General features: G+C 69.1%; 48 protein-coding genes and 1 pseudogene (2 of these 49 only partly in view). 19 read left to right on the top strand and 30 right to left on the bottom strand.

Annotation, left to right across the window (positions count from 1 at the left end; translation table 11 throughout):
• Positions 1-883: pseudogene (locus FHR19_RS05890) on the top strand (sugar porter family MFS transporter); its annotated part reaches 527 nt to the left of the window's first position; the annotation flags it as partial.
• A gap of 83 nt (positions 884-966) precedes the next feature.
• On the opposite strand, the gene FHR19_RS05885 reads toward FHR19_RS05890, so the two are convergent.
• The 5 genes from FHR19_RS05885 to FHR19_RS05865 all read right to left on the bottom strand — a co-directional run bounded on the left by FHR19_RS05885 (position 967) and on the right by FHR19_RS05865 (position 7,691).
• Positions 967-1,845 (bottom strand): SMP-30/gluconolactonase/LRE family protein, encoded by an 879-nt coding sequence (locus FHR19_RS05885; protein WP_184025496.1) that lies wholly within the window; start codon positions 1,843-1,845, stop codon positions 967-969.
• A gap of 11 nt (positions 1,846-1,856) precedes the next feature.
• The gene (xylB, locus tag FHR19_RS05880) at positions 1,857-2,624 is read right to left on the bottom strand and encodes a D-xylose 1-dehydrogenase (protein WP_184025965.1); all 768 of its coding nucleotides are present in this window, start codon (positions 2,622-2,624) and stop codon (positions 1,857-1,859) included.
• 59 nt (positions 2,625-2,683) lie between these two features.
• The gene (locus FHR19_RS05875) at positions 2,684-3,829 is read right to left on the bottom strand and encodes a fumarylacetoacetate hydrolase family protein (RefSeq protein ID WP_184025492.1); all 1,146 of its coding nucleotides are present in this window, start codon (positions 3,827-3,829) and stop codon (positions 2,684-2,686) included.
• Between the two features lie 115 nt (positions 3,830-3,944).
• Entirely contained in the window at positions 3,945-5,519 is a 1,575-nt protein-coding gene (locus tag FHR19_RS05870) for an aldehyde dehydrogenase (NADP(+)) (RefSeq protein WP_184025489.1), read from the bottom strand.
• Positions 5,520-5,546: 27 nt separating this feature from the next.
• Entirely contained in the window at positions 5,547-7,691 is a 2,145-nt protein-coding gene (locus FHR19_RS05865; RefSeq protein ID WP_246359293.1) for an alpha-glucuronidase family glycosyl hydrolase, read from the bottom strand.
• A gap of 101 nt (positions 7,692-7,792) precedes the next feature.
• On the opposite strand from FHR19_RS05865, the gene manD reads away from it, so the two are divergent.
• Positions 7,793-9,004: a D-mannonate dehydratase ManD gene (manD, locus tag FHR19_RS05860; RefSeq protein ID WP_184025486.1), complete on the top strand. Its 1,212-nt coding sequence runs from the start codon at positions 7,793-7,795 to the stop codon at positions 9,002-9,004.
• 35 nt (positions 9,005-9,039) lie between these two features.
• On the opposite strand, the gene FHR19_RS05855 is transcribed toward manD, so the two are convergent.
• Genes FHR19_RS05855 through FHR19_RS05840 form a run of 4 tightly spaced genes read right to left on the bottom strand, consistent with a single transcriptional unit; the run spans position 9,040 to position 15,184 of the window.
• Complete coding sequence (locus FHR19_RS05855; protein ID WP_184025483.1) at positions 9,040-11,430, bottom strand: glycoside hydrolase family 3 N-terminal domain-containing protein; 2,391 nt, start codon at positions 11,428-11,430, stop codon at positions 9,040-9,042.
• Positions 11,431-11,475: 45 nt separating this feature from the next.
• Positions 11,476-12,708: a PepSY-associated TM helix domain-containing protein gene (locus tag FHR19_RS05850; RefSeq protein ID WP_184025480.1), complete on the bottom strand. Its 1,233-nt coding sequence runs from the start codon at positions 12,706-12,708 to the stop codon at positions 11,476-11,478.
• Positions 12,708-14,723, bottom strand: a complete 2,016-nt coding sequence (locus FHR19_RS05845) for a TonB-dependent receptor family protein (RefSeq protein ID WP_184025477.1) — start codon at positions 14,721-14,723, stop codon at positions 12,708-12,710. The genes FHR19_RS05850 and FHR19_RS05845 overlap by 1 nt, the downstream gene beginning before the upstream one ends.
• Before the next feature lie 50 nt (positions 14,724-14,773).
• On the bottom strand, positions 14,774-15,184 hold the full coding sequence (locus tag FHR19_RS05840) for a DUF2946 family protein (protein WP_246359292.1): 411 nt from the start codon (positions 15,182-15,184) through the stop codon (positions 14,774-14,776).
• An 85-nt stretch (positions 15,185-15,269) separates the two neighbouring features.
• On the opposite strand from FHR19_RS05840, the gene FHR19_RS05835 reads away from it, so the two are divergent.
• Positions 15,270-15,968 carry an META domain-containing protein gene (locus tag FHR19_RS05835; protein WP_184025474.1) on the top strand — a complete coding sequence of 233 codons (699 nt, stop codon included), beginning with the start codon at positions 15,270-15,272 and terminating at the stop codon, positions 15,966-15,968.
• Positions 15,969-16,123: 155 nt separating this feature from the next.
• Here the strand turns inward: FHR19_RS05835 and FHR19_RS05830 are convergent, their stop codons facing one another.
• The 3 genes from FHR19_RS05830 to recR are packed head-to-tail and all read right to left on the bottom strand — an operon-like array spanning position 16,124 to position 18,739.
• Positions 16,124-17,524 (bottom strand): DNA recombination protein RmuC, encoded by a 1,401-nt coding sequence (locus FHR19_RS05830; protein ID WP_184025472.1) that lies wholly within the window; start codon positions 17,522-17,524, stop codon positions 16,124-16,126.
• Positions 17,525-17,583: 59 nt separating this feature from the next.
• Positions 17,584-18,111 carry a peptide deformylase gene (gene def / locus FHR19_RS05825; protein WP_184025470.1) on the bottom strand — a complete coding sequence of 176 codons (528 nt, stop codon included), beginning with the start codon at positions 18,109-18,111 and terminating at the stop codon, positions 17,584-17,586.
• Positions 18,112-18,142: 31 nt separating this feature from the next.
• On the bottom strand, positions 18,143-18,739 hold the full coding sequence (gene recR, locus FHR19_RS05820; RefSeq protein WP_184025468.1) for a recombination mediator RecR: 597 nt from the start codon (positions 18,737-18,739) through the stop codon (positions 18,143-18,145).
• A gap of 54 nt (positions 18,740-18,793) precedes the next feature.
• Between recR and fmt the strand changes: the two genes are divergently transcribed.
• Both fmt and truA read left to right on the top strand, forming a co-directional pair.
• Positions 18,794-19,705: a methionyl-tRNA formyltransferase gene (gene fmt / locus FHR19_RS05815; protein WP_184025466.1), complete on the top strand. Its 912-nt coding sequence runs from the start codon at positions 18,794-18,796 to the stop codon at positions 19,703-19,705.
• Entirely contained in the window at positions 19,702-20,469 is a 768-nt protein-coding gene (gene truA, locus FHR19_RS05810; protein ID WP_184025464.1) for a tRNA pseudouridine(38-40) synthase TruA, read from the top strand. The genes fmt and truA overlap by 4 nt, the downstream gene beginning before the upstream one ends.
• A 54-nt stretch (positions 20,470-20,523) precedes the next feature.
• On the opposite strand, the gene FHR19_RS05805 is transcribed toward truA, so the two are convergent.
• From FHR19_RS05805 to FHR19_RS05770, 8 genes are all read right to left on the bottom strand, one after another.
• On the bottom strand, positions 20,524-21,726 hold the full coding sequence (locus FHR19_RS05805) for a class I SAM-dependent RNA methyltransferase (RefSeq protein WP_184025462.1): 1,203 nt from the start codon (positions 21,724-21,726) through the stop codon (positions 20,524-20,526).
• On the bottom strand, positions 21,717-23,078 hold the full coding sequence (locus FHR19_RS05800) for an NAD(P)H-hydrate dehydratase (RefSeq protein ID WP_184025460.1): 1,362 nt from the start codon (positions 23,076-23,078) through the stop codon (positions 21,717-21,719). Before FHR19_RS05800 ends, FHR19_RS05805 begins: the two co-directional genes overlap by 10 nt.
• Entirely contained in the window at positions 23,065-23,442 is a 378-nt protein-coding gene (locus FHR19_RS17480; RefSeq protein ID WP_343053174.1) for a hypothetical protein, read from the bottom strand. The genes FHR19_RS05800 and FHR19_RS17480 overlap by 14 nt, the downstream gene beginning before the upstream one ends.
• An 11-nt stretch (positions 23,443-23,453) precedes the next feature.
• Positions 23,454-24,167, bottom strand: a complete 714-nt coding sequence (locus FHR19_RS05790) for an N-formylglutamate amidohydrolase (RefSeq protein WP_184025457.1) — start codon at positions 24,165-24,167, stop codon at positions 23,454-23,456.
• Positions 24,164-24,895 carry an enoyl-CoA hydratase/isomerase family protein gene (locus tag FHR19_RS05785; RefSeq protein WP_184025454.1) on the bottom strand — a complete coding sequence of 244 codons (732 nt, stop codon included), beginning with the start codon at positions 24,893-24,895 and terminating at the stop codon, positions 24,164-24,166. Before FHR19_RS05785 ends, FHR19_RS05790 begins: the two co-directional genes overlap by 4 nt.
• A 201-nt stretch (positions 24,896-25,096) precedes the next feature.
• Entirely contained in the window at positions 25,097-25,921 is an 825-nt protein-coding gene (locus FHR19_RS05780; protein WP_184025451.1) for a 4-(cytidine 5'-diphospho)-2-C-methyl-D-erythritol kinase, read from the bottom strand.
• Position 25,922: 1 nt separating this feature from the next.
• Positions 25,923-27,491: a tetratricopeptide repeat protein gene (locus tag FHR19_RS05775; protein ID WP_246359362.1), complete on the bottom strand. Its 1,569-nt coding sequence runs from the start codon at positions 27,489-27,491 to the stop codon at positions 25,923-25,925.
• A gap of 28 nt (positions 27,492-27,519) precedes the next feature.
• Positions 27,520-29,181 (bottom strand): electron transfer flavoprotein-ubiquinone oxidoreductase, encoded by a 1,662-nt coding sequence (locus FHR19_RS05770; protein WP_184025445.1) that lies wholly within the window; start codon positions 29,179-29,181, stop codon positions 27,520-27,522.
• Between the two features lie 114 nt (positions 29,182-29,295).
• On the opposite strand from FHR19_RS05770, the gene FHR19_RS05765 reads away from it, so the two are divergent.
• The 4 genes from FHR19_RS05765 to FHR19_RS05750 all read left to right on the top strand — a co-directional run bounded on the left by FHR19_RS05765 (position 29,296) and on the right by FHR19_RS05750 (position 33,005).
• Positions 29,296-30,006, top strand: a complete 711-nt coding sequence (locus FHR19_RS05765; protein ID WP_184025442.1) for a uracil-DNA glycosylase family protein — start codon at positions 29,296-29,298, stop codon at positions 30,004-30,006.
• Positions 30,006-31,778 (top strand): lytic transglycosylase domain-containing protein, encoded by a 1,773-nt coding sequence (locus FHR19_RS05760; protein WP_184025439.1) that lies wholly within the window; start codon positions 30,006-30,008, stop codon positions 31,776-31,778. Before FHR19_RS05765 ends, FHR19_RS05760 begins: the two co-directional genes overlap by 1 nt.
• On the top strand, positions 31,762-32,286 hold the full coding sequence (moaB, locus tag FHR19_RS05755) for a molybdenum cofactor biosynthesis protein B (protein WP_184025437.1): 525 nt from the start codon (positions 31,762-31,764) through the stop codon (positions 32,284-32,286). Before FHR19_RS05760 ends, moaB begins: the two co-directional genes overlap by 17 nt.
• A gap of 122 nt (positions 32,287-32,408) precedes the next feature.
• Positions 32,409-33,005: a L,D-transpeptidase family protein gene (locus tag FHR19_RS05750; RefSeq protein ID WP_425505944.1), complete on the top strand. Its 597-nt coding sequence runs from the start codon at positions 32,409-32,411 to the stop codon at positions 33,003-33,005.
• 13 nt (positions 33,006-33,018) lie between these two features.
• On the opposite strand, the gene rnr is transcribed toward FHR19_RS05750, so the two are convergent.
• From rnr to FHR19_RS05735, 3 genes are read right to left on the bottom strand one after another with little or no spacing between them, the layout of a single operon-like run.
• The gene (gene rnr, locus FHR19_RS05745; RefSeq protein ID WP_184025433.1) at positions 33,019-35,277 is read right to left on the bottom strand and encodes a ribonuclease R; all 2,259 of its coding nucleotides are present in this window, start codon (positions 35,275-35,277) and stop codon (positions 33,019-33,021) included.
• Positions 35,278-35,323: 46 nt separating this feature from the next.
• Complete coding sequence (locus FHR19_RS05740) at positions 35,324-35,767, bottom strand: hypothetical protein (protein WP_184025431.1); 444 nt, start codon at positions 35,765-35,767, stop codon at positions 35,324-35,326.
• A gap of 31 nt (positions 35,768-35,798) precedes the next feature.
• A complete protein-coding gene (locus tag FHR19_RS05735; RefSeq protein WP_184025429.1) occupies positions 35,799-36,656 on the bottom strand; it encodes a hypothetical protein in 858 nt (285 codons plus the stop codon).
• 131 nt (positions 36,657-36,787) lie between these two features.
• Between FHR19_RS05735 and glpD the strand changes: the two genes are divergently transcribed.
• The gene (gene glpD / locus FHR19_RS05730; protein ID WP_184025427.1) at positions 36,788-38,248 is read left to right on the top strand and encodes a glycerol-3-phosphate dehydrogenase; all 1,461 of its coding nucleotides are present in this window, start codon (positions 36,788-36,790) and stop codon (positions 38,246-38,248) included.
• 376 nt (positions 38,249-38,624) lie between these two features.
• Positions 38,625-38,771 carry a DUF892 family protein gene (locus FHR19_RS17845; protein WP_184025425.1) on the top strand — a complete coding sequence of 49 codons (147 nt, stop codon included), beginning with the start codon at positions 38,625-38,627 and terminating at the stop codon, positions 38,769-38,771.
• Between the two features lie 123 nt (positions 38,772-38,894).
• Here the strand turns inward: FHR19_RS17845 and proS are convergent, their stop codons facing one another.
• The 5 genes from proS to FHR19_RS05695 form a co-directional block, all read right to left on the bottom strand.
• A complete protein-coding gene (gene proS, locus FHR19_RS05715; RefSeq protein WP_184025422.1) occupies positions 38,895-40,427 on the bottom strand; it encodes a proline--tRNA ligase in 1,533 nt (510 codons plus the stop codon).
• Between the two features lie 49 nt (positions 40,428-40,476).
• Complete coding sequence (locus FHR19_RS05710) at positions 40,477-41,919, bottom strand: AAA family ATPase (RefSeq protein WP_184025419.1); 1,443 nt, start codon at positions 41,917-41,919, stop codon at positions 40,477-40,479.
• Positions 41,916-44,102 carry a S9 family peptidase gene (locus FHR19_RS05705; RefSeq protein WP_425505943.1) on the bottom strand — a complete coding sequence of 729 codons (2,187 nt, stop codon included), beginning with the start codon at positions 44,100-44,102 and terminating at the stop codon, positions 41,916-41,918. The genes FHR19_RS05710 and FHR19_RS05705 overlap by 4 nt, the downstream gene beginning before the upstream one ends.
• Before the next feature lie 142 nt (positions 44,103-44,244).
• Positions 44,245-45,321, bottom strand: a complete 1,077-nt coding sequence (locus FHR19_RS05700; protein ID WP_184025412.1) for an AI-2E family transporter — start codon at positions 45,319-45,321, stop codon at positions 44,245-44,247.
• Positions 45,322-45,562: 241 nt separating this feature from the next.
• Positions 45,563-47,299: a class I adenylate-forming enzyme family protein gene (locus FHR19_RS05695; protein WP_184025409.1), complete on the bottom strand. Its 1,737-nt coding sequence runs from the start codon at positions 47,297-47,299 to the stop codon at positions 45,563-45,565.
• A gap of 145 nt (positions 47,300-47,444) precedes the next feature.
• Here FHR19_RS05695 and FHR19_RS05690 point away from each other — a divergent pair, with 145 nt between their 5' ends.
• From FHR19_RS05690 to FHR19_RS05655, 8 genes are all read left to right on the top strand, one after another.
• A complete protein-coding gene (locus tag FHR19_RS05690) occupies positions 47,445-48,674 on the top strand; it encodes a serine hydrolase domain-containing protein (RefSeq protein ID WP_184025408.1) in 1,230 nt (409 codons plus the stop codon).
• Positions 48,675-48,697: 23 nt separating this feature from the next.
• Positions 48,698-50,722, top strand: coding sequence for a 3-hydroxyacyl-CoA dehydrogenase NAD-binding domain-containing protein (locus FHR19_RS05685; protein ID WP_184025406.1), 2,025 nt, complete (start codon positions 48,698-48,700; stop codon positions 50,720-50,722).
• 46 nt (positions 50,723-50,768) lie between these two features.
• Complete coding sequence (locus FHR19_RS05680; RefSeq protein WP_184025404.1) at positions 50,769-52,070, top strand: amidase family protein; 1,302 nt, start codon at positions 50,769-50,771, stop codon at positions 52,068-52,070.
• On the top strand, positions 52,067-53,254 hold the full coding sequence (locus FHR19_RS05675) for an acyl-CoA dehydrogenase family protein (protein WP_184025403.1): 1,188 nt from the start codon (positions 52,067-52,069) through the stop codon (positions 53,252-53,254). Before FHR19_RS05680 ends, FHR19_RS05675 begins: the two co-directional genes overlap by 4 nt.
• A gap of 57 nt (positions 53,255-53,311) precedes the next feature.
• Entirely contained in the window at positions 53,312-54,421 is a 1,110-nt protein-coding gene (locus FHR19_RS05670) for an acyl-CoA dehydrogenase family protein (protein ID WP_184025401.1), read from the top strand.
• Positions 54,421-55,302, top strand: a complete 882-nt coding sequence (locus FHR19_RS05665) for an acyl-CoA thioesterase (RefSeq protein WP_184025400.1) — start codon at positions 54,421-54,423, stop codon at positions 55,300-55,302. Before FHR19_RS05670 ends, FHR19_RS05665 begins: the two co-directional genes overlap by 1 nt.
• A gap of 41 nt (positions 55,303-55,343) precedes the next feature.
• Positions 55,344-55,748, top strand: a complete 405-nt coding sequence (locus FHR19_RS05660) for a DUF4174 domain-containing protein (protein ID WP_343053173.1) — start codon at positions 55,344-55,346, stop codon at positions 55,746-55,748.
• Between the two features lie 144 nt (positions 55,749-55,892).
• Entirely contained in the window at positions 55,893-56,795 is a 903-nt protein-coding gene (locus tag FHR19_RS05655) for a DMT family transporter (protein ID WP_184025397.1), read from the top strand.
• Here FHR19_RS05655 and FHR19_RS05650 read toward each other — a convergent pair.
• A complete protein-coding gene (locus FHR19_RS05650; protein ID WP_343053172.1) occupies positions 56,780-57,148 on the bottom strand; it encodes an Mth938-like domain-containing protein in 369 nt (122 codons plus the stop codon). The genes FHR19_RS05655 and FHR19_RS05650 overlap by 16 nt on opposite strands.
• Positions 57,149-57,160: 12 nt before the next feature.
• Positions 57,161-57,671, bottom strand: partial view of a protein translocase subunit SecF gene (gene secF / locus FHR19_RS05645; RefSeq protein ID WP_184025394.1) — the 3' portion only. 458 nt of this gene lie beyond the right edge of the window; 511 of the gene's 969 nt are visible here — the last part of the coding sequence; the start codon falls outside the window, past its right edge; it ends in the stop codon at positions 57,161-57,163.

The raw sequence follows: 57,671 nt of genomic DNA, 5'->3' as shown, positions 1-57,671 counted from the left end.
CGGGTACGAGGCGTGGCGCTGGATGTTCTGGATGCAGGCGATCCCGGCGGCGGTCTATTTCTTCGCGCTGCTGACGATCCCCGAAAGCCCGCGCTTCCTCGTCACCAAGGGACGACATGACGAGGCCGAAGCGGTGCTCGTCAAGCTGCTGGGTGCCGACGAGGGCCGCCGCAAGGTCGCCGAGATTCGCGAGTCGCTGTCGGCCGATCACCGCCCGCGCTTCTCGGACCTGCGCGACAAGGTGTCAGGCCGCATCCGCCCGATCGTCTGGGTAGGCGTCGGCCTCGCCATCTTCCAGCAGCTCGTCGGGATCAACGTCGTCTTCTACTACGGCGCGGTGCTGTGGCAGTCGGTCGGCTTCTCCGAGAGCGACTCGCTCCTCATCAACATCGTGTCGGGCACGCTGTCGATCCTCGCCTGCATGGTCACGGTCGCGGTGGTGGACAAGCTGGGGCGCAAGCCGCTGCTGCTGATCGGCTCAGCGGGCATGACGGTGACGCTCGCCACCGTCGCCTTCGCCTTCCACCATTCGGTGACGAACGCGGACGGCTCGGTCAGCCTGCCGGGCAACTGGGGCATCATCGCGCTGGTCGCCGCCAACCTCTATGTCATCTTCTTCAACGTCAGCTGGGGCCCGGTGATGTGGGTGATGCTGGGCGAGATGTTCCCCAACCAGATCCGCGGTTCGGCGCTGGCGTTCGCCGGCCTGGCGCAGTGGCTGGCGAACTTCGCGATCTCGGTCAGCTTCCCCTGGGCCGCCGCCAACATCGGCCTGGTCGTCACCTATGGCTTCTATGCGGTGAGCGCGTTCGTCTCGTACATCTTCGTCGCCCGCATGGTGAACGAGACGCGGGGCCGCGAGCTGGAGCAGATGGAAGGCTGACACGAAAAGGCCCGCGCTCCGGTCGGAGCGCGGGCCGTTCGGTTACAGAAACCCCGCCCCTTACCGGGCGGGATTTTCGTGGGTCAGATCCGCGCCTCGGGCAGGACGAACCCGGGCACGTCGACGGTGAAAGTGAACAGATCGCCCGCCAGCGGTTCCTTCTCGCGGCCCACAGCATCGAGATGCTTGGCGGCGGTGGTGGCATAGACGGTCTTGAGGTCCGGGCCACCGAACGCGATCTTGGTGATCGCGCTGACTGGGAAGCGCACCGTCTCCAGAAGCTCGCCCTTCGGCGAATAGCGGCGCACCGCGTGGCCGTTGTAGAGCGCGATCCATACACACCCTTCCGCATCGCAGACGGGACCGTCGGGAAACCCCTCCCCCTCGCCCAACCGCACGAACACGCGCGGGCCACTGAGGCGCCCGTCCGCGCCCAGCGTCGCGGCATGCACGACCTGCCCCGCGGTATCGACATGATAGAGCGCCCGCCCATCGGGGCTGACCGCCGGGCCGTTCGAGATCGAAACCTTGGGCGTCGTCGCCTCGCACGTCCGGCCGTCATACCGATAGATGGTGCCGGTCGCCTTGCCCTCGCCATCGTCCATGCTTCCGAACCAGAGGCGACCCGCCGCATCGACGGTGCCGTCGTTCAGGCGGTTGCCCGGCAGATCGGGTTCGGGCGACAGGATCGGCGTGAAGCTGCCGTCCTTCGGATCGAAACGCGACAGGCCCGTCTTCAGTCCCGCAACGAACCCGCCACCGGCGATCGGCAGGACGAAGCCCACCTGATCGGGGGCCGCCCACTCCGCGCGCTCCCCCGTCGCCGGATCGAGGCGATAGATGCGGTGCCGCTTGATATCGACGAAGTAGAGCGCCTTTTCCCGCGCGACCCAGACCGGCCCCTCGAGCAGCGGGCCGCCCAGCGCCCACAGGCTCTTCGGCTCGCTCGTCACCACGCCCATGCAACTCTCCCTTATCGCCAGCCGGCATCCACGAAATAGCTGTGCCCGGTCACGAGCGCCGCATCGTCGGACGCCAGGAACATGACCATCGCGGCGATATCGTGCGGGAGCAAGCGGCCCGGAAGGCATTGCGCGGCGACGATCTCCGCCTCCCCTTCGGGCGTGTACCATTTGAGCTGGCGCGGCGTGCGGACATTGCCCGGAATGACGCAGGTCGCGCGAATGCCGTCGGGGCCGAGCTCGCGCGCCAGGCTGCGCGTCAGTCCCTCGATCGCCGCCTTGCACGTCTGGTAGAGCGTGAGTTCCGGCAGGCCGAGATGCCAGGAGATCGAGCCGAGATTGACGATCGCCCCGCCCCCCTTGGCACGCATCGCCGGCACCACCGCCTGCGCACAGAAGAACATGTGCTTGAGATTCACCGCGAGGCGATTGTCCCAATAGGCCTCGTCGACTTCCTCGATCCCGTGGCGGTCGTCGTTGGCGGCGTTGTTGACGAGGATGTCGAACGCGCCGTTCGCCTCGATCAGCCGGCCGATCGTCGCCTTGAGGTCGGCGACGCGGGTCAGGTCGACCGCCTCGAACCGCACATGCGCGGGATCGAGCCGCTCGACAACCGCGCGCGAATCCGCCTCGGCAATGTCGAAGAAGGTGACGTCGGCGCCCTGCCGCGCGAACCCCTCGACGATCCCCGCGCCGATCCCCGACCCGCCGCCGGTGACGAGCACGCGCTTGCCGGCAAGACTGGGATAAATGGCGCGCGTGGCGGCGTCGGGCTGCACGTCGAAACTCGGATCGGCCTCGGCCACAATAGGTTCTTTCGGTTGGAGAGGATCGTCGCTCACGCAAGCACCGGCGCGCGCCGGGCGGCAAGGTCGCGCATCAGCGCACGCACGCCGTAAGTCCAGGGGGCCGCGTCCTTCGACGTGACGACGGTGTTGGCGAGCGTGCCGAGCGCGTCGCTGCGGATCGTCACCACGTCGCCGACCTTGTGGGTGAAGCCGCGGCCGGGCTCGTCGCGGTCCTGCACCGGCGCGAACAGCGTGCCGAGGAAGAGCGCGAAGCCGTCGGGGTATTGATGCTCGGACAGCGTCTGGCGCACCAGTTCCTCGGGATCGCGGCTGATCTGACGCATCGAGCTATGCCCGTCGAGGCGATAGCCGTCGGTGCCCTCGATCACGAGGTCGAGCTCGGCGGCGCGCACGTCGTCCATGCCGAAGCCGTGGCCGAACAGCCGAACGAACGGCCCGAGCGAGCAGGACGCGTTGTTGTCCTTGGCCTTGCCGAGCAGCAGGGCACTGCGGCCCTCGAAATCGCGGAGGTTCACGTCGTTGCCCAGCGTCGCGCCGACCGGGCGACCACGCGAATCGACAATGACGACGACTTCCGGCTCGGGGTTGTTCCAGCTCGAGTCCGAGCGGATGCCGATGTCGCCGCCCCAGCCGATCGTCGACAGGATCGGTGCCTTGGTGAACACCTCTGCATCCGGGCCGATCGCGACCTCCAGATATTGCGACCAGAGGCCGGCGTCGATCAGCGCGGCCTTCAGCCGGGCGGCCTCCTTGCTGCCCGGCACGACCGATCGGATGCCGCCGCCGACCTTTGCCTCCAGCTCGCCGCGGATCGCCGCAGCCGCGCCCGAATCGCCGCGCGCGCGCTCCTCGATGACGCGCTCGATCGCCGACACGGCGAAGGTGACGCCCGCAGCCTTGACGCATTGCAGGTCGAGCGGGGAGCGCAGTTCGAAATCGGCCCCGGACCCTTCGGCGCCGAGGTCATCCACGTCGCAGATCGCCGCGCCCGCGGCGCTTGCCGGATCGTCGAGGTCGAACAGGTCCGCGGTCGTTGCCGCGGCCTCGAAGGCCGAGTGAACCACCCCGCCGCGCACGATCACGGGCACCACGTCGCCGCGCACCGACACGCGTCCCGCCAGCACCGCGGCATCGAGATCGGCGGGCAATGCCGACCGGCTCCACTCAAGCGTCATCGCCTTTGCCCCCTCCTCGTCGCGGCCCGCTTGGGTGCCGCCAATCCACCCTTGGTAGCGGTATCAGGTGCGTGGCACGGTTGCAATCGGCCACGCACCTGGTTCCGGTTCCAACTTAAAGCGTCCACGCCCCGTCGATCCGCGACAGCACACCGCCCTGCCCGCCTTCGCGAAGCGCGTCGGGCAGCAGCGCCTCGGGCAGATCCTGGTAAGCGACGGGGCGGACGAACCGCTCGATCGCAAGCGTGCCCACCGAGGTCGTGCGCCCGTCCGACGTCGCCGGATAGGGACCGCCATGCACCATCGAATGCGCGACCTCGACTCCGGTCGGCCAGCCATTGGCGAGGATGCGCCCGACCGTCCGCTCGAGCACGGGGATCAGCGCCTTGGAATCCGCGTAATCGCCCTCGTCGACCTGGATCGTCGCGGTGAGCTGGCCCTCCAGCTCGGTGAGCACCGACTTGAGTTCGTCGAGGTCGGCACAGCGCACCAGCACCGACGACACGCCGAACACCTCGTGCAGGTGAACCGGATCGGCGAGAAAGTCCTTGCCCGCCACCGTGAACAGCGCGGCGCGGCCCTGCGTCGGGCCGGCCGGTTCGGCACCCTCGGCGACCTTTTCGACATAGGGGCTGGCGGCGAGCTTCTCCTTGCCCGCCTCGAACGCCTTGTGGATGCCGTCGGTCAGCATCACCTGCGCCGCCTGTCTCGACAGCGCCTCTGCCGCCGCCTGTGAGAACGCATCGAGCTCGGGGCCGGCGAGCCCAAGCACGAGGCCGGGATTGGTGCAGAACTGCCCGGCGCCCATCGCCATCGATCCGACATAGGCCTTGGCCAGCGCGTCGCCGCGCGCCTTCAGCGCGTGCGGCATCAGGATGACCGGGTTGATCGCCGACATTTCCGCATAGACCGGGATCGGCCGCGGACGCGCGGCGGCGATCTTCATCAGCGCCTCGCCGCCCGCGCGGCTGCCGGTGAAGCCCACCGCCTGGATGCGCGGGTCGGAGACGAGCTTGCCCGCCACGTCGTTCGACGTGATGTTGACGAGGCTGAACACGCCCTTCGGCATTCCCGTCCTTTCCACCGCGCGGCCGATTGCCGTCGCGATCAGCTCCGACGTACCGGGGTGCGCCGGGTGGCCCTTTACGACCACCGGACAGCCCGCGGCGAGCGCCGAGGCGGTGTCGCCGCCCGCGGTCGAGAAGGCGAGCGGGAAATTCGACGCGCCGAACACCGCGACCGGGCCGACCGCGACGGTGCGCAGACGCAGGTCGGGCTTGGGCGGCGTCCGCTGCGGATCGGCATGATCGATGCGCAGCTTCTGCCATGCGCCGTCTCGCACTTCCCTGGCGAACAGGCGAAGCTGGCCGGCGGTGCGGCCCCGCTCGCCGGTGATGCGCGCGGCGGGCAGCCCGCTCTCGCGGCACGCTCGCTCGACCAGCGCGTCGCCCAGCGCCTCGATCTCGTCGGCGATCGCCTCGAGGAAGGCCGCTCGCTCGGCCAGCGGCTTCGTCGAATAGGGCAGGAACGCGGCCTCCGCGGCGGCGCAGGCGTCATCGACGTCAGCCTCGCTCGCGCCGGCGAAGTCGATATCGTCGATCTCGGCACCCTTGGCGGGATCATAGGCGCGGAAGCGCTGCCCGGACGAGCGGCGCTCGCCCGCGATGAACAGGTCGCCGGTGAGGGTCATGGAATCGCGTCTCCTGAATTGGATCGGTCAATGGTGGCCGGGGGCATAGGGGTGCCGGATGGCCTCGTAAGTTTGCAGGTCATGCGCTGGCGGACGAACGCCGGTGGGCAGCTTTCGTCCCGACACCGACCCGAAATAAGCGAGGCTGGCATCGCGCCACCATATGGCCTCTTCTTTTTGTATGACAAGAAAAGACGCGATCTGCGCGGCGCGCTCGCCGTCGATCATCGGCGCGAGGCTTGCCCAGGTCCGCTGCATCCCCTCGACCGTGGCGACGCCGCGATCGTAGCGCGAGACAAGCTCCTCCCAGAGCGTTCGCCCCGATGGTTGCCGCTCGTCCCAGCCGACATGGTGGAACCAGAGCAGGAAATCATCGCCCACCGTGCGCTTGTCGGCAAACCGCTTCGCGACCGGGGCGGCGTACTGGGCGACGGCATTAGAGCCGGTGCGCGTGCGATCGAAGCCGATGCCGTCCTTGTCGGCGCGGTGATAATAGGTCGGGTTCCATTCGGGCCGCGCCAGATCGCCTACCCAAGGCCCCGGCCCGTAATGATGCCCCGTCGCCATCAGGTGCGCGAGGCCCATCGGCGTCATGTAATCGACGACCGCCTGTCGCGACCCCATCATCATCGCCGTCACCGGGGTCACGAAGGCGGGGTCGGGCGTGAAGGTCTGGCGCGCCCATTCGCCGGCGATCGCCTGCGGCGTAAGATCCGGATTCCACGCCAGCCGGCCGAACGCGTACCAGTTCGCCTGGTCGAAGATCGACCCCGACCAGTTCCGGTCGCTTCCGATATTGGCGACCCCCGCCATGCCGGTCAGCCGATGTCCTTCCAGACTGCCGTCGATCACCTTCGCGACCGTCGATCCCCTGCCCTTCGCGTACGTGTCCGCCGCCAGCACCTCGGACCACATCGGCGCGAGATAGGCGAGGTGCGTGGCGAAGCCGAGATACTCCTTGGTGATCTGCACCTCGAGCATCAGCGGCGTCTTGGGCATCGCCCCGAACAACGGGTGAAACGGCTCGCGCGGCTGGAAGTCGATCGGGCCGTTCTTGACCTGGACAATGACGTTGTCGGCGAACCTGCTGTCGAGCGGCTTGAACTCGTCATAGGCCTGCTTCGCGCGGTCGTCGGGATCGACGTCCGAATAGACGAACGCGCGCCACATCACGATGCCGCCGTGCGGCTTCACCGCGGCGGCAAGCATGTTCGCGCCATCCACATGGGTGCGCTTGTAGTCCTGCGGCCCCGGCTGCCCCTCCGAATTGGCCTTCACCAGAAAGCCCCCGAAATCGGGGATCGCACGGTAGATCTCGTCGGCCTTGGCCCGCCACCACGCCGCCACCGCTGGGTCGAGCGGGTCGGCCGTTTTAGCCTGCTTGAGTTCCACCGGCGCCGACCAGCGCGCCGACAGGTACACGCGGATGCCATAGGGGCGGAGCACGTCGGCGACCTTCGCCGCCTTGGCGATCCAGTCGGGCGTCAGGCTGTCGGGCTTGGCATTGACGTTGTTGAGGACCGCACCGTTGATGCCGAGCGAGGCATTGGCGCGCGCGTAATCGACATAGCGCGGATCGCTCGCGATCGGCAGTTTCCACCAGGCCCAGATCGACTGGCCCGAATAGCCCCGCTCGACCGTCCGATCGAGATTGTCCCAATGGTTGAGCAGCCGCAGCTTCACCCGCGGCCGCTCGGCGACGTCGAGGCGCGCGGGCAACGCCCCCTGCTGCGCGAGGCGTAGGAAGTGGAACGCGCCGTACAGCGCGCCGACCGGGCGGTTGCCGGCGATGACGAGCAGCCGGCGACCGCCCACAGTCACGTCGCGGATGACAAAGCCATCGTCCCCCGCCCGGGCCAGCAGCAGGCCGAGCGCGGCGATCCGCGGCGATGCGGGCGTCCCAATCAAGAGGGTTCCGCCCTGCCCCGCCGGCCGCCCCGTCATCCCCGGCAACGCGCGCCGCAGCTCGGCGACCGCCGCCGCGATCGTCGGATCGGCGGCCTCCTCGGTCTCGATCGATCCGGCGCGTGTCGCCAGATCGGCGGCCGGTCCCGCAGCAAGCGGACGATAGCGCAGCCACAGTCCGTACCCGTCCTCGGCCAGCGCGGGCTGTGCGAACGCGAGCAGCATCGCGACCGCCGCAGCCCATCGCGCCATCAGCTTCAGTCGCATCGCCTCTCCACCTCCGGGGCATTGCCCCTTGTCTAACGCTGGCACTAATGGATATTGATACCGCTATCAACCTTCGCGCTTAGCCGAAGACTGGAGAGATGATGCCAAAGATCGTGGCCGCCCGCGTGATCGTCACCTGTCCGGGGCGCAACTTCGTGACGCTCAAGATCGAGTGCGATGACGGCACGACCGGACTCGGCGATGCGACGCTCAACGGCCGCGAGTTGGCGGTCGCGGCCTATCTGACCGAGCATGTCGTCCCCTGCCTGATCGGCCGCGACGCGCACCGGATCGAGGATATCTGGCAGTATCTCTACAAGGGTGCCTATTGGCGGCGCGGGCCGGTGACGATGACCGCGATCGCCGCGGTCGACATGGCACTGTGGGATATCAAGGGCAAACTCGCGGGCCTGGCGGTCTATCAACTGCTCGGTGGGGCGTGCCGGGAGGGGGCGATAGTCTATGGCCATGCCAACGGCACGACGATCGAGGAGACGATTGAGGCGGCGCGCGAGTATCAGCGACAGGGGTACAGGGCGATCCGCCTGCAATGCGGCGTGCCCGGCATGGCCTCGACCTATGGTGTGTCGAAGGACAAGGATTTCTACGAACCCGCCGACAGCGATCTGCCGACGGAGAATGTTTGGTCGACCGCCAAATATTTGCGTGTCGTGCCCGAGCTGTTCGCCGCCGCGCGAGAGGCACTGGGCTGGGACGTCCACCTGCTCCACGACATCCACCACCGCCTGACCCCGATCGAGGCGGGGCGACTGGGAAAAGACCTTGAGCCGTACCGCCCCTTCTGGCTGGAGGACGCGACCCCCGCCGAGAACCAGGCGGCGTTCCGGCTGATCCGCCAGCACACCACCGCGCCGCTGGCGGTGGGCGAGGTGTTCAATTCGATCTGGGATGCCAAAACGCTGATCGAGGAGCAGTTGATCGACTATATCCGCGCGACCGTCGTCCATGCCGGGGGGATCACGCACCTGCGCCGCATCGCCGCGCTCGCCGACCTCTATCAGGTGCGCACCGGCTGCCACGGCGCGACCGACCTGTCGCCGGTCAGCATGGCCGCCGCGCTGCATTTCGACCTCAGCGTGCCAAATTTCGGCATCCAGGAATATATGCGCCACACGCCCGAGACCGACGCGGTCTTCCCGCACGCGTATACTTTCGCGGACGGGATGATGCATCCGGGCGACGCGCCGGGCCTCGGCGTCGATATCGACGAGGCACTGGCGGCCGGGTACGAATACAAGCGCGCCTTCCTGCCGGTGAACCGGCTGGAGGACGGGACGCTCTGGAGCTGGTAAACCGCTCCACCACCTGCGGCCCTCTGGGATGACGGTCAGGCGATCGTCAGCACCGCGCCCTTCAGCATCGCCGAGCTCGGTCCGGCAAGGATCTCGACCTCGCCCTTTTCCACCACTTCCTGCAATTCGCGGTTCCACAGGCGGAAGGTCTTCGGCCCCAGCGTGAAGGCGACACGCCGCCGCTGACCCGGCGCCAGCGTCACCCGCTCGAACCCCTTCAGCTCCAGCACCGGCTGCGTGACGCTGGCCGAGCGGCGGCGGATGTAGAGCTGCACCACCTCGTCGCCCGCGCGGTCGCCGACATTGGCGACCTCGACCTCGACGCGCACCTCGCCGCCCGGCGCGATGCGCGGGGTCGATAGCGCGGGCGCGGCGATCTCGAACCGGGTGTAGCTGAGGCCGTGACCGAACGGGAACAGCGGCGCGGCATCGTCGAACAGGTATCCGCGCCGCGCGGTGGGCTTGTGGTTGTAGTAGAACGGCACCTGCCCCGCATTGCGCACCACCGTCACCGGCAGCTTGGCGCCCGGATTGACGCGGCCGAACAGCCCCTCCGCGATCGCGGTGCCGCCCTCTTGGCCCCCGTACCAGCATTCGAGGATCGCATTCGCGCCCTCGACCACCCGCGGCCAGCTCGGCGGGCGGCCGTTGATCGCGGCGACGACGATCGGCTTGCGGAGCGCCTTGAGCGCCTCGAACAGCTCGTTCTGCTCGCCAACGAGGTCGAGGGACGTGCGGTCACCCAGGTGATTGCGGGCATAGGCCTCGCGGCTGGTCTGCTCGGTATCGCCGATGGCGAGGACGATCACCTCGGCCCCGCGCGCGACCTCGACCGCCTCGGCGATCATCGCGCGGTTCTGCGCCGGATCGGCAAGCTGCACATCGTCGTCGCCGCGGTCGTCGGTGCGCACGATCCGCACGCCCTGTGCGGTCAGGATCGGCCGCCCCTTGCCCACCAGCGCGCGGATGCCGTCGAGCAACGTCACCGCCTGCTTCGGCACGCTCGAATAGCCGCCCAGCCGCGCGATCGCCGCGTTGGGGCCGATCACCGCGACCGGACCACCGGTCGTCGCCAGCGGCAGCGTCCCGTCGTTCTTCAGGAGGCACAGCGACTTGCGCGCCGCCTCCAGCGCCAATGCCCGCGCTTGCGGATTGCCCGTCACCCGCGCGGCGGTGCGCAGATCGCCATAGGGATTCTCGAACAGCCCCGCGCGAAATTTGAAAGCGAGAATGCGGCCAACCGCTCGGTCGACCAGCGCCTGCTCGACCCTGCCCGACCGCACCTGCGCCACCAGCGTGCGGAAGCATTCGCCGTCGGGCAGCTCCCAGTCGACGCCCGCACCCAGCGCCTGACGCGCGGCGTCCGCCTTGTCGACGGCGATGTGGTGCAGCGTGTCGAGCTCGGACACGGCGCCGTAATCGCTGACGATCACCCCGTCGAAGCCCCATTCGCCGCGCAGCACCGTTTCCAGCAGCCAGCGGTTGGCGTGGCTCGGCACGCCGTCGATCTCGTTATAGCTCGGCATCACCGCGGCGATGCCCGTCCGCTCGACCACCTCCCGGAACGGCGGGAAGAAGTTCTCGCGCAGCTCGCGCTCGCTGATCTGTGCGGGCGCGACGTTGTTCCCCGCCTCCGGCTGGCCGTGCCCGGTCATGTGCTTGAGCGTCGCGAACACCTTGCCCGGCGGCAGCATCGGTCCCTTGCCGGTGCCTTGCAGCCCCTCGACCGCGGCGACACCCATCTCGGCGACCAGATAGGGGTCCTCGCCGAACGTCTCCTCGATCCGGCCCCAGCGCGGATCGCGGACGATGTCGACGACGGGCGACAGGACGAAGGGAACGCCTCTCGCCCGCGCTTCGCGGGCGATCTGGCCCTGGACGCGGCGCATCAGGTCGCGGTCGAAGCTGCCGGCCATGGCGATCGCCTGCGGGAACATCGTCCCCTCGCGCGCCATCAGGCCATGCAGCGATTCCTCGTGGACGAGGACGGGGATGCCGAGGCGCGTGCGCTTCGTCGCCCAGTCCTGCATCGCGTTGACGAAGGCGACGGTTTCGGCCGGCGTCCGACCGTTATTGACCGTCGCCCCCGCCGCGCCGGCGATCCCGGCCACACCGCGCTTGTCCGATGCGCGGGTGAGCTGGCCGAAACCGTGCGGATAGGCGGCCGATGCCTTGGCCGGATCGAAGACCATGCCGTCCATGATCTCGCTCTTGGTCGCCCAGAGCGCGATCATCTGCATGACCTTTTCCTCGATCGTCATGCGCCCGATCAGGTCGCGGACCCGATCGGGCACAGGCGCGCGCGGATCGCGATAGAGCGGACGCCCGCGTCGCGCCGCCGGGGTGCCCGCCCGCGCGAGCATCGGCAGGCTCATTGCCGCCCCCATGCCCAGGATCGACCGAAGCGCAGCGCGCCGATTTGCCATCATCCTCTCCCTCCGGCCGCACCGTTACCGCTATCACCGCCCCGGTCAATCGGCGAGACGCCGCCCCGCTCGCTCGACCAGCAGCGCCGCCAGCATCGTGAGTCCGGTCAGCGGAAACAACAGCCCAGCCCCCGCCATCAGCGCCGCGAGCCCCCGCCCGCTGCGCCCCGGCGGCAGGCCGAGGCCCTTCGGCCGCCGCTTGAGCCACATCACCGGCGCACTGATGACGAGCAGCAGGATCGCCGCGCAGCCGGCGAGCATGACGAGGCGGTTGACCTCGCCATATTGCTGGCCCTGATGGACGGCGATGCCCCATTCGATCGCCTGTGCTGCTCCGCCGAAGTCCGCGTAGCGCGCGTCTTGAAGCACGCGGCCCAACCCCGCATCGACATAGACCGCGCGCGCGTCGTCGGCGCGGACGACCGGCGCGGTCACGAGATAGGGCGCGCCGGGTGTCGCGGGAAAGGACAGCGTCCAGCCGCCGCGCAAGCCCGCCGCCGCCAGCGCGCGATCGGGGCCGATATCGCCGCCATGCCCCATCGGCACGCCCGCGCGCTGCATCGACCAGGGGAGCGTCGCCGCGCCGCCATGCTCGCCATGCCCGCCCGGCGCGGGCGATTTCGGCCGCCCCCATCCTTGCGCCGCGACGATCCCCTGAAGTCCCTTGCCCCACACGCCGCTCCACGGCATCCCCGTGACCGCGAGGAACAGGATCACCGCCCCCGCGACGATGCCGGTCGAGGCATGCAGGTCGCGCCAGAAGCGCCGCCCGCGCACCGGCCCGCGCGCGCCGAACCCCGGCTTCGAGGCCCAGAGCCAGACGCCGGTCAGCACCAGCACGATCGTCCACCCCGCCGCGATCTCGATCACCGCGTTGCCCACTGGGCCAGTAATGACCAGACTGTGAAGCTCGCGCACCAGCCCCATCAACCCGCCCGGCCGGGTGGTGCCGAGCACGCGCCCGTCGCCTGGATCGACGAACGTCGTCCGCTTCGCGCCATCGGGAAGCGCGATCGTCATCCGCCAGCTTTCGGGCGCGACGGGCTTCGCGATCTGCGTCACCCGCCCGCCTGTCTGGTCGGACACACGCTTCGCCAGCACCGACAGCGGCAGCGCCGGCCGCGCCTCGACTCGCAGCCAGTCGGCATAGACCGCGCGCTCGATCTCCGGCTTGTAGAGATAGAGCCCACCCGTCACCGCGAGCCAGGCGAGGAACGGCAGCACCAGCAGCCCCGCGACGAGGTGCCACCGCCATACCGAACGATAGAGCCCGTCCATCAGAACCGCCCCCGAATGCCGCCGAACACCGCGCGGCGCTCTACGGGATAGTAGATCACCGACGCATCGGTCGCGCGGGTGACGGCGGAAATGTCGCCGATCGCTCGTTTGCCCGTCAGGTTTCGGGCTTCGACGAACAGGCTCAGCCCGTCGCCGACTTCCGCCTGTGCGCCAAGGCCGATCAGCGCGTAACCCGGCGCCTTCACGGTGTTGGCGTAATCGGCCCATGCTCCCTGCGGCACCCATTCGATATTGGGCGTGACGCTCAGCGCCTCGGTCCCCAGCCGCACTTCGCCGCGATAGAGGTGCCGCGCCACCACCGGCAACCGGTTGTCCCCGAACTGCGCGTCGTCGCGGAAGCGGAAGTCGTTGAGCTGGTACACCTGCCGCACCCGCAGCCACGGCGCGGGGGTCAGGTCCAGCCCCGCCTCGATCCCCTGATGCCGCGTCCGCCCGGCGTTGAACGTCGCCGCGGGAATGTCGGGCGCCTGGTTGAACTGCAAGAGCTCGCCGCGAATGTCGGCGCGGTAGAGCGTCACGTCCCACGACGCGATCCCCGCCCGCCCGCGCGCGCCGACCTCATAGGTCCAGGCGCGCTGGACGTCGAGATCGACGAACCCCGGCGTCACCGTGCCGCCGACCGCGAACGGCACCTGATTGAGCTCGCTGAACCCCGGCAGTTCGACCGACCGGTTGGCGTTGGCATAGAATTGGACGCCCGGCTTCGGCTCGAACAACAGACCGATCTTCGGCGCCAGCTCGTCGAAGCTCGCCGATCCGCTGCGCGCGGGAGCCAAGCGATTGGCGACCTCGCGCTCGCCATGCGTATAGACGCCGCCGGCGACCAGCGAGAGCGTCGGCACGAACGCGACGCGCAGCTCGCCATAGCTGTCGATCGTCCGCGCCTGTTGCCGCGCATCGGCGGTCAGCGCGCCGCGGCGGCCGGCGACGTTCACATATTGCCGCGCGCGCACGGTGCCGAACCGCGCGGTGGAACCCAGCGCCGCCTCGACCGGCAGCCCGGCAATCTCGCCCGACAGGTCGAGCCGGGCGAAGGCCCCGTAATCCACCGACTTCTGATCGATCACCTGAAAGATCGGATGGTCGAGCTGCTTGTCGTTGAAGAACGCCCCCACCGCCAGCTTGGCCCGCCCCAGATCGATGGTCGTTCGGTTCTGAAGCCGCATCGAATCGATGTCGCGCGCCTGATCCTGCGCGAAGTTGCCGGGCAGCGACAGCGCGGGGGTCGTCAGTGCCTGCGCCCGCGTCAGTGCGCCGGGCAGTTCCTGACGGATATGGTTGGCGCTACCGTAGAAGCGCGTCTCGACGCCCTCGGCGAGCTTTAAGCCGACATTGCCGTTCAGGCGCAGCGACCGGCGCGTCGCATGGCCGCGATCGCCATCCGAGGCATCGCCGGTGATCGCGAGATAGCCGTCCCCCGCCTCCGTCGCCATGCCCGCGGCCAGCTTGCCACGCACGGTGTTCCAGCTGCCGCCATCGACCCGCGCCTCGACCCCCGGCGCCGAACGACCGGTCGGCGTCACCGCGTTGATCGCGCCGCCCAGCGTCGACCCGCCGAAGCGCAGCGCATTGCCGCCGCGATAGACCTCGATCGCCTCGAACACCTGCGGGTCGAGTTCCTGGAAGTCGCCGTTGTTGTCGGCAAGGTTGATCGGGATGCCGTCCTGCATCAGCAGCAGCCCGCGCATGTGAAAGCCGCGGCTGATGCCGGAACCGCGCACGGAGATCCGCACCTCCTGCCCGAAGCGCGGCTGGGTATAGACGCCGGGCGAAAAGGCGAGCGCGTCGCGCAGCGACACCGCCGCCTTGTCGGCGAAGTCCTCCGCCGCAACCACATCGACGCCGCCGGGGGTCTTGCGGATTTCTGTTTCGGCGTCCGCGGCGATGCGCTCGCCGGTGACGACGATGGTCTGCGGGTCATCCTCGCGGGCTTGCGCGGGCAGCGCGAGCGCGAGCAGCGACGCGCCGGCAAGGGCGCGCGTGAAAACGGTCATGTGAAACTTCCTCGATCGAATGGAGGCGCGCCGCGGCGGGCGCGCGAACGTCAGGCGATCGAGGGGGCAGGCGGTCCGCGAAGCGGCGGGCGAAGGTGCTGGAGCGCCAGCGGCCGGAACCTCTGGCCACGACGCAAAGCGACGGCGGCGACCATCGCCAGCGCCGCGAGCAGCAGGATCGGGTCCGCCCCGCCCAGGAAGGGCGCGGCGAGCCCGGCAAAGGCACAGGTTGTTCCGGCCTTCTCATGCTCGCCGGGCGCGGGCCGCTGGCTTTTCTCTACAAGGCCCGGGATGGCGATCGTCATCGCGCGCGATCCCTCGCCCGAACAGACCATGACGGTCAGTTGCCCGTCTGCGCCCGTCGTAGTCATGAACCCCGCGGGCACGACGACGCGCAGCAGCATCGCCGCCGCGACGATCAGCGCGGCGATCCAGGCATGGTCGCGGAACAGGCGGCGCATCGACGGCACGCCCGCCCCCTACCCGCCGGCGGCAGCGATGGGCAAGGCCATTGCCCGTTCATCCGCACCGGACCACAAGCGCCGGATGATCCGCATCTTCGCCCCGCTCGTCGCCCTTTCCGCCTGCACCCCGATGGTCGCGCCCGACACCCCCCCGCCCGCTGCCGGCGGCGCACGATACGGCGCGGTGGGGACGGAGCCCTTTTGGTCGCTCGGGCTGGCGGACGGCAAGATGGGCTTCGCCGCGGCCGGCGGCCGCACGATCGCCGTCGCCGCCCCGCCCGCGCGGCCGAGCTTTAACGGCGAACGCTACGTCACCGATCGGCTGACGCTCGACATCACCCATACCCCGTGCAGCGACGGGATGAGCGACAAGCGATACCCCGACACCGTCCTCGTCATCGCCGACGGCCGCGAATACCGGGGCTGCGGCGAGGCAAAGGCCGACAACGCGCTGGAGGCTCGCAACTGGCGGGTAAGCGCGATCCGAGGCGAGGCCCCCGGCGGCCCGCGCCCGGCGACGCTGCGTTTCGATGCCGGACGGCTGACCGGCACGACCGGCTGCAACCGCCTGACCGCGAGCTATAAGCTGGCCGGGAGCGCAGTCACGATCGGCGATGCGACAATGACGCGGATGGCCTGCCCCGGTCCAGCGATGGCACAAGAACAGCGGCTCGCCGCGGCGCTGAAGGGGTCGCTGACGCTGGTGCAGGGCAAGGACGGATTTATGCTCGCCAATGCCGACGGGTCGGCCGCGGTCACGCTGGTGCCCGTGCGGCCGTAGCGGCGGGGCAATCGGGTTCCGCGCTCGCCCCGAATTACCGTACCCCGGCGAAGGCCGGGGTCTAGTTGCGAGGGCGGCCGTTGGATAGTGCGGCGCCGATCACGACCGGCCCGAAACTGGACCCAGGCCTTCGCTGAGGCATGGAAGAGCGGGGTCTACTCCGCCGCCTCGGGCAGCGCCGGCGTCTCCACCTCGACCTTGAGCTTGCTCAGTGGGCGCGGGCTCGCCTCGACCATCGGCAGCGGCTCGATCGACTTGGCCCCGGTGTCGATGTTGAGCGTCTCGAACCGCTTGGCTTGGCTCATCACCTGGCTCTCGATCGAGCCGACGAAGGCGTTGTAGGCGGTCGTCGCGGTCTCGAGATTCTTGCCCAGCTTGGCGATGTGCATCCCCATCGTCGCGACGCGCGCATGAAGCTCGCGGCCCAGTTCGGCGATCTGCCGCGCCTCGCCCGCCAGCTTCTCCTGCCGCCACACCGCCGCGACGGTGCGGGCGATGGCGATCAGGTTGGTCGGCGTCGCGATCAGCACGCGCCGGTCGAACGCATAGTCCCAAAGCTGCGGCTCATGTTCGAGCGCCGCCGACAGGAAATGCTCGCCGGGGACGAACATGATGACGAACTCGGGCGTGTTCTCGAACTGGCCCTGATAGGCCTTGTTGCCGAGCGCGTTGACGTGCGCCTTCATCGAGGAAACGTGCTGGCCGAGGAACGCGGCGCGCTCCACCTCGTCTACCGCGCCATATGCATCCTGATAGGCATTCAATGACACCTTGGCGTCGATCACCAGGATCGAATTGCCCGGCACCTTGACGATCGCATCGGGACGAAGGCGACCGCCCTCGGCCTCGACCGACACTTCCATCATGAAGTCGGTGTGTTCGGCAAGGCCACAGGTCTCGAGCACGTTGCGTAGCTGCTGCTCGCCCCAGCGCCCGCGTGCCTTGGGCGCGGCGCGCAGCGAGTTGACGAGCTTCGCCGCCTCGGCCCGCACGCCCTCCTGCCCCGCGCGCATCCCTTCCATCAGGCCCTTGAGCTGGCCGTACGCCTCGGTCCGCTCCTTCTCGACGCTCTCGATCCGCGATTCGTAGCGCTTGAGCGTCTGTTCGACGGGGGCGAGCAGCGCCTTGATCTTCACCTCGTTGCTGTCGCTCGCCTGATGAAACCGCTCCTGCGCGCGGGCGAGGAAGGCGGCCTGTGCTTCGCCCAGCAGGCGGTTCGACACCTCGGCGAACTGCGCGGCCATCATGTCCTTGGCCGCCTTGAACTCCTCCAGCCGCGCCTCGAACGCCCTCGCGTCGGCCTTCAGCGTGGCGAGGTCCAGCCGCGCGCTGTCGCGCTCGATGCGCAGCGTCTCGTTCTCGCTGACCAGCTCGCCCATCCGGCTCGCCCGGTCGCTGGCGAGCGCGAGGTCGGTGATCGCCTTCTTGAAATCCTCCTCGCGGGCGTCGCGTTCGGCGCGCACGCCCTCCACCCCGCGATTGCCGAGGAACCAGCCCAGCACCGCCCCCACGACGAGCGCGGCGACGACCAGCAGGATGGCAAGAATGGGGTCCATGATGCGCTTCCGGAAACAGGGTGAACGGAGCGCGAACCTAGACGCTCGGGGCTATCCCCTCAAGCCGCCGACTTCCTCAACTTGGCGAGTTTCTTCAGCACCATGTCGCGCTTCAGGCGCGAAAGGTGGTCGATGAACAGCACGCCGTTCAGGTGGTCCATCTCGTGCTGGAGGCAGGTCGACATGAGGCCGTCGAACCATTCCTCGTGGGCATTGCCGTCGAGGTCGAGCCAGCGCGCGCGGCAGCGGTCGGGACGCTCCACCTCGGCGAACATCTCGGGGATCGAGAGGCAGCCTTCCTGATAGCAGCGCTTCTCCTCCGACACCTCGAGGATTTCGGGGTTGATGAAGGCGTGGGGGGCGCGGATCGGCTTGCCCTCCTCGTCCTGCTCTTCCTGAAGGTCGATGACGAGGATGCGCTTGGGCACCGCCACCTGGATCGCGGCGAGGCCGATGCCGGGCGCATCGTACATCGTGTCGAACATGTCGGCGACGAGCGTGCGGACGTCGTCGGTCACCGCCTCGACGGGTTCGGAGACGAGCTTGAGGCGGGGATCGGGGACTTCGATGATGGGTAGAACGGCCATGCGCCTAAAATGGCCGGGCGCGTGCGCGGGGTCAAGCGACGGGGCGCCGCGCCCGGAGCGCCTGTGCCAGCGTGCCCTCGTCCAGATAGTCGAGCTCGCCACCTACCGGCAGACCGTGGGCAAGCTGCGTCACGCGCACCGGGAAGCGTTCGAGCCGGTCGGCGAGGTAGTGGGCCGTGGTCTGTCCCTCCAGCGTCGCGTTCATCGCCAGCACCACCTCGTCCACCCCGCCCGCCTCGATCCGGCGAGCGAGCGCGTCGATGGAGAGGTCCTCCGGCCGCACCCCCTCCAGCGCCGACAACCGGCCGCCGAGGACGTGGAAGCGCCCCGGAAACAGCCTCGATCGCTCCAGCGCCCAGAGATCGGCGACTTCCTCCACCACGCACAGCGACTTGGGATCGCGGCGACCGTCCGCGCAGATCGAGCACGGATCAGTCGTATCGACATTGCCGCAGACGCTGCACGTCGCCAGCCGCTCCCCCACCGCGGTCAGGGCCGACAGGAGCGGCACCAGTGCGGTCTCGCGCCGCTTGATGAGGTGCAGCACCGCGCGCCGTGCCGATCGGGGGCCGAGACCGGGAAGCCGCGAGAGCGCCTGCGTCAGCGCGTCGATTTCGGGAGAAGCCATGCGGCCCCAAGATAGGGGGTTGCGCCGCCCCCTGCCAAGCGGTGAAGGGGGGCCATGCGGATCGTCTTCATGGGCACGCCCCAGTTCGCCGTGCCGGTACTCGAAGCGTTGGCCGATGCGGGCCACGACATCGTCGCCTGCTATTCGCAGCCGCCGCGCCGGGCGGGGCGCGGCAAGGCACTCACCCCCTCCCCCGTGCATTCGCGCGCGGAGGCGATGGGCATACCCGTCCTGACGCCCGTCTCGCTTCGCGATCTGGCGGCGCAGGTCGCGTTCGCCGCGCACGACGCCGATGTGGCGGTGGTCGCCGCCTATGGCCTCATCTTGCCCCGCGCAGTGCTCGCCGCCCCGCGCCTCGGCTGCCTCAACGTCCATGCCTCGCTACTGCCGCGCTGGCGGGGGGCCGCACCGATCCAGCGCGCGATCCTGGCGGGCGACGCCGAGACCGGCGTCGGTATCATGCAGATGGAGGCGGGGCTGGATACTGGTCCGGTGCGGCTGGAAAAGCGGACGCCGGTCGCGGGCAAGACCGCTGGCGAGCTGACCGCCGAACTGGCGGCGCTGGGCGCGGCGGCTATGGTCGAGGTGCTCGCGAACCCCGACGCCTACCCGCCGGTGCCGCAGCCGAGTGAGGGCATCACCCACGCGGCCAAGATCGACAAGGTCGAAGCACGGCTCGACTTCACCGGCCCGGCGACGCAGGCCGAGCGACAGGTTCGCGCCTTCAACCCCGCGCCCGGCGCATTCTTCGAGGTGAACGGCGAGCGCATCCGCGTGCTTGCCGCCGATGCGGTCGAGGGCGACGCGCCCGCCGGGACCGCTTTGGCCCGCCCCAGCGACTTCGCGATTGGATGCGGCGAGGGCGTGCTGGTCCCCACGCTCGTCCAGCGCGCGGGTCGCGCCGCCATGACACCGGCCGAGCTTATCCGCGGCTTCGCGATCCCCGACGGCACGAAACTCACGTGACGCGCTTTGCCCTGACGATCGAGTGGGACGGCCGCCCCTTCATGGGCTGGCAGCACCAGAAGCACGGGCCGAGCGTACAGGCGGCGATCGAGGATGCCGCGCACGCCATCACCGGCGAGGATGTGCTCGTCCACGCCGCCGGCCGCACCGATGCGGGCGTTCACGCGCTCGGCATGCGCGCGCATTGCGATATTGAAAAGCCCATCGAGCCGTTCCGACTGATGGAGGCGCTGAACGCGCGGCTGCGGCCCAATCCAGTCGCGGTGCTGACGTGCGAGGTCGTGCCCGACGACTGGCACGCGCGCTTCTCGTGCGTCGCGCGGCATTACGAATATCGCATCCGGACGCGCCGCGCGTCGCTGACGATCGAGAAGGGGTTCGCGTGGCGTGTCGCCCCGCCGCTCGACGCGGGCGCGATGGCGGCGGGGGCGGCGATGCTGGTCGGGCGGCATGACTTCACCACCTTCCGCTCGGCGCATTGCCAGGCGGACAGTCCGCTGCGAACGCTCGACCGGCTCGACGTGGTGGCGGAGGGCGACCTGATCCGCATCTTCGCCTCGGCGCGGTCGTTCCTCCATCATCAGGTGCGCTCGATGGTCGGCTGCCTCGCGCTCGTCGGCCAGGGCCGCTGGTCGCCCGAAGATGTGCGCGCGGCGCTCGAGGCAAAGGACCGCGGCGCGCTGGGCCTCAACGCGCCGCCGGACGGGCTCTATTTTCTGCGCGCCGATTACCCGCCCCGTGCTCCCGCGGAAACGGGAGCCTAGGGCCGCAAACCCGCCGCCTGTGGCTCTGAACTCCCGCTTTCGCGGGAGTACGGCTCAGCGACTGAACGCCCCTACCAACTCGACATGCGTCGACCAGAGGAACTGTCCCACCGGGTACACCCAATCGAGCGTGTAGCCGCCCTCGCACAACATCTTCGAATCACGCGCGAAGCTGCTGGGATTGCACGACACATAGGCAAGCCGCGGTACCTTCGCCCCGGCCAGATTCGCTGCCTGCTCACGCGCGCCCGCGCGGGGCGGATCGAGGACGATCGCGTCGAAGCGGTCCAATTCCTCTACGGTCAGCGGCCGGCGGAACAGGTCGCGGTGGTCGGCGAACACCGCCCGCCCGGCCTGCGCCGCGCCGCCCTTCAGCGACAGGATCGCCTCGCGCGCGCCTTCCGCGGCATAGGCGCGGATGCCGTCGCCTAATCCCAGGGCGAACGTGCCGAGGCCCGCGAATAGATCGGCGACGTTGCGCGCCGGCCCGATCGCCTCGCGCGCCGCGGCGACCAGCGCCGCCTCCCCCTCGCGCGTCGCCTGGAGGAACGAGCCGGCGGGTAGCGGCACCGCGACGCCGCCCAGCGTCACCGTCACCGGCTCGGGCGCCCAGCGCGCCTCCGGGCCATAGGTGTCGTCGATCGACAACCGCGCGAGCTTGTGCCGACGCGCGAAGGCGGTGATCGCCTCCAACGCCGCCAGCCCCTCGCCAAGCCGCCCTTTCAGCAGCACGTCGACGCCCTGATCCGCCAGCGTCAGGTGCACGTCGATCCGCCCCGATTCGGGCAACTGCGCCGCCAGCAGGCCGCGGAGCGGCTGAAGCAGCGCGAACAATTCAGGCGCGAGGATCCAGCATTCGTCGAGATCGACAAGCGCATGGCTCTGTGCGCGGGTGAAGCCCAGATGCACCTGCCGCCCGCGACGCTCGGCATGAAGAGTCGCGCGGCGGCGCGTCCTGGGCGGGCTGATGATGGGCTGCCGAACGGGTGCGAAGAGGCCCTGCGCCTTCAGCGCACCCTCGACCCGGTCGTGCAGATAGGCGGCATAGGCCGCGTCATCGAGGTGCTGGAGCTGGCAGCCGCCACATTCGGGATAGTGCCGGCACGGCGCGGCGCGGCGATGCGCACCGGCGGCGACGCTGCCGTCCTCGAACACCCGGTCGCCCGGTGCGGCGAGCGGCACGTGCCGGCCGGAGGCGGTAACCCCCTCGCCCCGCGCGGCGACGCGGACGACTTCTTCCTCGGGGCTTACAGACATTCGGCGATCGCGATGGGGATATGCATCGCCAAATCATCGGCGACCAGCGCCGGTCCCGCAAGGGCGGCGGCACGCGCATGCAGCCAGACCGCCTCGCATGCCGCGCGAAACGGCGCTTTCGTCACGGCAAGCCGAGCGGCGACGAGGCCGGCGAGCACGTCACCGGTTCCCGCAGTCGAAAGCCACGATGACGGCCGATGCACCCGCGCCTCTCCCGAGGAGGATGCGACGATCGTCGTCGCGCCCTTCAGGACGACCACCGCGCCGCTGCGCTGCGCGGCGTCGAGCGCGGCGGCGATGCGGTCGCCCGATGGCTCACCGAACAGCCGCGCAAACTCTCCGGCATGCGGTGTGAGGACCGTCGGCGCAGTTCGAAGGCGCAGGGAGTCCGCGTCGATCAACGACAGCGCATCGCCGTCGAGGACCAAAGTGAGGTCACTTGACAGCCATTCTTCACATAGCGTGCAAGCCATATCGCCACGTCCCAGGCCCGGCCCCACCAGCACCGCCGCAGCGCGCTCGGGGTCGATCGCAGCCCGCTGGACGACGGCATCGAACGGCACGCCCGCATCCTCGCCGGCCAGCACGACATAACCCGCACCTCCCCGCGCCGCCGCTCCCGCTGCCAGCCTCGCCGCGCCGGGCATCGTCCCGGCGACGACGCCGACCAGCCCGCGTGTATATTTGTGATCCGCCGCACCGGGTGCCGCCAGCCGCGGCCGCGCGAGCATGCGGACCGGCGAGTCGACACTCAGGCCGAGCGTGTCGAGCAGCAGCGCTCCCGACGCCCCGATCCCGGCGCCCTGGAAATGCCCGCGCTTGACCGCGCCCAGCGCCAGCGTCGCATCGGCCCGCAAGACGATGCCCCGCGCCTCGCCGCTATCGGCATCGAGGCCGGAGGCGATGTCGATCGCCAGCACGAAGTCGGCACCCGCGCGCAATCGCTCGATCGCCGCCGCCGGCGCGCCAGTGATCGCGCGCGACAGGCCGATGCCGAACAAACCGTCGACGACGAGCGGCCGCACCGGCGCTTCGTGCAGCGCGACGGTCGCGCCGGACCAGCGCGATCGCATCGCCGCGGCACCGCCACCCGCCTGACCGAGCGCGGCAACGACGACATCGAAGCCTTGCTCAGCCAGAAACCGTGCAGCGCCAAAGGCATCGCCGCCATTGTTCCCGGCGCCGGCGAGCACGGTGATCGGCCGCCCCATCGCAAAGCGCGCCGCCTCTCGCGCGATGGCGCGGGCGGCAGCCTCCATCAGCGCAGTCTGGCTGGCCCCGCCGGCAAAGCACGCCGCCTCCGCCGCGCGCATTTCGGCCGCGGTGACGATCGGCGCATCAACCGGGCGCATCAGGCACCTTAGCCGCTGCGGGCAAACGATAGCGTGCGCCGCCCACCTCGACCTCGATCACCGCGCCGCGGGTCCGCACGATCGCTGGTGCCGCGCCGTCGGCAGCCGCGATCCCGCGCCCGTCGGCAGCAACGCGCAGCCTGTGGAAGCCACCATCTGGCAATCGGACCGTCAGCACGGTGCCCTTCGCATCCACGGCCCGCTCGACTGCGCACATCCGCCGGAACTCGGCCTCACCCGGGGGTGCGCAGAGAATGCGGCCATCGGGCGCGCCGGGCGCGGGCGCAGCGGCCTCGGCGACCGATTGCGGTTGGTCGGGTGCATCGCTGCCGCCGCAGCCGGCGAGCAACAGTCCGATTGCCACGATCGATCCTCTCACGCACCACCTCCCGTTTCCGCCCTGGCCCGCTCTATCAGCGGGGCAAGGATCTTCGTCCAGCGCGCAACCCCCGCCGTGTCGGCGATCAGGTTGTTGCGCACCTCGATCGAGACGCAGGCGATTCCCTGCGCCTCGCCATGCCGGTTGAGCGTCGCGTTAAGCATCCGCCCGGAATAGGGCGCATTGTCGCCCGTCTCGACCCCCGCCGCGCGGAGGCCCGCGATCATGATCGCCGCCGCCCGGTCGTCGCGATTGTAGAGAACACCCGCCTCCAGCATCCTCGGGGCCGCGCCGCGCAGTTGGCGAGTGAAGCTGTGGATCGCGACGATCAGGCGCGGGCGGCGCGTCCGCACTTCGCACGCGACCAACGCATGATAGGGCGCGTGAAAACGGGCGATCCGGTCGAAACGGTCGGCGCCGACATTGCCGGGGACGGCGACCTGATCGCTTTCGACCGGCACCAGGGCGGGATGATCGGGCTCCCGATGCAGGTCGATGACCAGCCGCGAGACGGTGGCGAGGATCGCCGGTGCGCCCAGCGCCGCGGAAAGTGCGCGGGTCAGCGGCTCGGCGCCGATATCGATCGCCATGTGCTCGCCCATCACCGCCGGCTCGACGCCGAGGTCGATGCCGTCAGGCACCGCGTTCGACGCGTGATCGCACAGCAGGAGGATGTCGCGCGCGCCGTCGATGACGATCGGTGCACTCATGCGAAACGCGCCGCGCGACGCTCGCGATGCGCGGCTAGCCCCTCGGCCAGATCGGGACCCGCGAACAAGGCGTCGAATGACGCATCGGGATCGCCGTTGCCTTTGCTCAGCACCGACTTCAGCATCCGTATCGATAGAGTTGATTTATCGGCAATTTCTCTCGCCAGGATCGTCGCCTCCGTCCACGGCTCGGCGGCGACCGTCTCGACCAGGCCGATCACTGACGCGCGGTGCGCCTCGATGACCTCTGCGGCATAGAGCATCCGCGCCGCCTGCCCACGGCCGACCAGCACGGCGAGGCGGGCGATGTCCTGCGCCGGATAGCCGATGCCGAGCCGGGACGGGGTCACCGCGAACCGTGCCCGCTCGCCTGCGACGCGGATATCGGCCGCGAGGGCTAGCGCCACCCCCGCGCCATAGCAACCGCCGGCGATGACGGCGATGACAGGGATGGGCACCGCCGCCAGCGCGTCGATGCCGACGCGCATCGCCTGCCGGAACCGGGCGGCAGCGGCCGGCTCTTGGCGGAAGCCGTCGAACTCGCCGAGGTCGGCACCGGCCGAAAAGTCGGCTGCCCCCCCGATCAGCAGCACGCGGGCCTCGCGCGGCAACGCGGTCACGGACGTCGCCAACCGATCCCACTCGGCAACGGGGATCGCATTGCGCCGCGCCGGCGCGTCGATCGTCAGGCGGGCGATGCCCGGCTCGGGCGTGTCGAGGAAGAACATCGGCGGCAGCGATGCCGCATCGCGCGGCGGCTGTCACGCCCGGCGGCCGGCGAGGGAGGTGGCGGGGTCCGAAGACCCGGCCACCGGCAGGCGATCCGCTCCCGGCGTACGACCCGCTACCCTCACGCTACGCAAGGACCATGCCGATCGATTCGTCCAGCGCGGCGGATCAGCCCGCGTCCCGCGCCGGGACTCCGCCTGTCACGCCAGTACCGTTTTGAGACACCACCACGGCTGATCCGACAGCGCTCTCGCGGCGGCGCCACGTGCCTCGCCTGTGTCGAACAGGGCGAAGCAGGTGGCGCCCGATCCCGACATGCGCGCAAGGACGAGGCCGCTTTGCGTTGCCAGCCGATCGAGCACGCGGTCGATGACGGGCGCGATCGCGCGCGCTGGTGGCTCCAGATCGTTGCGCCCCGCCAGCGCCGCGGCGATCGCATCGCCGTCCGGAATGCCGCCGCGATCGACGCCGTCCCAGCGCGCGAACACCGCGGCAGTCGATACCGGCACCAGCGGATTGACGAGCAGCGCCGGCAGCGGCGGCAGATCGGACAGCGGATCGAGCCGCTCGCCCCGCCCCCGCCCCAGCGCGGCGCGCCCGAGGAGGCAAGCGGGCACGTCGGACCCGAGCGCCTCTGCGCAATCGATCAGCCGCGGATCGTCGGTCGCCACGCCGTGCGCCCGCGCCAGCGCGCGCAGCGTCGCGGCCGCGTCCGCCGATCCGCCGCCAATGCCGGATGCGACCGGCAACCGCTTCACCAATTCGATCGCGGCAGGGGCGACCGGCTTCACCCGCTCGGCGAACAGGCGTTCGGCGCGGGTAACGAGATTGTCGCCCTCCCCCGACAGCCCCGCCGCGAACGGCCCCGTGATCGTCAGGCCGGGCGGCCCTTCCGGATCGAGCCGGATCATGTCGCCGTCGGCGACGAAGGCGAACAGCGTCTCGAGCTCGTGGTAGCCGTCGGGCCGGCGCGCGCGGACGTGGAGCGCCAGGTTGAGCTTGGCGGGGGCAGCCTCTTCGATCATGTCATTCGGCGGCCGGGCCGCGCTCCAGCTTGGCGGCGAGCCGCGTCTTGTCCGCGCCCTCGGCATGCACCGATGCGGCGCGCCAGGCATAGCGCGCCTCGTAGCGCCGGCCGCTCGCCCAATAGGCGTCGCCCAGATGCTCGTTGATCTCGACGTCCCCCGGCTGCGCGGCCGCGGCCTGTTCGAGGAGCGGCAGCGCCTTCGCCGTCTGGCCGCGCCGCGCATAGGCGAAGCCGAGCGAATCGGTGATCGAGGCGTCGTCGGGCTTCAGCCGCCTCGCCTTTTCGAGCAGCGCCTGCGCCTCGGGCAGATCACGCCCGCGCTCGGCCAGCGCATAGCCCAGATAATTGAGCGCCACCGGCTCGTCGGGCGCGAGTTCGACCGCGCGGCGCAGATAGGGCAGCGCCTCCTCGAACCGCCCCGCCTGCTCGATCGCGCCGCCGCGTTGCAGGTTCAGCACCCAGTCGCCCGTGCCGCCCTCTCGCGTCATCGCCGCGCCATAGGCATCCGCTGCCTCACCGAACCGGCCCGACGCGACGAGCAGATCGCCGAGCGTGCGCGCGTCGTCGGCGGTCGCATCCTTCGCCGCCGACCGCTTCGTCGCCAGCGCGATCGCGGCATCGCGCTGGCCCATCCTGTCGAGCACGGCAATGCGCAGCGTGTCGGCCTCCCGCGCCCAGGGGCTCTTCGGGCGAACCTCCTGGATGAGGGCCAGCGCGCGCATCCCCGAACCATCCCGCGACAGCGCATCGGCAAGCAGAAGCCGCGCGCGGTCGTTCGCCGGCTCCAGCATTAGCGCGGTACGCGTGAGCAGGATGACCAGCGGCGACGGCTCCTCCCCCGACAGGTCGCCGGCCAGCCGCGTGAACAACGTCGCCGCCCCGAATGCCGCCCCCGGTTTGGCGCCGCGGCCGAGCGCCGAAAGCTGCGCCCGCGCGGCCGGGTCCTCACCCGCCAGCAGCGCCCGTGCGGTCCTCATGTCGCCGCGCCCGGCATAGAGGCGCGCGGCGGCGATGCGGACATCGAGCCCACCACCCTCGGCGAGCAGCGTCTGGAGCGCCGCGTTCGCTTCCACATCTCGCCTCATCGCAACGAGGATCAGCGCCTTGGCTTCGGCCGAATAGCGGCGCTCGACCGCATTGTCGGCATCCTTGCCCAATTCGGCGAGCGGATCGCCGCCCCCAGTCTCGACCGCGATCCAGGCGCGCAGGACCGGGCCGACGAACGACAGCGGCCCCTGCCCCACCCGCGTTGCGGTGGCGCGTGCGCCGTCCCAGTCGCGCGCCTCGACCTGATCGGCGAAGCGCAGCAGCGCGGCATCGGCGGGCGCGACTCTCGAGGTTTCGAGCACGGTCAGCGCCCGGCGGGCGAGCGCCAAGTCGCCGACCGACACGCCCTCGCGAAACGCCCGGATCGCGATCACCTCGTTGCCCGGATCCGCGGCCAGCGCCAGCGCATAGCCGCGCGCGGCGACGTCGGACGCGCCCTCCGCATCGGCGGCGCGGGCGCGCACATAGGCGGCAAGGTCGCTGCCCCGCGGCGGGTCCGACGCGAACGCCGGAGCCGCCATGCTCACACCGGCTGTGAGGATCAGGACCTTACATGTTCGGATAATTCGGCCCTCCGCCGCCCTCTGGCACCACCCAGTTGATGTTCTGGGTGGGGTCCTTGATGTCGCAGGTCTTGCAGTGGACGCAGTTCTGGGCGTTGATGACGAACTTCGGATCGCCCGTCTCCTCGCCCACTACCTCATAGACTCCCGCCGGACAGTAACGCTGCGCCGGCTCGTCGTACAAGGGCAGGTTGTGCGCGATCGGCACAGCGGGGTCCTTGAGCGTCAGGTGGACCGGCTGGTCCTCCTCATGATTGGTGTTCGAGATGAACACCGAGGAGAGGCGGTCGAACGTCAGCACGCCGTCGGGCTTCGGATAGTCGATCGGCGGCAGCTCGTTCTTCTTCCACAGGCTCTCGTGGTCGGGCTTGTGGTGGAGCGTGAAGGGCATCTTCAAACCCCAATGCTCCAGCCACATGTTGACGCCCGACAGGCCCGAGCCGACCAGATCGCCATACTTCTTGACCAGCGGCACGACGTTGCGGACGCGGAACAGCTCGTCGCGGACCCAGCTATTTTCGTACGCGGTCGTGTAGGCGGTGAGTTCGTCGGCGCGGCGGTCGGCCTGCACCGCCTCGAACGCGGCCTCGGCGGCCATCATGCCCGACTTCATCGCGGTATGTGTGCCCTTGATCCGCGGCACGTTGAGGAACCCCGCCGAACAACCGATCAGCGCGCCGCCGGGGAAGGTCAGCTTCGGCACCGACTGGTAACCACCGTCGTTGATCGCCCGCGCGCCATAAGAGACGCGCTTGCCGCCCTTCAGAAGCTCGGCGATCTCCGGATGCGTCTTCCAGCGCTGCATCTCCTGGAACGGCGAGAGATACGGATTGCGGTAGTTGAGCCAGGTGACATAGCCGAGCGCGACCTGTCCGTTCGCCTGGTGATAGATGAACCCGCCGCCGTTCGAGCCCGGCGTCTCGCTGAGCGGCCAGCCCTGCGTATGGATGACGCGGCCGGGAACGTGCTTTGCGGGATCGATGTCCCACAATTCCTTGACGCCGAGGCCATAGACCTGCGGATCGCAGTTGGCGCGCAGGTCGAACAGCCGCATCAGCTCCTTCGACAGGTGCCCGCGCACCCCCTCGGCGAAGAAGGTGTAGCGCGCGTGGAGCTCCAGCCCCGGCTGCCAGTCGGGCTTGCGCGTGCCGTCGCGGGCGATGCCCATGTCGCCGGTCGCGACGCCCTTGACCGAGCCGTCGTCGTTAAACAGCACCTCGGCCGCGGCGAAGCCGGGGAAGATCTCGACGCCCAGCCCTTCGGCCTGTTCGGCCAGCCAGCGGGTGAGGTTGCCGAGCGAGCCGGTGTAGCAGCCCTTGTTATGCATGAACGGCGGTAGCGCGAACTCGGGCAGGTCGCGCTTGCCGCTCTTCGACAGCACCCAGTGGTGGTTTTCGGTCACCGGCGTTTCGGCGAGCGGACAGCCCACCGTCCGCCATTCGGGCAGCAGTTCGTCGAGCGAGCGCGGGTCGATGACCGCGCCCGACAGGATGTGCGCGCCGACTTCCGACCCTTTTTCCAGCACGCAAACGGCAAGTTCCGAACCGGCATCGTTGGCGAGCTGTTTGAGGCGAATGGCCGCCGACAGGCCCGCCGGCCCGGCGCCGACGATCACCACGTCATAGGGCATCGATTCGCGTTCGCTCATTCACTCTCTCCGTCGCCGGCTCGTTTCCCACCCGTATCGTCGCACGCGCGAGCGGTTTGGCCGCAGTTGCGCTGCACGATGATTGACGCGGGCGTCAAGTTGATAGCTGGGTAGATGGCGATGGGGGCCGATCAATACCACCGATGGGATGAGCTGGCGGCAAGTGCGCTCGAATGGTGGGCGGATGCCGGCGTCGACGCGCTGGTCGAGGACGACGCGCGCGACTGGCTGGCGCGCCCGACCCGTGCCGCCTCCGCTTTCCCCACGCCCGCTGCCGCGCCGATCGAGACCGGACCCACCGATTATGCGAGCTACTGGGCATGGCGGCTCGGCCCGACCGCGCCGGAACAAGGCTGGGGCAACCCGATCCTGCCGCCCGAGGGGCCGCAGGACGCCGACCTCCTGATCCTGGTCGATCAGCCGAATGGCGACACGCTGATCGGCGATATCGAGGGTGCGATGTTCGACCGCATCCTCGCCTCGATCGGGCGATCACGAGAGGATGTGCTGATCGCCGGCCTGGCGATGGCGCGGCCGCTGGCCGATACGCTGTCGCCCGACGCCCTGCCGCCGCTTTCCGCCGCGACTGAACGTCTGCTCTCCCTAACGCCCGCAAAAACCGTACTGATCGTCGGCCATACGACGAGCCGTGCGATCCTTGCGCCGGACGGTGCTCCCGTTCCGCGTGCTTTACATGCCATTAACCGGACTGGCCGAGAGTTGCAGGCACTCGCCATCGCGCACCCGCGCTTCATGATGAAGCATCCGCAGGTGAAGCGAGAGGCGTGGCGTTGTCTGCAATCGCTCCTGGGGGGACAAGCCTGATGCGTATTCGTCTGGGCGCCGTTGCGCTTCTTGCTTCCATGACGCTGCCGGGCCTCGCACTCGCGGCGGGGAACGACGACAAGCTGCCGGTGCGCAGCGCCTCGGCGAACGGCGGCATCCCCGCCCAGCTCGACGATGCACAGCGCGCCGCATACCGCGCGGTGTTCACCGCAATCCGCGAAAGCCGCTGGGCCGATGCGCAGCTTCAGCTCGACGCGATGCGCCCCGGCCCGCTTCACGCGATCGCCCGCGCCGAGATCTATACCGCAAAGGGTTCGCCCAAGGTCGAGCTCACGCCGCTGATGGCGCTGCTGGCCGAGGCGCCCGAACTGCCGCAGGCACCTGCGCTCGCTCGCCTCGCCAAGGTACGCGGGGCCGAAACGCTGCCGACGCTGCCGACGCCGCAGCGGCTGATCTGGGTCGACGGCGCGCCCAATCGTATCCGTACCAAGGGCACCGCCAGCGACGCCGCCGCCGCTGAGCTCGCGACCCGCGCCCAGCCGTTCATCAAGGCCGACGACGGCGCCGCTGCCGAGGCACTGGTCAGCGAATATGAAAGCCGCCTGACGCCCGAGGCGCTGACCGAGTGGCGCCAGCGCGTGGCGTGGATGTATTTCCTGACCGGCGACGATGCCAACACCCGCCGCGTCGCTGCCGCCGCGCAGGCAGGCACGGGCGAATGGGTGCCGCAGGCCGACTGGGTGCAGGGCCTCGCCGCCTGGCGCCAGAACGACTGCAAGGCGGCGCAGATCGCCTTTGCCGCGGTGGCGCAGCGCGCCAGCGACGTCGACCTACGCGCCGCCGGCCATTACTGGGCCGCGCGCGCCGACATGGCCTGTGCCCGCCCCGACCTGATCCAGGCGCGGCTCATCGCCGCCAGCCAGTATAACGAAACCTTCTACGGCATGCTCTCGCGCCAAGCGCTGGGCATCGCCGAGGCGACCGACCGCCTGCCCGACCGCACCGCCGGCGCCGACTGGAAGGCGCTGGAACGCCGCCCTAACGTCCGTGTCGCCGCAGCGCTGGTCGAGATCGGCGAGGACGACGAGGCGGCCGAACTGCTGAAGCACCAGGCCAAGATCGGCGACGCCGCCGACTATGCCGCGCTCGCCCGCGTCGCCGGCGCGCTCAACCTGCCCGCGACGCAGATCTGGCTGTCGCACAACTGCCCGCAGGGCGCGACGCCGCAGGTGGCGACCCGCTATCCTGCGCCCAACTGGACGCCCGACGGCGGCTGGCGCGTGGACAAGGCGCTGGTCTATGCCCACACGCTTCAGGAATCGCGCTTCCGCTCGACGGTGGTCAGCCCGGCTGGCGCCTATGGACTGATGCAGATCATGCCGTCGGCCGCCAGCGACATCGCCAAGGCCAAGGGCATGACCGCGGTGGTCGACCGCTCCGCGCTGTCGCGTCCGTCGACCAACATGGAAGTCGGCCAATCCTATCTCGAGAAGCTGCGCGACATGCCGGCGACCGGCGGCCTGCTGCCCAAGGTGATCGCCGCCTATAACGCCGGCCCCTCGCCCGTCGCCGCATGGAACCTGACCTCCAAGGACGGCGGCGACCCGCTCCTGTATATCGAAAGCATCCCTTACTGGGAGACGCGCGGCTACGTCATGACGGTGCTGCGCAACTACTGGATGTACGAGATGCAGGCGGGTAAGGCCTCGGACAGCCGCCATGCGCTGTCGCAGGGCATGTGGCCGCGCTTTCCGGGCATGAAGGGCGCGACCGCGGTTAACTCGCGGGTCGGCAATGCCCGAAGCCGCTAAGGTTTCGCGCCCCGTCCGCATCGCCGTCCTCACCGTCTCCGACACCCGCGGCGCGGCCGACGACCGCTCGGGCGACACGCTGGTCGATCGGCTGACCGCGGCGGGCCATATCCTCGCCGATCGCAGCATCGTGAAGGACGATGCCGAAGTGATCGTCGCCCGCCTCCACGCCTGGATCGACGATCCCGCGGTCGAGGTGGTCGTCACCACCGGCGGCACCGGGGTGACCGGCCGCGACGTGACGCCCGAGGCGGTTGAACGCGTTTGCGACAAGCTCATCCCCGGCTTCGGCGAGCTCTTCCGCTGGCAGAGCTATGCCAAGATCGGCACCTCGACGATCCAGTCGCGCGCCTGTGCCGGGGTCGCACGCGGCACCTACATCTTCGCGCTCCCGGGCTCCACCGGGGCGGTGAAGGACGGGTGGGACGGCATCCTCGCCAGCCAGCTCGACATCGACCACAAGCCCTGCAACTTCGTCGAACTGATGCCGCGGCTCGAGGAGCGTTAACCCTGTAGTCTTTGCTAGGTGACGATCCGTCCCGCGCCGGGACGCACCAAATCGCGCCCTAGTCAAACGGCAGCTCGAAACCGATAATCGCACCTAACGATCGGTAAAAGGGTGCGGCGATGGTGAACGGGCTTCTTCGGTTGGTGCTGGCGGGTCTTGCGACCGCGATGCTGCCCGTCGCCGCGCATGCACGCGGGCCGGCGGTGACCAGCGTCATCTCCCTCGAAAGCCCGCTGGCGCCCGGCGAATATGCCTGGGACGACAAGGGCGTCCCTGCCGGCCCGGTGCGCATCGTCGTCGACCTCGCGACCGAGAAGCTGCACGTCTATCGCAGCGGGGTCGAGATTGGCCGCGCCTACATTCTCTACGGCGCCGATCACAAGCCGACGCCGATGGGCACCTTCCCGATCCTCGAAAAGGATCGCGACCATGTCTCGAACCTCTACAATGCGCCGATGCCGTACATGCTGCGCCTGACCTGGGGCGGCGTCGCGATCCACGGTAGCCAGGTCGAGGCGAACGCCGCCACGCATGGCTGCGTCGGCATCCCCGACGAATTCGCCGCGCTGCTCTTCGCACAGGCGAAGAAGGGCGACCAGGTGCTGGTGACGCGCGGCTGGCGCCCCGACCTCTACAAGGACGAGGCACCCGCGCCGGAGCGGCTGGAAACCGAGGACGGCAGCGAAACGGTCGTGACCGAGGAAATCGTCACGCCCTGAGGTGCAGCCAGCCTCAGCGCTTCTTCTTTCCCTGATGCTTGATGTTCGCCGGCCGCCCGCGGCGCTTCAGCACCCGCGGCGGGCCGCCGCGCCGGCGATCGTCGCCGCGCTCACCGCTCCCCGATCCCTTGCCGTCGGGCAGTTCGAAGCGGAGCGCTCCAGATACCGGGTTTGCCTCGACCAGCCGCAGTTTGAGCTTCTGCCCGAGCGCAAAAAACTCGCCCGTCTCCTCGCCGATCAATCGCTGGCTCGCCTCGTCGTGCCGGAAATATTCGCGGCCTAGGTCGCGCGCGGGGACCAGGCCGTCCCCCCCCACCCCCTCGACCGTCGCGAAGAAGCCGAAGGCGGCGACGCCGGTGATCTTGGCGTCCATCACCTCACCGACATGCTGGGACAAGTACGCGGCGACATAGCGATCGACCGTCTCCCGCTCCGCCTCCATCGCCCGGCGCTCGAGGCTGGAGATCAGCTCGCCCACCCGCTCCATGTTCGCCGCATCCTCCGCCGACAGCCCGCCGGCGCCGAGCTTGTAGGCATCGACAAGCGACCGGTGGACGATCAGATCCGAATAGCGCCGGATCGGCGAGGTGAAATGCGCATAGCTGCCCAGCGCCAGCCCGAAATGGCCCGCATTCTGCGGCCCGTAATAAGCCTGGGTCTGCGTGCGCAGTACCTGCGTCATGATCTCCTCGCGCGCTTCATGCTCCTTGAGCGTGCCGAGAATGTGGTTGAACGTCGCCGGGCGGATCACCTGGCCGAGCGCGAAGCTCATGTCGAAGGTCTTGAGATAGTCCTTGAGCGCGGTCAGCTTCTCGCGGCTTGGCGGCTCGTGGATCCGATACATGACCGGCGCCTTCTTGCGCTCAAGCGCCTTGGCGGCGGCGACATTGGCGGCAATCATGAAATCCTCGATCAGCCGATGCGCGTCGAGCCGCTCGCGCGGGGCGACCGACAGAATGTGGCCCTGTTCGTCGAGGACCACCCGCCGCTCGGGCAGATCAAGGTCTAGCGGACTGCGCTTGTCACGCGCGCGGGACAATGCCGCCCAGCAATCCCAGAGCGGGAGCAATGCGGTCTTCGTGAGGTCGGCATCGACCGTCTCCGGCGTCTCACCCGCCTTCACCGCATCCACCGCCGCCTGCGCATGCTCATAGGCGATGTTCGCCGCCAGCCGCACGACGGCGCGGGTGAAGCGCCAGTCGAGGATCTCGCCGTCCTTGCCGATGCGCAGGTGGCAGGCCATCGCCGCGCGATCCTGATCGGCCTTCAGCGAGCAGACGTCCGCCGACAGCACTTCGGGCAGCATCGGCACGACGCGGTCGGGGAAATAAACCGAATTGCCGCGCTTCCTCGCTTCCTTGTCGAGGAATGAGCCCGGGCGGACGTAGAAACTAACGTCTGCAATCGCGACGATCGCGCGGAACCCGCCCTCGTTCGCCGGGTCGTCGTCGGCCGTCGCCCAGACCGCGTCGTCATGATCGCGCGCGTCGATCGGGTCGATCGCGACGATCGGCAGGTGGCGCAGGTCCTCGCGGTCGTCGCCGAGCGGCTGACGCGCCACCCGCTCGGCCTCGGCGATCAGTTCGGGCGAGAAGACGTTGGGGATGCCGTGCTTGGCGATGGCGATCATCGAAAAGCTGCGCGGTGCGAACGGATCGCCCAGCCGCTCGACCACCTTCGCCATGATCCGCGGCGGGCGGCCCGTCTTTTCGGCGAGCACCAGGTCGCCGGGCTCCGCGTCGCCGCGATCGACGACCGGCAGGTCGCGGTTCATCTTCTTGTCCAGCCCGGCGAGGAAAAGCCGCCCGCCCTCTTCGCGCAACACGCCGAGGATTTGCTCCTCGCCGCGCGCGAGAGTCTTCATCGGGTGCGCGACCCAGCCGCTGCCCGCCTCTTCGGTCCGCGCGAGGATGCGGTCGCCGGGGCCGAGCGCCGATGCCTTGCGCCCGCGCTCGATCACGCGCAGCCGCGGCTGCGGGATACCCTCCGCCTCCCAGCGTTCAGGCACCGCCCAGACGGTATCGCCATCGGCGTCGGTGACGCGCAGCACCGTTACCTTGGGCACCCCGCCCATCTTGTGGAACGCGCGGCCGGGGGCGATGTCAATCAGTCCCTCGTCGGTCATGTCCTTCAAGAGCGCCTTGAGTGCGATCTTGTCCGCGCCGTGCAAGCCGAAGCCCTTGGCGATCTCCCGCTTCCCCGCGGGCGTGTCCGAACTGGCGATGAAGTCGAGGATCTGCTGGCGGCTCGGGAGCCCGTTCTGGCGTCGCATGGGGCGGAGATAGGGGCTTTGGCCCCGGCGCGCACGAGATTTCACCTCAGCGGCTGAACGCCACCAGCCAGACGGTCGCCATGCCTCCCGAAGCGGGGACAACGAGAACGCGAAAACTGCGGTTGCGGGCGGGATCGTCGGCCCGACCACCCGCGCTGCCGGGACCGGCCAGTGGAGTCCACCAGTCCACCCCCTGCCCGAAATGGCCGATGATCGGATCTTCGCCCGGCCGCGGATCGCGCCCCAGGACGCGCGCGGCAAAACCAGCCGCCTCGGCCGCCGGCGCATCGAACCGAAGCAGCGTCCGGGTATCGACACCGCTTTCGCCGTCGCTGCGGATCGCCGTCGCGTTGCGCGGCAACCGCTTGCCGATGAACCGTTCGACCGCGGCGGGATTGATATTGTCGGCCGAGGCCATGCCCGCTCCTCCACAAGCGCCGAGCCCGAGCATCAGGCTGGCAAGCACGGCAAGGGCGATACGCGATGTCACGCCGACACCGTTCCGCGTCCCGTGTCCCGGGTCAAGGTGCGACGGTGAAGCGCGCCGATGGGCCATCCGCGCTGCCGCGCACCTCGAACTCCTGCGCAAGACCTGCCTGGTGGAGCTGGCCGAGCTGTTCGTCGCCGATCCGCAGCGGTCCGATGTCGACACCCTTGCCCTCGTCCCAGTTGTAACGGTCGAAGACGTGCAAGTCGCTGTCGATCGAAACCTGTGCCGCACCATTTGCCCCCGGCGTGACGGTGACGGTGGCGGTGTGCGCATAGCTGAACCCGCCGACGGCAAAGAACCAGTCTTGAGACAATTCCTTGCCGGCATAGGTGCTGGTCCAAGGCGTCGTCACCTGAAACGTCATCGGCTCGCCGGTATAGTTCGCGCGGACATGGGCTTCGGCGACGGCGCGCACGTCGGTTTCGAACGAGGCGTCGATTTCCTCGCGGATCGCCGGAATATCGGCCCGGATCGCCTTCGGATCGATCGACAGCGTCTCGCCGCTATTGCCCAGATAGTGACGCATGTGGCGCGCGGCATTGTCGAGGCCCATGGCATCGGCCGCATCGGCGACGCGATAGAAAGCCGCCTCGTTGATGTGGTCGGCGATCGACGCCCCCTCGCTCGCGTGCGCGCCCGATCCGTCGCCGGCGGAGGGCGCGGCGGGGGGCGTGGGATAGCCGGGCATGCCGGGCGACGGGGTGATCGTGCTCTCGCCGGGCGTCGCCGGCCCGTCACCCCGGCCCGGACGCACGCCGTCCCGACCAGTCGAGCGCACATCGTCGCGCGTGTCCGACTGGCGCGCGTCACTCGCGTCGAACACGCGACCGGCCAGATCGGCGACACCGCGCGCCGCACCTGAAATGGCATTTCCGATCGAATCGAGCATTTGCCGCTCCCGCTTACGTTGCGGCCACCTTCTGGTCGTTTCAGCCCGCGAGTACGATAATCGGATCGATTACGGGCTGCCCCGGCTCACTGGCCTTCCCGACCGGCGAGCGCTTCTGCTACCGCGCTCCGGTGACCCACGACCTTCTTGTCATCGGCGGCGGCATCAACGGGTGCGCGATCGCGCGCGAGGCGGCGCTGCTAGGCCTCGGCGTCGTGCTGGTCGAGCGCGACGACCTCGCCAGCCATACCTCCTCGGCCTCGACCAAGCTCATCCACGGGGGCCTACGCTATCTGGAACAGTACGAGTTCCGGCTGGTGCGGGAGGCGCTGGGCGAGCGCGAGCGGATGCTGGCAATCGCACCGCATCTTGTCCATCCGCTCACCTTCGTGCTGCCTCACGACCATGCGGTGCGGCCGTGGTGGATGGTCCGCGCGGGGCTGTGGCTCTACGACGCACTCGGCTTCGACAGTTCGTTGCCGCGTTCGCGCTCCCTCAAAAAGGCCGATGCAGGCTATCAGGCACCGCTCAAGCAGACCTATCGCGGCTTCGTCTATTCGGACGCCAGGGTCGACGATTCGCGCCTGACCGTCCTCAACGCGGTCGATGCCGCGGCGAACGGCGCCGAAATCCTGACCCGCACCGGGTTCGAACGCGCCGAACGCTCGGGCGACCACTGGCGCGCGACGCTCTCCGATGGCCGCACGGTAGAGGCGCGCGCGATCGTCGTCGCGGCGGGCGGCTGGACGACCGAGGCGATGACCGCGATGGGCATGCCACCGCGCGGGCACCTTCGCCTCGTCCGCGGCAGCCATATCGTGGTGCCCGAACTGTTCGAGGGCGACCACGCCTATATCGTGCAACAGCCCGATCGGCGCATCGTGTTCGCCATTCCCTATCCCGGTGGCACGATGATCGGCACCACCGACGTCGCAGTCGACAACCCCGCCGACGCGGTGATCTCGCGCGAGGAGACGGCGTATCTGTGCGAGGCGGTGAACCGCTATTTCCGGCGACAGGTGACGCCCGCCGATGTGGTCAGCGACTGGTCGGGCATCCGCGCGCTCTACGACGACGGCGCGGGGGCAGCGGCCGAAGTGACGCGCGACTATGTGCTCGAACTCCACGATGACGGCGCGCCGGTGCTGGGCGTATTCGGCGGCAAGATCACCACCGCGCGGGCGCTCGCCGAGGATGCGCTTACCCGCCTCGCCCCCGCGCTCGGCTTCGACGCACATCCGGTCAGCCGGGCGCGCGTGCTGCCCGGCGGGATGATCGCGGAGGTCGAGACGCTGGCGCGGCAGGTGGCGGAACGCTGGCCGTTCCTCGACGCCCATGCGGTCGACCGGATGGCGCGCGCCTATGGCAGCCGGCTGGTCGAGATGCTGGAGGGCGTCGAAAGCGACGATGATATGGGCAAGACGCTCCCCGGCGGGATGAGCGAGCGGGAGGCGCGGTTTCTGCACGATACCGAGTTCGCGCGCACGCCCGACGACGTGCTCGACCGGCGAACTAAATTGGGTCTCCGCATGAGTGAGGACGAGCGGCAGGCGTTCGGCGACTGGTGGGCGACGGCGTACCCCGCGGACTGATCCCGATTGGTTTTGGAACCGCCGCGTGGGCAGTTCGCTGATACGCCCATGGACAAGACCGACGACGCCGAAAGCCTGCTCACCGTCGCGCTTCAGGATATGCTGGCGGGCGAGCGGCTGCTCGCCGAACACCTGCCCGCGATCGCCGCGCATGCCAGCGCCGCCTCGCTCTCCGAAGCGCTCACGCGCGAGGTACAGCGCGCGCGGTTGCAGGCGGCGGCACTGGCCGAGGATGCGCGCGCCGAGGGCGGGCCGCCGAACCTCTGGATGCAGGGCATCGTCGACGATGCGCGCCGCGATACCGAGACGATCGACGCCGGCCCGCTCCTAGACGCCGCGCTGGTCGGCGCGGTGCGAAAGGCGCTGGCAGCCAAGCATGTCCAGCTACGAGACCGCGGTGGCGCTCGCCGAACGGCTGGGCGAGCCTGCCCTCGCCGCCCGCCTGCGCCGCTGCCGCGACGAGGAAGCGGCGAGCGACCACCGGCTGGCGGCGATCCTGACCGAGTGCGCGGAGGCGGCGTGAGGCCGCGCTACAACTTGTACCCCGGCGAAGGCCGGGGTCCAGTCGGGAAGGCCTCCGTGATTAAGCATCACGAGCCGTCGTCGCGTTTACCACCGGAACTTCGGCCTTCGCCGGGGAACGGTCTCAGTAGGCCCGCGCGACCAGAATACGCTCGACCGCCGGCTCGCCGGTGAAGATACACGGGCCCTGCGGCGGGGTCGCGGTACCGGGGACGTTGCGGATCGTCAGCTTCAGCGCCTTCAGCCGCTCGACCACCTGATCCAGTGCCGCACCGGTCGGCTTGGCCCATTCGACCTCGACCCAGCCGGGATTGCGCACGCCGTCCGCGAAATGCGCCTCCAGCCCGGCGAAGTCGGGCACGTCGCGGCGAATGCCCGCGTCAAGCCGCGTGCGCGCCTCGACGTGCAGCGACTCCTGGATCTCGGCGAGGAGCGCCGCCGCCTGGTCCACGAACTCGTTGCGGGGGGTGAAGGCGGTGTCGAGCTTGCCGCTCTCCTGATACAGGCGGTCGCGGCGGATGACGGCAACGTTGCCCTTTGCGACGTCCCGCGGGCCGACCTCGACGATGATCGGCGCGCCCTTCTTGACCCAGCCCCAGCGCTTGTTGCCCGCCTTTTGCGCGCGCGCGTCGACCATCGCGCGGATCGGCTCGCCGAGCGCGGTCTGACCGACGAGCTCGGACTGGAGCGCGCGGGCATAGTCGAGCACCGCCTCGTCCTCGGGCGCATCGCGCAGCATGGGGACGATGACGACCTGCCACGGCGCGACGCGCGGCGGCACGCGCAGGCCGTCGTCATCGCCGTGCACCATGATGAGCCCGCCGATCATGCGGGTGGACACGCCCCAGCTTGTCGTCTGCGCCAGCTCCAGTTCGCCCGCGGCATTCTGGTACCGGATGTTCTGCGCGCTAGAGAAAGTGGTGCCGAGGAAGTGGCTGGTGCCCGCCTGAAGCGCCTTGCCGTCCTGCATCATCGCCTCGATGCTGTAGGTCGCGACGGCGCCCGGAAACCGCTCGTTCTCGGGCTTCTCGCCCGCGACGACGGGCAGCGCGAGGCAGTCTTCGGCAAAGGCGCGATAGACCTCGAGCATCTTCATCGTCTCTTCGCGCGCCTCGGCCTCGGTCGCGTGGGCGGTATGCCCCTCCTGCCACAGGAACTCGGCGGTGCGCAGGAACATGCGCGTGCGCATTTCCCAGCGCACGACATTCGCCCACTGGTTGATGAGCACGGGCAGGTCGCGCCACGACTGGACCCAGCGGCTGAAGGCAGCGCCGATCACCGTCTCCGACGTGGGGCGGACGACCAGCGGTTCCTCCAGCTTCGCCTCGGGATCGGGGACGAGGCGGCCGTCCTTCTGGACCAGCCGATGGTGGGTGACAACCGCCATCTCCTTGGCGAAGCCGTCGACATGCTCGGCTTCCTTCTCGAAATAGGAAAGCGGGATGAACAGCGGGAAATAGCAGTTCTCGTGCCCCGTCGCCTTGATCCGGTCGTCGAGCAGCCGCTGCATCCGCTCCCAGATGCCGTATCCCCATGGCCGGATGACCATGCACCCGCGCACGCCGCTTTCCTCGGCCATGTCGGCCTCGGCGATGACGGTCTGGTACCAGCGCGAGAAATCCTCGGCGCGCGTGACGGACAGGGCGTGCTTGATCATCGCCCGCCGATAGCGGGGCGAGCCCCATCAAGACAACGTCGAAAGCGACTCAGGCGGGCGCGGTCGTCCAGCCAAGCGCCGGGATCGCGATCGACCGCTTGCCGCCAAGGTCGGTGCGACACACGATCAGCTCGCGCTGCTCCATATAGCCGACAAGCCGCCGCGCGCGGCCGAGCGAGGACGTGCCGTAGACCTCGGCGATCCGCTCGTCGGGCGGGCACGCCTCCCCCTCCTTCGCTGCGCGGGCAATGAGGAGGAACGGTCCCAGCATCTCGCTCGGCAATTCGCGCGCGACCGAAAGCGCGCCGGCCCATTCGTCCTCCAGCCCGTGGGTGATCCCCGCACGTGCGGCCGCCAGCCGGCGCGAGAACGCCTCTAGGTCGAGCGGCGGGCGCGACAGCCCGGCCATGCGGCAGCGGACCTGATAATCCTGGAACAAGACCGCCGCAGGGCGCGACGCCGACCCCGCCTCCGCCACGATCGCGGCGAGCACGTCGGCGACGATCTCAGCTACGCGTTCGGGGGGCATCGCCGGCGTCGGCGCCTCGGGCGGGGGCGGCGGCGCGGCGAGCGCCTCGATCACCTCGTCGGCGGGCATCGGTGGCGGCGGGGGCGGCGGCATCAGCGGCAGGCCGGGCTCGGGCGAGCCGCGCTCGATCAGGTCGCGCATGTCGGCTGGGGCCGAGGGCAGCGGAATCAGCTTCGGACTGCCGCTGCGCGCCGAGGTCTCGACCGCGCCGATCTTCACCGCCACCGGCCGGCGCGACACCGCGGGGCCGAGCGCGAGGAAATGGCCGCGCGCCAGATCGCGGATCGTCTCCGCCTGCCGCCGCTCCATGCCGAGCAGGTCGGCCGCGCGCGCCATGTCGATGTCGAGGAAGGTGCGCCCCATCAGGAAGTTCGACGCCTCCGCCGCGACGTTCTTTGCCAGTTTCGCCAGCCGTTGCGTCGCGATAACGCCGGCGAGGCCGCGCTTGCGCCCGCGGCACATCAGGTTGGTCATTGCGCCGAGCGACGCGCGGCGCACCTCCTCCGCCACCTCGCCGCCGCCCGCCGGGGCGAACAACTGTGCCTCGTCCACCACCACCAGCGCGGGGTACCAGTGGTCGCGCGGCGCATCGAACAGCGCGTTGAGAAAGACGGCGGCACAGCGCATCTGCCCCTCCGCCTCCAGCCCCTCGAGGCTCAGGACGACGGAAGCGCGATGCTCGCGGATGCGCGCGGCCATCTTCGCGATCTCGCGCTCGTCATAATCGCCCGCCTCGATCGCGACATGGCCATAGGCGTCGGCCAGCGTCACGAAGTCGCCCTCGGGGTCGATCACCACCTGCTGCACGCGACCCGCCGATTTCTCGAGCAGGCGGCGCAGAAGGTGCGACTTTCCCGATCCCGAATTGCCCTGGACGAGCAACCGGGTGGCCAGCAGTTCCTCGAGGTCCATGGCCACGGCCTTGCCGTTGCCATCGACCCCCATGTCGACTTGCGCGGTCATTTGGTCCCGGCGGGCGCCCTGCGCTCGAAAAAGTCGAACATCGTGTTCCACAGGTGAAGCTGCTGCGCGGGATTGCTGATCGAGTGCGTCTGGCCGGGATAGAATTGCGTGTCGAACATCACCCCCGCCGCCTGCATCGCCCCGATCTGTGCGGTTGTGTTGTCGAGGAACACATTGTCGTCGGCCATGCCGTGCATGACGAGCAGCGGGTCCTTGATCTTGCCCGCATCGCCGAGCGTTCCCGAGGCGGCATAAGCCTCCGGCACCTTGCGCGGGTCGCCCATGTACCGCTCGGTATAATGGGTGTCGTAGAGGTCCCACTTGGTGACCGGCGCCACCGCCGCGCCCGCCGCGAACACGCCCGGCGCCTTTTCGAGGAGCTTGAGCGTCATGTAGCCGCCGTACGACCAGCCATGGATGACGAGCCGGTCGGGATCGACGAAGGGCTGGGTCTTCAGCCAGTTGGCGGCCATCACCTGATCCTCGACCTCGACGCTGCCCATCGCGTGCCAGATCTGATCGGTGAAGGCGCGAGACCGGTTGGCGGTGCCGCGATTGTCCATGACGAAGACGATATAGCCCTTGTCGACGATCGCCTGGTGCATCGGGCTGGACCAGTCGCGCGCGACCCGCTGCGCACCCGGCCCGCCATAATAGGTGAAGAACACCGGATAGCGCTTGCCGGGCTCCATCCTGGGCTTGAGCATCTTGTAGTGAAGCTCGCTGCCGTCGGCGGCCTTTAGCGTCCCGAACTCGGTCGCGGCATGGCTGGCGAGGTACGGGGCATAGGGATGGTTCGGCCCCAGCGCGTTCTCGTCCAGCCACTGCGTCCGCTTGCCGGTCGCATCGACGAGATAGCTTTGCGGCGGCTGGCTGGGATTGGAGCGCCCGACGATCAGCCGGTCGCCCGACATCGACACGTTGTTCCAGTATCCCGTCTCGGTCAGCCGCGTGACCGCACCGGCCCGCTTCAGCGGCGCGACATAGGCGTGGCGTTCGAGCACGCCGTCCTTGTTGCCGGTGAAGTAGACGAGGCCCTTCTTCTCATCCACGCCGATCACGTCGGCGACTTCCCAGTCGCCCTTGGTCAGCTGCGTCCAGCCGCCCTTGTCGAAGCGATAGAGATGGCCGTTGCCGCTCCGCTCCGACCACCAGAGCAGGCTGCCGTCCGCCAGCGCGCGGAAATTGTCCGAAAGGTTGATCCAGCTCTTCGCCGCTGCCTTTTCGGTGAACAGCACGCGCGACTTGCCGGTCGCGGGATCGACCGCGAGCATGTCGAGCACGCTCTGCTCGCGGTTCTGGCGCTGGACGTAGAGCGTCCGGCCGTCCGCGCTCCAGTCGACGCGGGCGAGGTAGATGTCGGGGTCCTGCCCGAGATCGACCTTGACCTGCCCCGACCCGTCGGGCGCGGTCACGTAGAGCGCGACCGTGACGTTGGGCGTGCCGGCCAGCGGATAGCGCTGCTCGTAAAGCTTCGTCCCCTCCGCCCCGATCGACGCGCGGGTGAGGACGCGGACGGGCGCTTCGTCGAACCGCTCGACCGCGACGTACTTGTCGTCGGGCGACCACCAATAGCCGGTGGAGCGCGCCATTTCCTCCTGCGCGACGAACTCGGCCTCGCCCCAGTGGACGGTGCCGCCGCCACCCTGGGTGATCGCACGCGCCTCGCCACCCGCCAGCGGCTGCACCCAGAGATTCTGGTCGCGCACGAAGCTGATATAGCCGCCGACCGGGCTGATGACCGGATTGAGTTCGCCCGCCTCGCTGTTGGTCAGGCGGCGGACCTGTCCGTCGAGCGTCGCGAGGAACAGGTCGCCGTCGAGCGGCACGAGGATAGAGCGGCCGTCGGGCGCCCAGTCATAGGCGACGATCCCGCGAAGCCCGCCGATGCGCGCGCGCTCGCGCTGCATCTTCTCGGCCTCCGACAGTTCGGCGCCCGACCCGACCTTCTTCGAATCGACCAGCATCCGCCACTGGCCGGTGGTCAGGTCCTGAGCCCAAAGGTCGTAGCGATCGGGCTCGCCCTCGCGCGGGCGAAGCTGGGTCAGGAGCTTGCCGTCCGGCGACAGGCGCGGCGGACGCCCGCCGCCGCCCGACAGGCCGCCCCGCATGACCCGCTCGAAGGTGAGCGCACCCTGCATCGCCGGCTGCTGCTGCTTTTCCGCCACGGGCTCAGCTGCCATTGCCGTCACGCTCACCGACGCAAGCGCCAGCGCCAAGGACCATCCGCGCATTCCCATCTCCGAAGGTGCCGACGCCGGGGACTCCGTCCCGGTGCGGCCGTGATGGGGCGTTATTGCCCCCCTTCGGCGCGGGCGTAAAGGGTCAGGCGGGCTTGGTTTCTCCGCCCGCCTCCGGCGCGTTCGAGTCCGGGGGCGGTGGCGCCTCGATCCCGTCGATCTCGGCATGATGGCCCAGCGTGTCGCGCACCCAGAGCAGCGCGACGAGGACGTAGAGCACGACCGCCAGCGGCGCCGCCACGATCACGCCGATGAAGCCGAACATGCTGCCCAGCGCCGCCAGCGCGAACATGAGGACGGCGGGCGGGATCGACACGGCATATTTCTGGATGATCGGGGTGAGGACATTTCCCTCGAGCTGCTGCGCGACGAGGTAGACGACGCAGGTCCAGATCAGCGTGTCGGTCCCTTGGGACAGGCCGAGCAGCACGCCGGGTGCCGCGCCGATGAACGGCCCGACCAGCGGGATGAAGTTGGTGAGGCCCGAGATGACGCCAAGCGCGCCGGCCGACTGGACGCCGACGATGCTGAGCCCGCCCCAGATGAGCACGCCGACGATCAGCATCGTCGCCCCTTGCGCGATCAGCCACTTGTTGAGCGCTTGGCCGCTCGCCGACAGCGCTTCGCGCACCTGTCGCCCCTTTTCCTTGGGAAACAGCTTCTCGACCCCGCGCATGTAGATGCCGGGTTCGAGCGCAAGGTACATCGCCGCAACGATGACAAGGACGAGATTGGTGATCGCCCCCACCGCGCCGAACGCGAAGCTGAGCGCGCGGCTGGCGACGCCCTGGAAATCGGGCGTACCGGACAGGAAGCTCTGGAGGAACGGCACCTGCGCGGCCATCGCCCGCGCCTTCTCGAACGCCTGCGGCAGCTGCTGCCCGACCTCGGTGAACTGTTCGGACAGCTGAGCGCCGAACAGCCAGCCCGCACCGCCCAGCACGGCGAGGATCAGGAACAGGCCGCAGAACACCGACAGCGTGTCGCTCGCGCCCATCCGCCGGAACGGCCACCCCGCCGCGCGGATCAGGGCAGCGACGAGCACCGCGGAGAAGATCAGCATGAAGACGAACGCGAACTGCACGGTCAGCAGGCACAGCCCCACGACCAGCATAACCACCAGGGCCCTGCGCGCGATTTCGCCGATGTTCGTCGTTTCCATGCTTCCCCCGTTCAGTGCCGGGGGGAGAAACATCGCGGCTGCGTAACGGGTTCCGTCTTTAGGCCGTATCGATGGCCGGGTCCCCGCTCATCGCATCCCGGCGCTGCCGTACCCCGGCGAAGGCCAGGGTCCAGTTGGGAGAACGGCGGTTACGCGCATAAAGCCCCGTCCTGTAACTGTACCCCGGCCTTCGCCGGGGTACAGAGAGATGCCAGTGCTCCCGCTTTCGCGAGTGTACGGGTCACTGTGCGGGAAACATCTTCCGCAACTCGCCCTTCAGGATTTTTCCGTTGGCGTTCCTCGGCAGCACGCTGTCGACGAACCGGATCGCGCTCGGCACCTTAAACGCGGCGAGGTGGCGGCCCACCCAGTCCTGCAGCTCCGCCTCGCTCGCATCGCAGCCGGGACAGAGGTGGACGACCGCCGCGGGCACCTCGCCCAGCGTGCGGTGCGGCACGCCGACCAGCGCCGCGTCGGTGACGGCGGGATGGGCGTAGAGGACGTTCTCGACCTCGATGGAATAGATGTTCTCGCCGCCGCGGATGACGATGTCCTTGGCGCGGTCGACGATGTAGCAGAAGCCCTCATCGTCCAGCCGCGCGAGGTCGCCGGTGCGTACCCAGCCGTCGACGAAGGTCTCCGCTGTCGCCTCGGGCTTGTTCCAATAGCCCTTCACGATCATCGGCCCGCGCGCCCAGAGCTCGCCGACCTCGCCGATCGGCAGTTCCTGCGCGCCGTCGACCGACATGATCTTGAGTTCGGCGACCGGCACCGGCGGGCCACAGCTATCGGGCCGGTTGAGATAGTCCTCGCCGGTGTGCTGCGTCACCGTCGCCATCGTCTCGGTCATGCCCCAGCCGCTGCCGGGCGCCGCGCCGAACTCGGCCTCGATCCGGCGGACCAGTTCGGGCGCGGCGGGGGCGCCGCCATATTGGATCGCCTCGAGGCAGGAGAGGTCGTATTTGTCGCGATCCGGATGCTCGAGCAGCTGCCACGCGATCGTCGGCACCCCGCCGGTGAGTTGCACCCGCTCCCGCTCGATCAGCTTCAGCGCCTCGCCCGCGTCCCAGCGGCGCATGAGGACGATCGTCCCCCCGCTCGCCACCGTCCCCATCAGCGACGCGGAACAGGCAGTGACGTGGAACAGCGGGATGACGAGCAACCCGACCTTGGGCACCGGCGCGGTGGGCGGCATCTCGCCCCGGCGCAGCATCGCGCGCGCGTTGCTATAGGCCGAGCTGTAGATGTTGGTCGCCATGTTGCGGTGGGTGCCGAGCGCCCCCTTCGGCGCGCCGGTCGTGCCGCTGGTATAGAAGATGACGACGTCGTCCTCCGGCGCGATCGTCGCCGCGGCGGGGTGCAGGCCGATCTCGGGCAACGCCGCCCAGTCGTTCGGCTGCGGCAGCAGCGCGTCGAACGACTCGGCCGGCGCCTCGATCGCCCCCTTGGGCCGGGTCACAAATACGCGCTCCAGCCCGGTGAGCGCCGGCAGCTCGCCCTTGAATCGGTCGTACCGGTCGCCGTCGAGGATCAGCAGCTTCGCACCCGAATCGCTGATCCCGTAGGAAAGCTCGCCCGCGCTCCACCAGGCGTTGAGCGGGACCGCGACCGCGCCGACGCTGGCGACGGCAAAGAAGATCGCGGTCCATTCGGGCAGGTTGCGCATGGCAAAGGCGACGCGGTCGCCCTTCCCCACCCCGACCTCGGCCAGCTTGTGCGCCAGATGCGCGACCGCGCGGAAATGCGCGTCGTACGTCACGCGCTCGTCCTCGTGGATCACGAACTCGCGCGCGCCGTGGCTGCGCGAAAAGGCGATCAGCAGCGCCAGATTGGGCGGGGCGTTCTTCCATGTGCGCGTCGGCTTCCCGCGAATCTCGACCGTCTCGATCTCGAACGGCTGGCCCGGCGCGGTGGTCGCCGCCTCGATCTGGGCGAGGGTCATCGCGGGCCAGGGTTTGGCGTCGGGGGCGGTCGCCATCCACATCTCTCCTATACGCTGTCGAAGATCGGGTTTGCCCGATTGACGTTTGCGTGAAGGTTAGTGTTGATTCGATCCGCGCTCAAGATAATAGGTGAGCAGGCTGCATCGAACGCGGCGGCCGGAGAGGATTCGAACGACAGGTATGCTCGATCGCACGGTTCAGGATGCAGGATCGCTGGGCTTCGCCGCCGACCGGCTGGCGCGGATCGACGCCTTCCTGACCGAGCGATATCTGGGCACCGGCCTGTTGCCGCACGCCCAGCTGCTGATCGCCCGCGACGGGGCGATCGCGCATTTCAGCCACCTCGGCAACGCACGCGTCGACGGGACGCCCGTCGGCCCGGACACGCTGTTCCGCATCGCCTCGATGACCAAGCCGATCACCAGCGTCCTGTTCATGATGCTGGTCGAGGAAGGCCGCGTCGCGCTCGACACGCCAGTTCACCGCGTGCTGCCCGAGCTGAAGGGCGTGGGCGTCTATGCCGGGGGCGGCGGCGGGGTGCCGTTCGCGACGACCCCGACCGCCCGGCCGATGCTGATGGTCGACCTGCTCCGCCATACCGCGGGCTTCACCTACGGGTTTCAGAACCGCACCAACGTCGACGCCGCCCACCGCGAGCTCAAGATCGAATCGTGGCACGGCAATCTCGACCTCGACGGCTTCGTCGCCGCATTGGGCAAGCTGCCGCTCGAATTCTCGCCCGGCGATGCGTGGAACTATTCGGTCGCGACCGACGTGCTCGGCGCGGTGATCCAGCGCATCGAGGACAGGCCGCTCGACGAGGTGATGCGGGACCGCATCCTCGCAGCCCTGGGCATGCACGACACCTTCTTTCAGGTGCCCGAGGACAAGTTCCCCCGCCTCGCCGACTGCTACACCTTCAAGGCCGATGAGGGCCGGGTGATGTACGATCCGGGCGCGGCGAGTGCGTGGGCGATGAAGCCGCGGCTCGTCTCGGGCGGCGGCGGGCTCGTCTCCACCAGCCTCGACTATCACCGCTTCTGCACGATGCTGCTCAATGGCGGCACGCTGGACGGCACGCGCATCCTCGGCCGCAAGACGATCGAGCTGATGATGGCGAACCACCTGCCCGGCGGCGGCGACCTGGCATCCATGTCGCGATCGATGTTCAGCGAGGCGACCAATGCCGGCATCGGCTTCGGCCTTGGCTTTGCGGTGACGCAGGACGTGGCCTCGACGCTCGTCCCCGGCAGCGTCGGCGACTATTACTGGGGCGGCCTCTTCTCGACCGCCTTCTTCATCGATCCCGTCGAGCGGCTGCACATGATCTTCATGACGCAACTCAGCCCCTCGAACCTCTATCCCGTCCGCCGCGAGATCCGCACGATGATCCACGCGGCGCTCGACTGACTGCCCCCAAGGAGATGGCATCCATGACTTCCCCCATCACCACGCGCCGCGAGGGCGACGTGCTGGTCGTCCTGTCGAACAACCCGCCGGTCAACGCGCTCGGCGCCGCGGTGCGACAGGGTCTCGACAAGGCGATCGACGAGGCCGCGGCCGATGACGGCATCAAGGCCGTCGTGATCGCGTGCGAGGGCCAGACCTTCTTCGCGGGCGCCGACATCACCGAGTTCGGCAAGATGATGGCCGAACCGTCGCTCCCCGTCCTCGTCGACAAGATCGAGGCGTCGGAGAAGCCCGTGATCGCCGCGATCCACGGCACGGCGCTGGGCGGCGGGCTCGAAGTGGCGCTGGCCGCGCATTACCGCATCGCCGTCCCCTCGGCCAAGTTCGGCCTGCCCGAAGTGAAGCTCGGCATCCTGCCCGGCGCCGGCGGTACGCAGCGCCTGCCGCGCGTCGCGGGGGTCGAGGTCGCGCTCGAAATGGCGACCAAGGGCGATCCGATCCCCGCCACTAAGGCGAAGGATGCGGGGCTGCTCGACCGCGTGACGGACGGCGACCTGCTGACCGACGCGATCGCGTTCGCGCGTGAGGTTGCCGACGCCCGTCCGCTGCCGCGCACCAGCGAGGCGCCCGTCACGCTCGACCCCGCGGTGGTCGAGGCGTTCCGCAAGACCAACGCCCGCCGCTTCCGCGGCCTCGACGCGCCGAACGAGATCATCGAGGTGATCGAGACGACCGCGGGCAAGCCCTATGCCGAGGGCGTGCAGCGCGAGCGCATGGGCTTCATGAAGCTGGTCATGGGCAAGCAGTCGGCGGCGCTGCGCCACATCTTCTTCGCCGAGCGCAAGGCATCGAAGATCGACGACCTGCCCGAAGGGACGCAGCCACGCGAGATCAAGCGCGTGGGCGTCATCGGCGCCGGTACGATGGGCGGCGGGATCAGCATGAACTTCCTGTCGGCGGGCATCCCCGTGATGATCGTCGAGATGCAGCAGGACGCGCTCGACCGCGGCACCGGCGTCATGCGCAAGAATTACGAGGCGACCGCCGCCAAGGGCCGGATGACCGCCGAGCAGGTCGAGGGCGCGATGGGGCTGCTCAAGCCCACGCTCAGCCTCGACGACCTCGCCGACTGCGACCTCATCATCGAGGCCGTCTATGAGTCGATGGACGTGAAGAAGGACATCTTCGGCAAGCTCGACACGATCGCCAAGCCCGGCGCGATCCTCGCCTCGAACACCTCCTACCTGAACATCGACGAGATCGCGGCGGCGACCAATCGGCCGCAGGACGTGCTCGGCCTCCACTTCTTCTCGCCCGCCAACGTCATGAAGCTGCTCGAAGTCGTGCGCGGCGCCAAGACCGCGCCCGACGCGCTGATGACCGCGATGGCGGTGGCCAAGAAGATCAAGAAGGTCGCGGTCGTCGCCGGCGTCTGCCACGGCTTCATCGGCAACCGCATGCTGATGCCGCGTCAGGTCGAGGCGATGAACCTGCTGCTGGAGGGCGCGACGCCCGAGCAGGTCGATCGCGTCCATGTCGCCTTCGGCATGCCGATGGGGCCGTTCCAGATGGCCGACCTTGCCGGCGTCGATATCGGCTGGCACCGCGACCCGACCCGGATCGAGAGCATCCGCGACGCGCTGGCGGCCGAGGAGCGCTGGGGCCAGAAGAAGGGCAAGGGCTTCTACGACTATGACGAGAAGCGCCAGCCCTCGAACAGCCCGCGCGTCGCCGAGATCATCGAGGACTTCCGCCAGAAGACCGGCACGCCGCAGCATGAAGTGACCGAGGACGAGATCACCGAGCGCACGCTCTACACCATGGTCAACGAGGGTGCGCGCATCCTCGAAGAGGGCATGGCGCAGCGCGCGAGCGACATCGATGTCGTCTGGATCTACGGCTACGGCTTCCCCCCGTACAAGGGCGGACCGATGTTCTGGGCCGACCAGGAGGGGCTGCCGAAGATCGTCGCCGGCCTCGAAAAGCACGGCTTTGAGGTTGCCAAGCTGCTGCGCGACAAGGCCGAAAAGGGCGAGAAGTTCAATTGATCGCCCCCTCGCCCTGCCCGGCGTGGTCGGTGATGGCGACGCGGCCATGAGGTCCGCGCTCGCCACCGCCGCCGCGATCCGGGCGGGCGAGACCAGCGCGCGCGCCGAGACCGAGGCGGCGATCGCGCGGATCGAGGCGGACGACGGCGCGATCAACGCCGTCGTCGTCCGCGACTTCGACCGCGCCCGCGCCGCCGCCGACGCGATCGACGCGCGCGCGGCGTCGAGCGACGCGATGCCGCTGCTCGGCGTGCCGATGACGGTGAAGGAAGCCTTCGATGTCGAGGGGCTGCCGACGCACTGGGGCTTTGCCCAGCACGCCGGCAACATCGCGACCAGCGATGCCGAGGCGGTGCGGCGGCTGAAAGCGGCGGGCGCGATCGTCCTCGGCAAGACCAACCTGCCCAAGGGGCTCGGCGACTGGCAATCGGTCAACTCGATCCACGGCCGGACGAACCACCCCCTCGACCCCGCGCGCACGCCGGGCGGCAGTTCGGGCGGGTCGGCCGCCAGCCTCGCCGCCGGCTATGTCCCGATCGAGATGGGCAGCGATATCGGCGGGTCGATCCGCGTGCCCGCGCATTTCTGCGGCGTCTGGGGGCTGAAGCCGACATGGGCGGCGATCAGCAGCCTCGGCCACCGCTATCCAAAGACCGACGGGGCGGAGACGGTGCTCGGCGTCGTCGGCCCGCTGGCGCGCTCGGGCGAGGATCTGGCGGTCATGCTCGACCTGCTCTCCACGCTGCCGCTGCCGCACTCGAAGCCCGCCCGCCGCGTCCTCGCGCTGACGCAGCATCCCGCCACTCGCACCGCTGCCGCCTGTGTCGAGGCGGTAGAGCGCGCTTCTGAGGCGCTGGGCAGAGCCGGCGTCGAGGTGATCCGCGACCACCCCGCCCTGCCCGACCTCGCGCGCCAGCACGAGGCGTATGGGAAGATGCTGAACGTCGTCTTCGCCCGCTCGCAGCCCGATCTGCATCACACGATGCCGACGCTGCTCGCGTGGCTTGCCTGGCTCGACGCACAGGCGCGCAGCACGCGTGCGTGGGGGGCGCTGTTCGAGGAGGTCGACGCGGTGATCGCGCCGCCCGCCGCCACGCTCGCCTTCCCGCACGACAGCCACCCGCTGGCCGAGCGCACACTCGACATCGACGGGGTGGAGAGCCCCTATGACGCACACCTCGCCTGGGCGGGGCTTGCGACCTATCCTGGCCTGCCCGCCTGCGTCGTGCCCGTCGGCCGCTTCGACGGCCTGCCCGGCGGCGTACAGGTGCTGACCGCCGCCAATCGCGACCACGACGCCATCGCCGTCGCCCAATTGATCGACACTGAGCTTCAAGGAGCCGCGTGATGACCGACCTCGACCAGTTCCGCGCTGAAACCCGCCAGTGGCTGGAGGCCAACTGCCCGCCCGAGATGCGCAAACCCGTGCGCAGCGACAAGGACGTGTGCTGGGGCGGCCGCCGCGCGGTCTATCAGCCGGGCCAGAAGGAGTGGATGGACGCGATGGCCGCGCGCGGCTGGACCGTCCCCGACTGGCCGACCCAATATGGCGGCGGCGGCCTGTCGCCGGCGGAGGCCAAGGTGCTGAAGGAGGAGATGGCCGCGATCGGCGCGCGCAATCCCCTGTCGAGCTTCGGCATCTCGATGCTCGGCCCGGCACTGCTCAAATACGGCACGGAAGAACAGAAGCTCGAGCACCTGCCGAAGATCGCGCGCGGGGAGATCCGCTGGTGCCAGGGCTATTCGGAGCCCAATGCCGGCTCCGACCTCGCCGGCCTCGCGACCAGCGCGGAGGATGCGGGCGACTATTATATCGTCAACGGGCAGAAGGTCTGGACCAGCTATGCCGACAAGGCCGACTGGATCTTCTGCCTCGTCCGCACGTCGAGGGAATCGAAGCAGGGCGGCATCAGCTTCGTCCTGTTCGACATGGAGAGCGAGGGCGTCTCGACGCGGCCGATCCTGCTCATCAGCGGCTACTCGCCTTTCTGCGAAACCTTCTTCGACAATGTGAAGGTGCCCAAGGCCAATCGCGTCCATGACGAGAACAAGGGCTGGGACGTCGCCAAATACCTGCTCGGCCATGAGCGCGAGATGATCTCGGGCATGGGGCTCGTTCAGGGGACGGGCGGCAATCCGCTGATCGAGGGGGCGATCGCGACGATCGGCCTCGACGAGAGCGGCCGCCTCGCCGACCCGATGCTGCGCGCCGCGATCGCCGAGTTCGACGTTCGCGCCCGCGCCTTTTCCGCCATGTCCGAACGCTTCATCGACGAGCTCAAGGCCGGCCGCGCGCATCCCGCCCAGCCGAGCATGATGAAATATGTCGGCACCGAGCTGAACAAGCAGCGCCACGAACTGGTCATGGCAGCAGGCGGCAGCGACGCCCTTGAATGGGAGAGCGAGAGCTCGAACGGCGGCGCCAAGGCCCGCGCCTGGCTGCGCACCAAGGCCAATTCGATCGAGGGCGGGACCAGCGAGGTCCAGCTCGGCATCATCGCCAAGCGGATCCTGGAGCTGCCCGGCGCCTGAAACCACCCTTCCCGCCAGCGCCGCCGGTCGAGCGGTGCGGCGACCCGGAGAGATACGATGCCCCTCTATCTAAACGACGAACAGACGATGTTGCGTGACACCGCGCGCGATTTCGTCGGCACCGAAGCGCCCGTCAGCCACCTGCGCGGTCTGCGCGATGCTAAGGACGAAACCGGCTTCAGCCGCGACCTGTGGAAGCAGTTCGCCGAGATGGGCTTCACCGGCATCCTCGTGCCCGAGGATCAGGGCGGCCTCGGCCTCGGCCATGTCGAGGCGGGGGTGGTGATGGAGGAGATCGGCCGAAATCTCTCCCCCTCCCCATTCCTTTCCACTTCGATCGCGGCGGTCGCGGGGCTGACGGGCACCGCCCATACCGATGCCTGGTTCCCGCGCATCGTCGCGGGCGACGCGGTGATCGCGCTGGCGATCGACGAGAGCGCCAAGCACACCGGCCGGATCGAGATGACCGCCGAGCGATCGGGCAACGGCTTCAGGCTCACCGGCACCAAGCGCTTCGTTCACCACGCCCATGTCGCCGACCTGATCCTCGTCGCGGCGAAGACCGAAAATGGCGAAACGGTGTTCGCGGTCGATCCTAGGGCCGTGGGCCTAACCGCCGATCCCCGCCGCCTTGCCGATTCCAGCCTCGCCAGCGAAGTCCGCTTCGACGGCGTAGCGGTCGATGCCGATGCGGTGGTGGGCGAGGTCGATGGCGGCCGCGCCGTCCTCGACCGCATCCTCGGCGCCGCGCGTACCGCCGCCGCGGCCGAGCTGGTCGGCGTCGGCGCCGGTGCGATGGACATGACGGTGAACTACCTCAAGGAGCGCAAGCAGTTCGGCCAGCTGATCGGCAGCTTCCAGGCGCTTCAGCATCGCGCCGCGCACCTCTATTCGGAAATGGAGGTCGCGCGCGCCGCCGTTCTTAAGGCGCAGCAGCTGCTCGACGCCGGCGATCCGCGCGCCGATGAAGCGACGCATGTCGCCAAGGCGATGACGGGGCTTGCCACGACGCTGTCGGTGCAGGAAGGCATCCAGATGCACGGTGGCATCGGCATGACCGACGATTACGACATCGGCTTCTACATGAAGCGCGCGCGCGTGCTGGCCGAGATGTTCGGCGACGCGGGCCATCATGCCGATGCACTGGCAAGGGCGAACGGATATTGATGGCGGAACGCGCGGACACGAGTGAGGGACTGGTCGGGCAGCTTGTCGAGCTGCTGGACGTCGAGACGATCGACACCGACCTCTATCGCGGCGCGCGCCAGCCGGGCGGCGTCGGCCGCGTGTTCGGCGGACAGGTGATCGCGCAAGCCCTGCAGGCCGCCCAGCGGTCGATCGACGACAGCAAGGTCGCGCACTCGCTCCACGCCTATTTCATGCGCGCGGGGAACGAGGATTATCCGATCGTCTATCGCGTCGTCCGCGATTTCGACGGGCGCAGCTTCGCCAATCGCCGCGTCATCGCGATGCAGCAGGGCAAGCCGATCCTTAACATGATCGCCAGCTTCCAGTCGCCCGAGGACGGCCTGTCGCACCGGTTTCCCATGCCTGACGTGCCCCCGCCGGAGGCGCTGAAGAGCGAGGGCGAGCTGCGCGAGGAAATCCAGGAACATGTGCCGGAAAAGCTGCGCCGCTTCTTCCTGCGCACCCGCCCGATCGAGATCCGCCCGGTCGCCCCGCGCGAATGGTTCAACCCGGCCCCGCGCGAGCCGGTACAGCACAGCTGGTTCCGCGTCGTCGCGCCCCTGCCCGACGACCCGGCGCTCCACCGCGCGATGCTTGCCTATGCCAGCGACATGACGCTGCTCGGCACCTGCATGCTGCCGCACGGGATGACGTGGATGGACGGATCGGTGCAGACCGCCAGCCTCGACCATGCATTGTGGCTGCACGAGCCGTTCCGCGCCGACGAATGGCTGCTCTACACCTGTGACAGCCCATGGTCGGGCCATGGCCGCGGCCACAATCGCGGGCGCATCTACACCGCCGACGGACGCCTCGTCGCCAGCTCCGCGCAAGAGGGGCTGATCCGCAAGCGCGGATAGACCCACGCGGCACTTTTCTGCGGCTTCTTCGTTGTTTGCGGGTGATCGGACCCCTTCTTCCTCTGACGCTGGCCGCCGCCGCGCAGCCGCAGCCCAATGCCGTCGATGCACGAGAGGCGGAGCCGCGGCTAATCGTCGTGTTTGCCCCGACGCGCGACGACCCGCGCCTTGCCCGCCAGCAGGCGCTGCTCCGCCAGTCGGAGGCGGCGATGCGAGACCGCGACGTGCATGTGATTGAAGTGGTGGGCGATACCGTTGCGGGCGCGCACGACTATGCCGCAGCGCTGCGCCAGCGTTACGCAGTCCCGCGCTCGCGCTTCGGCGTGGTGCTCGTCGGCCGCGACGGTGGGGTGAAGCTCCGCTCGGCCGAGGCGATCATCCCGCGTCAGATCGAACGGACCATCGATGCGATGCCGATGCGTCGGCAGGAAATGGCGGGAAGCTGAACCGCTTGCGTCATCCCAGCGAAAGCTGGGATCGTCGGCGGCTCCAGTAATTCCTATCCCCGAACGATCCCAGCTTTCGCTGGGATGACGCGAGAGGCTGACAACCTTGTTGCGATGCAGCGCCGCGGGGCCTAGCCCCCGCGGATGACCGGCGATTCCATTTTGAAGGGCATCGGGCTGCGCATCCTTGCCGCCGCGCTGATGGCAACGATGGGTGCGCTCATCAAATTGGCCGAGACGCTGGGCGCCGGGCTTGCCGACACGATGTTCTTTCGCCAGCTTTGCGCGCTCCCGGTCGTCACCCTCTACCTCTGGCGGACGGTCGGCCTCGGCGCGGTGCGCACGCAGCGGTTCCCCGCCCATCTCGGGCGTACCGCCGCGGGGCTGGTCGGCATGTGCTTCACCTTCGGGTCGATCCACCTGCTACCGCTGGCCGAGGCGACGACGTTCCAGTTCACCGCGCCCTTGTTCGCCACGCTCCTCGGCGCGGTCTGGCTGCGCGAGCCTACCGGCGTGCATCGCTGGGCGGCGGTCGCGGTCGGGTTCGCGGCGATCGTCATCATCGCCGAACCGGGCGGCCATTCGATCCCGCTGGCGAGCGCCGGCGTCGGCCTGATGGCTGGCTTCATGATCGCCGTCACCTCCGTCCTGCTGCGCCAGATCGGCCGCACGGAGGGGGCTGGCACTACCGTCTTCTGGTTCTCGGCGCTGTCGGTGCCGCCGCTGTTCCTGTTCTGGCTGACCGATCTGCGCGCGCATCCGCCGATGGTATGGGCGATCCTTGCCGCGATCGGCATCGTCGGCGGGATGGGCCAGATCGCGCTGACCGCGGCGCTGCGCCACGGGCCGGTGTCGGTGATCGTGCCGATGGATTATTCGTCGCTGCTCTGGGCGACGGCGCTAGGCTGGCTGTTGTTCGACCAATTCCCGTCACGGTCGACTTGGATCGGTGCGCCGATCCTGATCGGCAGCGGTATCTATATCGCCTGGCGCGAGCATCGGCGGCGCCTGTCCAGCACCCCCGCCGTTCCTCAGTCGAGCGGATAGAGCGCGGCGGCGACCCAGCGCAGTTCGGCGCGCAGCACGCCCCAGGCACGCGCCGCCGCCCGGCTGTCCATCGGCTCCAGCCCGATGCCCTTGGCTTCCAGCGCCGCGATCAGCGCGCGCGGCGGGCGGACCAGCTTCGCGCCGGTGCCGAGGATGACGAACTCCGGCAGCGGGGCGATCACGAACAGGGGGGCGAGATCACCCTCGCCCAGCGTCTCGATCGGCGGCGGCGACCAGCCATCGGCACGCTTGGGCGTGATCGTCAGCCCCTCATAGATCCCGTCGTCGACGCGGAACCCGCGCCCGACGATACCCGAGATGAGCGGCCCCTCGCCCCTCTGGTCGCGATCCATGCGCATCGTGACTTACCGCTCGCGCGGGGCAACGCGCTCGGCATTGGCGTTCGCGGCTACCGCCTTCTTCTCGAAGCTGTCGGGCGAGACGTTGAACTGGATCAGGATGCCGTTGCCGACGAACATCGACGACCAGGTGCCGACGATGATGCCGAGCGCCATGGCAAGGCTGAAGCCGAAGATCACGTCCGGGCCGAAGAAGACGAGGACGAGCAGCGGCATCGTGATCGACAGCGAGGTCATCACCGTGCGCGACAGCGTCTCGTTGATCGACAGATTCAGGATCTCGACGATCCCCATCCGCCGGAACTTGCGCAGGTTTTCGCGCACGCGGTCGAAGATGACGATCTTGTCGTTCAGCGAATAGCCGATGATCGTCAGCAGCGCGGCGATCGTGTTGAGGTCGAACTCAAGCTGCGTCAACGCGAAGAAGCCGAGGACGACGATCATGTCCTGCGCGAGCGCGAGCAGCGCGCCGACGCCGAACTGCCATTCGAACCGGAACCAGATATAGATGGCGATC

This window comes from Sphingomonas yantingensis (assembly GCF_014199325.1).
GTDB lineage: Bacteria > Pseudomonadota > Alphaproteobacteria > Sphingomonadales > Sphingomonadaceae > Sphingomonas > Sphingomonas yantingensis.
This window is presented reverse-complemented; position numbering and strand designations above follow the sequence as displayed.

Coding starts and splice junctions, on each gene's coding strand:
- moaB (WP_184025437.1), top strand. CDS start 31,762: ATGCCCGAAGCCGCTAAGGTTTCGCGCCCCGTCCGCATCGCCGTCCTC.
- FHR19_RS05870 (WP_184025489.1), bottom strand. CDS start 5,519: ATGACCCTCACCGGCGACCTGTTCATCGCGGGCGAGCGCCGCTCGTCC.
- FHR19_RS05765 (WP_184025442.1), top strand. CDS start 29,296: ATGGCGATGGGGGCCGATCAATACCACCGATGGGATGAGCTGGCGGCA.
- FHR19_RS05775 (WP_246359362.1), bottom strand. CDS start 27,491: ATGGCGGCTCCGGCGTTCGCGTCGGACCCGCCGCGGGGCAGCGACCTT.
- FHR19_RS05655 (WP_184025397.1), top strand. CDS start 55,893: ATGACCGGCGATTCCATTTTGAAGGGCATCGGGCTGCGCATCCTTGCC.
- FHR19_RS05665 (WP_184025400.1), top strand. CDS start 54,421: ATGGCGGAACGCGCGGACACGAGTGAGGGACTGGTCGGGCAGCTTGTC.
- FHR19_RS05735 (WP_184025429.1), bottom strand. CDS start 36,656: ATGCTCGATTCGATCGGAAATGCCATTTCAGGTGCGGCGCGCGGTGTC.
- FHR19_RS05885 (WP_184025496.1), bottom strand. CDS start 1,845: ATGGGCGTGGTGACGAGCGAGCCGAAGAGCCTGTGGGCGCTGGGCGGC.
- rnr (WP_184025433.1), bottom strand. CDS start 35,277: ATGCGACGCCAGAACGGGCTCCCGAGCCGCCAGCAGATCCTCGACTTC.
- def (WP_184025470.1), bottom strand. CDS start 18,111: ATGGCCGTTCTACCCATCATCGAAGTCCCCGATCCCCGCCTCAAGCTC.
- FHR19_RS05805 (WP_184025462.1), bottom strand. CDS start 21,726: ATGTCTGTAAGCCCCGAGGAAGAAGTCGTCCGCGTCGCCGCGCGGGGC.
- FHR19_RS05760 (WP_184025439.1), top strand. CDS start 30,006: ATGCGTATTCGTCTGGGCGCCGTTGCGCTTCTTGCTTCCATGACGCTG.
- FHR19_RS05690 (WP_184025408.1), top strand. CDS start 47,445: ATGCTCGATCGCACGGTTCAGGATGCAGGATCGCTGGGCTTCGCCGCC.
- FHR19_RS05700 (WP_184025412.1), bottom strand. CDS start 45,321: ATGGAAACGACGAACATCGGCGAAATCGCGCGCAGGGCCCTGGTGGTT.
- FHR19_RS05710 (WP_184025419.1), bottom strand. CDS start 41,919: ATGACCGCGCAAGTCGACATGGGGGTCGATGGCAACGGCAAGGCCGTG.
- FHR19_RS05705 (WP_425505943.1), bottom strand. CDS start 44,102: ATGGCAGCTGAGCCCGTGGCGGAAAAGCAGCAGCAGCCGGCGATGCAG.
- fmt (WP_184025466.1), top strand. CDS start 18,794: ATGCGGATCGTCTTCATGGGCACGCCCCAGTTCGCCGTGCCGGTACTC.
- FHR19_RS05855 (WP_184025483.1), bottom strand. CDS start 11,430: ATGGCAAATCGGCGCGCTGCGCTTCGGTCGATCCTGGGCATGGGGGCG.
- FHR19_RS05770 (WP_184025445.1), bottom strand. CDS start 29,181: ATGAGCGAACGCGAATCGATGCCCTATGACGTGGTGATCGTCGGCGCC.
- FHR19_RS05680 (WP_184025404.1), top strand. CDS start 50,769: ATGAGGTCCGCGCTCGCCACCGCCGCCGCGATCCGGGCGGGCGAGACC.
- FHR19_RS05670 (WP_184025401.1), top strand. CDS start 53,312: ATGCCCCTCTATCTAAACGACGAACAGACGATGTTGCGTGACACCGCG.
- FHR19_RS05800 (WP_184025460.1), bottom strand. CDS start 23,078: ATGCGCCCGGTTGATGCGCCGATCGTCACCGCGGCCGAAATGCGCGCG.
- FHR19_RS05875 (WP_184025492.1), bottom strand. CDS start 3,829: ATGACGCTTGAGTGGAGCCGGTCGGCATTGCCCGCCGATCTCGATGCC.
- FHR19_RS05850 (WP_184025480.1), bottom strand. CDS start 12,708: ATGGACGGGCTCTATCGTTCGGTATGGCGGTGGCACCTCGTCGCGGGG.
- FHR19_RS05845 (WP_184025477.1), bottom strand. CDS start 14,723: ATGACCGTTTTCACGCGCGCCCTTGCCGGCGCGTCGCTGCTCGCGCTC.
- FHR19_RS05790 (WP_184025457.1), bottom strand. CDS start 24,167: ATGAGTGCACCGATCGTCATCGACGGCGCGCGCGACATCCTCCTGCTG.
- FHR19_RS05685 (WP_184025406.1), top strand. CDS start 48,698: ATGACTTCCCCCATCACCACGCGCCGCGAGGGCGACGTGCTGGTCGTC.
- FHR19_RS17845 (WP_184025425.1), top strand. CDS start 38,625: ATGTCCAGCTACGAGACCGCGGTGGCGCTCGCCGAACGGCTGGGCGAG.
- FHR19_RS05785 (WP_184025454.1), bottom strand. CDS start 24,895: ATGTTCTTCCTCGACACGCCCGAGCCGGGCATCGCCCGCCTGACGATC.
- FHR19_RS05695 (WP_184025409.1), bottom strand. CDS start 47,299: ATGGCGACCGCCCCCGACGCCAAACCCTGGCCCGCGATGACCCTCGCC.
- recR (WP_184025468.1), bottom strand. CDS start 18,739: ATGGCTTCTCCCGAAATCGACGCGCTGACGCAGGCGCTCTCGCGGCTT.
- FHR19_RS05650 (WP_343053172.1), bottom strand. CDS start 57,148: ATGGATCGCGACCAGAGGGGCGAGGGGCCGCTCATCTCGGGTATCGTC.
- manD (WP_184025486.1), top strand. CDS start 7,793: ATGCCAAAGATCGTGGCCGCCCGCGTGATCGTCACCTGTCCGGGGCGC.
- FHR19_RS05865 (WP_246359293.1), bottom strand. CDS start 7,691: ATGCGACTGAAGCTGATGGCGCGATGGGCTGCGGCGGTCGCGATGCTG.
- FHR19_RS05840 (WP_246359292.1), bottom strand. CDS start 15,184: ATGCGCCGCCTGTTCCGCGACCATGCCTGGATCGCCGCGCTGATCGTC.
- proS (WP_184025422.1), bottom strand. CDS start 40,427: ATGATCAAGCACGCCCTGTCCGTCACGCGCGCCGAGGATTTCTCGCGC.
- FHR19_RS05835 (WP_184025474.1), top strand. CDS start 15,270: ATGATCCGCATCTTCGCCCCGCTCGTCGCCCTTTCCGCCTGCACCCCG.
- FHR19_RS05830 (WP_184025472.1), bottom strand. CDS start 17,524: ATGGACCCCATTCTTGCCATCCTGCTGGTCGTCGCCGCGCTCGTCGTG.
- FHR19_RS05780 (WP_184025451.1), bottom strand. CDS start 25,921: ATGATCGAAGAGGCTGCCCCCGCCAAGCTCAACCTGGCGCTCCACGTC.